Here is a 41813-nt window from a genome sequence, read left to right as displayed (position 1 = left end):
CTTGGGACATCGCTTTGATTTGTTTATCGAAAACCATAAAATCATCCTTCCTTAGAAATTTCTTCTAGAAGGATAACGTTTAGAGAAGGGAAAACAAAATCGTTTAGCTTAGCTTGACGGCTATGGGGAAATTGCGAGACTCCTGTGGGAAAAGAGTGCTTGGTGAGACCCCGCAGGACGGAACGTCCGAGGAGGCTTACCGCGCTCCCACGGAAAGCGAGTGATTTCCCGGACCTCCAAACGCTATCAAACGTAACGGAAACAGCGCGAATATCTCGAAACTGAGTCTTTAACTAAAGGGAGCTTATATGAAGAGCAACACGGAACTTTAACATAGTCAACACATAAAAAAACACAGAAAAACAAATTGTTTTCTGTGTTTTCATTTATTTCGAAGCGAGATATTCTTGGTAATTTTTATTACCGCCCGACAAGTTATACACTTCTTTGAACCCTTTATTTTGCAGCACATTTTGAGCGGCGTTTCCCGTTACCCCTTTGTTGCAATACGTAACGGTAGGCAGATCGCTCTGGAATTGATCCGCTTTCTCCCGCAGCTCACCTAAAGGTATGTTCACTGCTCCAGTTACATTGGACTTTTCATGCTGTTTAGGCGATCGGGTATCGATGATCTGAAGGTTTTCCCCTCGTTCGATTCGTTCGACCAGCTGTCCAGGAGTCATCAGTTTGTTTTTCTTCATTATAGCGTTATGAAGAGCCATCCCCGTATACATGACAGGGTCCTTTGTGGTACTGAATGGCGGGGCATAAGCTAAATCTAAGTGAAACAAATCCTCCGCTTTTGCTTTGAAGGTCATAGCCGTAGCAAAAACATCGATTCGCTTATCCACCCCATGCTGCCCGACTGCCTGTACACCTAATACGCGGCCAGTCCTGCGGTCAGCTATCGCTTTAATGATCATTTCTCTGCCGCCTAAATAATCCGCGCTGGCAGGTTTGATATTGTGTAATACTTCTACGTCGTATCCGTGATCCAAAGCCTCTTTCTCACTTAATCCCGTTTGGCCGACATCCAATTGAAATACACGCAGGATGCCTGTACCTAAAATACCCCGGTGCTCAAGCTCTCCTCCCGTCATAACGTCTCCTGCGATTCGTCCCATCTTATTCGCTGTCGAACCTAACGGGCGGTAAATCGGCTGTTCCGTAATAAGGGAGAAGCTTTCAGCGACGTCACCGACGGCATAAACATCAGGGAGATTCGTTTGCATTTTTGCATTTACAGCAATAGCTCCGGTTGATCCAGTTTCCACTCCTGCGTCTTTAGCTATCTGAGTGTTCGGACGTACACCGATGGCCAAACATACGATATCGGCCTCTATTTCTTTTCCTGACTGAGTTTTGACACTGTGCTCTGTAATTTCACTCGCTGCCTCATTCAGGAACAGCTCCACATTCTGAGCCTTCAGCTCTTTTTCCACGCGGGCCGCAATATCTTTATCGAGATGCGGCATCACTTGATCACTCATTTGCACGAGTGTGACGTCCAACCCTTTACGTTTAAGCTGCTCTGCCATCTCAAGGCCGATAAAACCAGCCCCGACAATGACAGCTTTCTTAGGCTGGCTGCTTTCCATGTAATCATGAATAGCCGCTGCATGTTGAATGGTCCGTACGTGGAAGACGTGATCAAGATCGACACCTGGAATCGGTGGTGTCAGTGGTTCAGCACCGGTGGCCAGCACGAGTTTATCGTAGCTTTCTTCTTTCCTGTCTCCGGTGTCCAGGTTTTCTACCGTCACCTTTTTATGTTCGTGATCAATATTCGTCACTTTATGACGGGTAAAGATATCTACATTGTACCGCTTTTTAAACCACGCAGCGTTCCGAGGAGTGAGAGTGTTTAGATCTTCAACTTCCCCGCCCAGGAAATACGGGATGCCGCAGATTGAATAGGAAATATCGTAATCTGCATTGTACAACGTGATCTCTGCCTCTTCATCATTCCTGCGGGCTTTTGCAGCCACCGAAGTTCCAGCAGCTACTGAACCGATTATGAGAATTTTCATTGTGTGAGCCTCCAGCCTTGATGTCTTAAAAGTGTATATACATTAACAGTTCTGTTCAGGTAAACCAGCCAGTACTAAACCGCCGTCCTGATGGTCCAGTGTAACCTCTTTGACCATATCCACAACACGTGCATCCATTGCTACTTGAATATCATTAATCGTTTCTACCTGATCGGATTCCTCCGGGGCATCCATAGACAATCCCATTTGCGGCCCGCAGCACCCTTGTCCAGCAAAATAAAAACGAATATTTTCTGCCTTCTGTTCATTCATAGCTTCCGTCAATACATTTTTCGCTTCTTCCGTAATGTTCATGTTCATTTCTCCTCCGTCTTATCTTTATAATTTTGTAAAATTCAATGGAGTTTCCGGCTTCTTCTCTTCCAAAGCGGAAGCCTCTATTTCAAACCATTCCGCAAATTCTTCATTCGTTGGGTATTGTCCTTCTTTCACAATATTTCCATCAACGAGTACCGCTGGCAAAGCTTCTGTTCCTGACTGATGCAGCAGATCATTTATGACCTTGTTTTCCGTAAATGCTCCGGGCTCATTAGCCAGATTGTACCGTTCCACTACAAATCCTTTCTTCTCAAGGGAATGAAGGACTGTAGCGAGGCGAGTTAAATCAGGGTCCACCCCGGGGCCGCACACTCCTGTCGGACAGCACATCGCCGGATCATAGATTTGTACTTTTTTCATAGTAAACGCTCCTTTCCTTAAGATGCAGCTCAATCACACGAAACAGCTGTCTCCTTCGATTGGATAGCTCGTAAAGTTTCATCTTCATCATCTAATTGATTAAGTATGGATAAGACGAGATCATGCGCACCGAACTCATCGTTCATGGAGAAAAATCTCCACTGCCCGCGTCTTTCCTCTCGAACCAGACCAGCCATTTTCAACTTGCGTAAATGCTGGCTGATGGCAGGCTGACTCATTTCAAACATATCGACAAACTGGCATACACAGTACGCTTTCTTCTGCACCAGTTTCATAATTAAAAGCCTTGTAGGATCGCTCATCGCTTTCATGCACTGTACAGTTGAAGCGGTATCCTGTTTTACTGTAACTGCCGTCATGGCTTCCCCTCCGTTTACAAGCGGTCTATCATTTATGAACCAGTTTCTTCTCCATCCATTATATAAGTCTTTGGTTATATAATTCAATGGTTATCCACAAAATTTACACTAGGATAATATAGGTACAAATAAAAAAGCGCCCCTGGATTAGAGCGCTCCCCACGTTAAACACCTTCCCTTCAGCCCTTCATTCATCGAAAAACTCCATATGACGTTTATCACTTCTATAGTAATCCATTCGATCCTGCAAAGAACCGGTATGAAATTCAAACTTATGCCCGTCCGGATCGGTAAAATAAATCGACCGTTTATCCGCATCCACTCTTGGACGTCCTGAAAGAATATGTACATTTAACTTTCTTAACCTTTCATAGACCTCCACGTAATCTTTTTCATCTATAGAAAAAGCTGTATGAGTATACGAGTGATGGATGTCGCTTCGCGGAATATCTTTTTCTTCATTCAAAGCAAGCCAGAGGCCGTTTACATCAAAGTAAGCCGTCGTTTTCCCTTTGACTAAAAGCTTCGCCTCAAATACCTGTTCGTAAAATTGGACAGACGTGTCTAAATCAGAAACGGAAAACAGCAGATGGTTCAAACCTTTCACAGACATAACCGCTCCCCTCCTCAGTCGTTCATCAAAATCAGCTTCACCACAACATTACACCAGGTCAAAAATATGAATAATCACTTTTGGTATAGCTCTCCCCAAAAGAATAATCAATCGTATCGGGAGAAACAGCAGCTCTGGAATATAAATCAGGAGTTCAATCATGAAATCTACAATATAGAAGCGGCCGTCATCCCTCTTCTTCCTTCTCAAGACTTCCTTTTTGCTTTTCCACCATTCGCTCATAGGGGTTCTCCTCCCTGATTGGTTTTGTGCCTATTAATACGCTTGGCCAGCGAAGAAAGTTTCAATTATAATTATTTTCACCATAATATTCCATTACCCTTGTCATACGTTGTACATCGTTATACAATGATAGATGCAAATAATGGTTAGGATGTGAAACTATGGACCGAGAAATCATGAAAGGCAGCATTGATATTCTTATGCTCACTTCTCTGTCTAAGCAGGATAGGTATGGCTATGAAATCGTAAAAAAATTAAAAGAGCAAAGTAACAATCTGTATAACATGAGTGAAGGAACACTCTATCCTGCTTTGAAGCGGTTGGAAAAGAAAGAATGGCTGACCTCCTATTGGACCGAGACGCCCAGCGGCCGAAGAAAATATTACAAAATCACAGAGGAAGGGCTTACCGTTCTGGACCAGAAACTGTCTCAATGGAAGAGCGTCAACGAAATGATTATGAAAACGTCGGAGGATATGTCATGAATCGGATGGAGAAGCACGTCAAAAAGATTCTGGATCACATGCAAAGTCCTCCTGAGGAACGCCAGGAGATTAAAGATGAGCTGATGGCCCACCTGGAAGAAGCGAAGCAGCAGCATATCAAACAAGGCGCATCAGAAAAGAAAGCTGAACTTTTGGCAATAAAAGAGTTCGGGAATCCCGGCCTCATCGGTAACGGACTTCAGGAATCGCTCTACCCTTACCAGCGCGCGCTGCTCTATATCATTGGTATCGCGGTGCTCGTGTTCGGAGCCCTTTTCTACATCAGTATGACGTTTGCCTTGGGAGAAGCCGAACCGATCTGGCTGCTTGTACAAATGAGCATTGGCAGTGCCATCACGTTATCAGCCATCAACATTGCCTTTATGGGGCGCCATTACTGGTCTTTAAATGTACTCGTGCTCATCGCTGCCATGTGGAACGGGTTCAACGGCATTCTCGCCGAACAAATACCCGGCAGACAAGCCATCTTTTTCTGGGGCTACCTGGTCCTTCTCATTCTTTTGTGCATCTTGTTTGTGATTAGAAATTCCTATTACTCCTCAGATCCCAACACCACGAAACAAACCCGTAATATGATAAAGGTCAGCTATGTCGTAAACATCATTTTCGGCGTCATGATTTGTGCAGCCGCTTTATTTTTTACCTACGGATTCATGATATTTGCAGGTTTCACTTGGATATTAATGGTTCCGTTATCCAGTAGTATCGCCTGGCTGATTTTCTTTAAATTCCAAATGAAACTTATCCACCGGCACCCGATGGGAGCCATTGCTGTCGGTTTCGGCTTCTTAGTCTTTGCTTCAGTTTCACCTTTTGCTATTTTGTCAGCTATTTAATGGGGGGCAATGGTATGAATATTTTTAGCGAATTCCTGAGCTGGCCGGTATTTACAATCCTTTTGGTGCTGCACGCCGCCCTGCTCTTTTTCAAGAAAAAAGAAGCAGTCCTCCATTTAGCAAGGGGCATGATCGCTCTTGGGGCAGCTGCTATGGTGATCGGTTTATTTTACTTCCTGCAGCTTGGAGTCTATGGTGTCCTGCTTCTACTCGTAGGCCTTGTTTTCTACATATTCACTAAAGACCACATGGAGAAAGGGTGATCACATGTCCCTGAAAATGAAAAACATTTTATTTCTCTCGATTGTAGTTGCCGCTTCCACCTTATTATATTGGACGGGGACGTTTGCTGAAGGGCCAAAAGGGCGTGAAGGACTCGACGGCTCTCCCGCTCTATCAAATGATGGAGAAGAAATAGCTTTTCCCCATTATGAAGACGGGGAAGCGACATTGTACACGGCTGCAGCTGACGGCGGAGAAGCTGAACAGCTTTTAGAAAGAGAGACGCGTCAATCCTTCGTGCGACCCGCTTATTCTCCAGACAACTCCAAGCTGCTTTATATCAAAGAGTGGCGTGTGGAAGGAAAGCCTTACAGTCAATTAATGATGTACGACTTTGATAAACAGCAGTCCCAGCCGTTGAAAGATCAAGATCACTATATTCGAGAAGCCATATTCAGTCCAGACGGGAAATCTATCTATCTTGTAAAAGCAGATGGGTACGTGGATCAACCGGATGGGGACGGCGTGATTCCAGATGGGTACGACGTATACCAAATGAATAGAAGCACATATGAAACGGAACAGCTGACAAACGAAGGTAATTATAATTTATCTTCGCTTTCCACCTCGAAGAAGGGCGATCACCTGGTATATTCTCTTTATAACGGAGAAGACCTCATCCAGCAGTTAAATGTGAACAACAAAAAAATAAAAACGATCATGCCGGAGCCCGGATATGAATCAGGTGCCGGAGAGGCTCCCATCATCAATTCTCCTTCCAACGCACCGGATGGAGAAACGATTGCCTTTTCTGATGTAGCTCATTCAAGAGATAATGGAACATTTCAGTATGAAGTCTTTACGATGACCACGGAGGGTGAGGATGTGGTCCAGGTCACCAACTTCCATGAACACGTGTCGGAACCTGTTTTCTACCCTGATGGGAATGACTTATTAGTGAGTGTCGACCGAAACTTTGCCGGAAGGGACCCCGATTATGAGTATTGGAAAGTCAGCGGGGACGGAAAGGAACGGAAGGAAATTATAGTGGAAATTCCTGAGTGAAGAGATGTGTGCGTCGCTTCACCCACTCTTCGTTTTCTCAGGCCAGACAAAATTACTAATGGCAATAAGGAAATCAATACCTAACACGATACTCCAAAGCTTCAACACTCCTTCTAAAGCCTCGGTTCGAGAAGGATCATTCACAAAATAGATGAGAAAAACGAGAAAGCCTGCACCGATGACGTAAGCCAGGACATGGCGGCCCCAGCCTTTAACGTAATGGACGGCATAGTCCATACCTGATCGCTTCTTCGGCTTCTCTCCCTGCCGCGTAATATAATATTGAAAATGAACGTCTGCCCACTCGATCATGCTTTTACCGAATGCGATCGAGACCCCGATATACACAGCGGCTATCGCATGTGCGGTCGTGGCAGTGGCTCCTCGAAACAAGTCTACACTCGTGGTGACTAACAAGATGAAATCGATCAACGGAGTCAAAGCTAGAAAAAAGAGCCCCAGTTTATTTCGTTTGAATATATACCTCGTAACTAAACCTAACCCAATGACGACCCAGAACCCGATTTCACTTGCAACGATCATCCATCCAATCACATTCACCCATGTTCACGTCCTTCTGCTCATTTTTAATGAATCTTATGATATTCTCACTATATAGGGTTACGCTGCGTCACCTGCAACTACTTTTTTCAGGAGGGATTCAACCTTGAGTTATTTCACCTCAGGCGAAGTATCACAGACGCTCGGTCTTTCTGTGCGCACACTACGCTATTATGATCAGATCGGGTTAGTCACCCCGGCCAAAAAAGAAGAAAACGGCCGAAGACTCTACTCCAGCCGGGAATTGGTTGTACTCGAAAAAATCTTGCTTTTAAAATCTTTATCCATGTCATTAGAAGATATTCAAAAAATCATCAACGAACTCACCATAGAAGAAATTCTAACCTTACATAAAGAAAAACTGGAAAATAAAATTCAAGACTTACAGTACTCCCTTCAACAGACGCATTCATTAAGCAACATCCTGAAGCTTGAAGGAGATTTAGATTGGAATCAGCTGCTGCCTCTCGTCAGGGAAAATAATAAGCGGGCAGGCACCAACAGGTGGGAGAACTACTTCAACGAAGACGAACAGAAAATCCTACAGGAAGACCTCCCCAAAATGGAGGACCCTTCTGCAAAGAAATGGATCAATATCATTAAACGATCCCAGTTTTGCATACAACGCGGGACGCGCCCGGATTCCGAAGAGGCGCATACGCTGGCGGAAGACTGCCTGTTACTGTCTGAGGATTTTTTTAAAGGGGATAAACAATTACAGCAGAGGTTCTGGGAGGCGAGAAAATCAGAAGAGACGTCCAAAGAGATGGGTTTGTACCCGATCCCTTCAGACGTTCTTGATTTTTTGGAGAAAGCAATTCTTTGTTACGAAAAAAACTAGTGTCCCCGCTCAACATACGTCCCTGCTAAAAAGTCATGGATGGCGCGACGATCCTTTAAGAAAGCTACCATACATGCACTGATAAGGGCCGTAAGTCCAAGACTCACGTATCCCAGCACGAACTTACCAATGAATTCCCGGACGAACATATCAAATACTGAGAGACGCTTGTGATTCAATTTAACAACTCTGACTTTTATGATTCGTTTACCGATAATATAACCTCCCCACAATACAGGAAGAATCGTCAAATATACGGTGTAAATTAAATTCCACCAAACGCCTTGAGTAAATTCGAACGAAAACCCATCGCTCACGAAAAATAAAATAATCGCTGCCGGGATACTTATGATAAAAAAGTCTAAGAAATAAGCGGCAGCACGTCTTTTAAAGCCTGCCCTGGACGGTTTGTATTCCATAGTGTTTCCCTCCTTACTACATATGACAGTCTCCTTCTGCTTATCGGTAATCCATCGGGTTATTAATAAAATTCACCAAGTCAATAACACCTGCCGTGATAAGTACAAGAGCTAAACCAATGAAGATAAGCCGAATAACTTTGTGACTTGTTTTTTCATATTTGAAATCTTTAATCCCTTGGATAGGGAAAGCTAGAATACATAACCCAAATAGAATAGTAAAAATGAATATAGTAAAACCCCCTGGAATTCGCTCTTCCCTTACATACGAATACTTACCAAATTATGTTTCATAAGAAACCTTAAAGAATGAATACATGTTAATAGAGTCTTAAGTCTTAGGAATTACCTACTAATCTATTGATATCCATTACGCAATGGGGTATCATTTTTATTAATTATCTAGATACTGAGATTTCATCCTTCTACTGGAAAGGGAGTTACCATTTGAATTCATTTACGACAGAAGACGTCCGTCACGATTTACTGTTTCAAGCCGTTAATGACAATCTAGCCATCATCCAATTCGGGAGAGATCGCAAAGTCTCTTATGTGAATAAAATCTTTGCGGAAACTATGAACTATACAGATCCAGCGCAGATGGAAGGACTTCATCATAAAGCGTTCTGTTTCCAGGAGTTTTCTGAAAGTCCGGAGTATGAGTCGTTTTGGAGTGCATTACTAAGAGGACGCAGCTTTCAGGATAAGATCAATAGAAAAGATGCTCTCGGTCAAGAGGTCTGGCTGGAAGCTACATACATGCCTGTGTACGAGCAGCATCGAGTCGCAGGTGTCCTTAAAGTGGCCACGAATATTACACATCGTCAGAAGAATATCACAGAAGTCGTATCCAACCTCCAACAAATGTCGGAGACGCTTAATACAAAAGCTGAAGAAGGCATGGCACATCATGAACACCTGACCAGGAAGGTAGAACAAATAGCTGCGATCTCCAATGAAAATACAGCAATCCTGGAAAGCTTGAAATCTAAAGCGGATGAAATCCAGCATGTCGTCAAAACGATACGTGCTATCTCTTCGCAAACGAACCTGCTTTCATTGAATGCAGCGATTGAAGCGGCAAGAGCCGGTGAGCATGGGCGTGGATTCGAGGTGGTCGCCAAAGAAGTAAGGAAACTGTCTAATCAAGTGGAAGCCTCAATTCAGGAAGTCAATCACAGCATTGAAAATATCACCTCTGAAATCACTAAAATCTCTACTGGTACTGTGAATATACAAAAAGACGTCAAAGACGGAGTGCAGAAGATCCAAACAGCTTCCAGCGGCTATCATGATGTACTGACTTCGGCGGAAGCTTTGAAAAAAGAAGCCGATACGTTATCGGAAATTATTTAAACTACAAAAAGAGGTGCGCCATGATGGGGCATCTTTTTTGTTTTGCTGAGTAATAGAACTCTGGCTTTTCCATCCTTTGCCGCTCCTCTACTCTGCTTTCTCGATCAGTGAACGCAGTTCCCTTTCCATATCAATGAATCAAGTTGATAAGTCCTTTTTGAAATTTTTTATATCCGCACATTTCCGCCTTGACGATTCACCCTTTTCGTTATATGGTTATATACATAACTATATAACCATATAACGAAAAGGAAGGCGGTGAATTCCTGTTGAATCCATTTGATGACAAAAAACCAATTTTCCTGCAAATCAAGGACCGCATCGAAGACCAGATCGTCAACGACCAGCTTAAAGAGCAGGATCAAGTCCCCTCCACGACCCAGATGGTTAATTTTTATAAAATCAACCACGTCACGGTAGCGAAGGGGATGAATCTTCTCGTAGATGACGGAATCATTTATAAGAAAAGAGGGGTTGGCATGTTTGTAGCGGACGGAGCGAAGGAGAAGCTTGTTCAGCAGCGGAAAGACGCGTTTGTAGACGAATATGTATGGCCGATGATGCAGGAAGCCGACAAATTAGGGATTACAGAAAAAGAGCTGGCTGCCTTTATGAAAAATATTAAAGGACGTGAGGAGACATGATGTTGGATATCGAATTAAATAATGTAACTGTGAATTTCAAAGGCACTTCCGCTCTTGAGGACGTAACCTGCTCCCTTGAAGCTGGGAAGATATATGGACTGATCGGTCGAAACGGCGCCGGAAAAACGACTCTCCTTTCCTTGTTAGCTTCCTACCGAGAACCGACTTCAGGAGATGTGAAAATTGGCGGTGAGGTACCTTTTGAAAATAGAAAAATCATGTCTCAGGTGAATTTCATTTATGATGTGGACTACAGTGATGAAACGGAAAATGTCAAAGGAATATTTGAAGCCGCCGATCGTTATCGTGCGGATTTTGACATGAAGTACGCAATGGAGCTGGCTAAACGCTTCCACCTTCCCATGGATAAAGCGATCAAAAAGTTTTCAAGCGGTATGAGGTCATCTCTCAATGTGACCATCGGACTCGCTTCCCGCTCTCCGATTACGATTTTTGATGAAGCGTACTTAGGAATGGACGCTCCTACGCGGGAAATATTTTATCAAGAAGTGATGAAGGAACAGGAGAGACATCCACGGACGATGATTTTATCGACTCACCTCGTGTCAGAAATGGAGTATTTATTTGAAGAAGTCGTCATGATTCATAAAGGCCGACTGCTGCTGCATGAACCTTACGGTGATTTGATTGAGCAGGGTGCTTCGGTCACAGGTGGTGCTGAAGAGGTTGACCGATTTACAGACGGGATGACCAAACTGAGCAGCCAACAGCTTGGCGCAACGAAATCTGTCATGGTCTACGGAGACATTACTTTAGAAAAACAGCACGAAGCCAGGGAAAAAGGATTGGACATTGGCTCCGTGTCTCTTCAAGATTTATTCATTCATTTAACAAGTGAGGAGGAATAGCATGTCCACTACAACCAACGCTCGAAAAGTAACACTGGATACGTACTGGTTTCTCATGAAAACTTCACTCTGGTTCACTTTTACCGTGCTATTAATTTATGTAGCCCTGCACATCTTCTTAGCGCATGTTGACGTCCTTCAGCAGAACTTCCTGAGTTTTGCTGTCGAGCCAGCTAAAATATATATGCTCGTTATGGGAATCCTTTCTGTTTTCGCATTTTTGACCTTTTTTATGCGGCAGGGAGTCACTCGAAAAGATTACTTCACGGGAACAGCCTTATCTGCCTTCTTCGTTTCCATCACATTAATGATCGTGTTCAGTGTCCTTTCCTTTATACACCAACTGTTCGCAGAGGTAGAGCCGACTTCGTTCATTGGTGACGATGCTTCATGGTTTGCCCTCGCGACTGCTTTCACTCTCAATGTATTCCTATACTATATCGTCGGCTGGCTGATTGGAGCCGGATTCTACAGATATGGCTGGATTGGAGGCTGTCTTTATATTCTCATAGCGCTTTTACTGGTGATAACAATAGATAACCTTTGGGAATTCGAGCTGGACGGTTTATTGAAGACACTCACAAATGTATCTATGGAAGAATTTCCGACTTATCTCTCGGTCATCGGTTCTCTCCTTCTTTGCGGTATTTCTCTATGGATGATCCGTGCATCTACAAAAAGAATTGAAATTAAAGTGAAGTAAACAGAAGTACAACTTAGCGGATCTCCGCCGCTAGTAAATATGTTATATTTTAACTAGTAAATCCAATGACGAAGGGGATTATCCTTATGTCAATCGTCGATAAACTAAAGCTCTATCAATACAAAAACCTGGCAGTGATGAACCAGCCCGCCGACTATCACCTTTTTACTGAACAGTCCACTGACCTCAAAAGCAACCATGATGCGATTTTTATTTTCGTAGAGAACATAGAGGAAATGGCAGCCCATACAGAACGCATCATCAATGAACAATCCCTTGCCAATAAAGGCTATCTGTTTCTGGCTTATCCGAAAAAAGGCAATAAACGGTACGACACCTTCATACACCGGGACGAGATTTTTCCCGCGTTGAACATCCGTAAAGACTACTACCTGGGGGATAGCGACATCAAGTTTTCCCGTCTCGTCAGTATGGACGACGTGTTCACCGTCATCGGGTTCAAACGTGAAAAAAAGAGAGCGCATAAAACCAGCGCTCCCAGCCAAAAAGCAGCGGATTATGAGAAACATGTACCAGACGTCAAACGTTGGCTGGCTGATCATCCACAGGAACTCGACTTTTACAACGAGCTGACCCCAGGCTACCAAAAGGAATGGGCTCGCCATATTTACTCGGCAAAGCAGGAAAAGACCCGGGTGAAGCGATTCCACCAGATGGTTGAGGTTTTATCGCAAGGATATAAAACGCTTGATTTATATCGGCAACATAAAAAATAGCCCTCTCATGGGCTATTTTTCTCGTTCTATCAACTTCCCGGTACATGATTTTCGCGAAAAAATAAAATATCATAAAACACAGGAAAAGCTAGTAAAGATAACCTCATTTTTGGATCAACGTCTTCTTTAATAGTGACTTCATATGTATCGCCTGCAGATGATAAGTCTTTAACATTGCTCGGTAACCTTTTTTTACTTACCTTCATAATAGGATCCCTATGCTCATTTATTAACTCTATCTCATATCCCTGCAAATCGCCTTTAAGGGCGCCAGCTTTTTTTCCTTGCTCATCCATGATGTGAACTTGAGGCTGATCTAATTGAAAGGTTTTTTTAAACGTATGTAGACTGTGCCTGTCTGAATCGAAGGTTTGAAAATCTGATTTAATCCCTTCTCCCTTTTCTATGTAGAGGATAACATCCCCTGTTTCCTCAACTACACTATAGAAATGACTATGCAACGTGTGGAAGCCAAGAAGGTTGAAAACTTTTGAGAGCAGTGTTTTCTTTTTATAACGATTTCCTTCGCATTTTCCTAATGATGTTCCTCCCTGGTCATAATAAACGTATTGATTTCCAAATCCGACGTGCTGGCATAAGTAAAAATGATGCATGGAAACTAAACCCTGCATGGCTTAACTCCCCCTTCGTAATAAGTGATTTATTGATTAGAAGAAGGCTCGTAATTTTTGTATCTTACATAATAAATGACACAGTTCAATAGACTGGACAACGCCACCACCAACCATAACCATTGGAGGGTCTGATCCTGGCTGAAGGCTATGAAACAATTAATCGTTAGAAAAATCGCTGCAGCGATGGAAATGATCAACCTCGTTTTAACCGACATATGCTCCTCCCTTCAGGCTTCAAATGATTACCTGCATCGTAACATAACATCAACGACACCAACAAAATTTTCCTTTTTGATAGGCTATGTTAGTGGTTATTGATATTGATCAGTGAGTTATTCAACAATAGGGCAGGATAATGGAAGACTTGATTTCGAGATAATCTGAATTCGTTGCCAGGTTGACAGTCAGGGGTTGTTAGGAAGCTACTCGCTTTCCTATGGGGGAACTGGCGAGCTTCCCTCTTATAAGTGCAGCCGTAAATTATTTCATAAACCTCGTGGTGTGCAATCCAGTTCCAGGTCATATATTAGCCGAATTGTCGTTCTCCTTGTTTCATTTATCTCCTGAAATGGAAGTTTCCGTTCTCCTAATTATCGTTAAGAGCTCCGGGAAATCGCGAGACTCCTGTGGGAAGAGAGTGCTTGGTGAGATCCCGCAGGACGGGACGTCCGAGGAAGCTCACCGCGCTCCCACGGAAAGGGAGTGATTTCCCGGAGCTCTAACACTATTTAAACAATACGGAAACAGCTTGAACATCTGAAATCGAGTACTTAAGATAAAGAAAAATCAACATTGAATGCAACAGGATGTACAAGCAAAAAAACGCCTGAGCTTCCAGGCGTTTTTCACTTATTGCTTTTAAAGCGGGACGTCTTGTCCCAGCTGATGACTTGTTTGTTTTTCTTTGCTTTCAAGTAAAAAATCAAGCTTCTGACAAACAAATAGGAGAATAACTGGGCGTACGTGAAATACATGATGAAACTGACAAAAATGTTTTTGCTGTTAAACGAACGTTCCGCAGCCTGCGCGCTCATGAGCTGTGTCGTGTACACGAGATAAGACACGTACCATACAAATAATAAAGGCAATGTGTAGGATATAAACAGAACATCGAACAAGCCTAGTACAAACCAGGCATAGGACAGGACGAGAAAGAACCAAAAGATGACATAAACCATCAGCTGGTGGATGGAGTGAACCATCATTTTCCCCTTAAAATAGCCAGGCACAGTCAGTGTCTGCTCCACGATATAGAGGTTCCCCTGCAGCCACCTTGTGCGCTGGCGGATGTACACATTCATCGTTTCAGGCTCCTGTTCCCACGTAACAGAATGGGGAACGATCGGTAGAAAAAGTCCTTGCCGGGTAATCCTCAACGTCAGTTCAGCGTCCTCTGCAATAGCATAAGGATCGTATCCCCCTAATTCTTCAATCACACTGCGTTTGACAAGCATGTTGGTACCCGTCAAAGAGCCCGTTTTGAACAACTGCCAGCGTCCGGCCTGCATGAGCAGCTGGAACACTTGGAACTCGATGGAAATCATCCGGGTCAACAGGTTCTTACTTTCATTGACGGTACGTACGTAACCGACCGCTCCAGCCGCATCTTTATAATTCACTGCCGCCTCAACAAGCTGCACCAGTGCCCTCGGTTCTGGCTGATTATCCGCATCATAGACGCAGAAGTACTCACCGTCGGATATCTCAAGCCCGTAATTAAGTACGCGCGATTTACCTTTCGGCTCTCCAGGCGGGACTAATATGTGATGAACTTCCCGGTACGTGCTGTCGTACTGGTCTGCAATCACTGCCGTTTCATCCTTGGAATTATCATTCAGGACATAAATGTTAAGTTGACCAGGGTATTGAATACTGACCATTGCGTCCAGAGTGTCTTTGATAACTACTCCTTCATTATGTGCAGGGATAAGAATATCCACGCTCGGATAGTGATCGAGCTTTTGGAACCTCGTTTTTTTCGTACGGTAATATAGACCCGCAATGGTCAAAATCGAATAGTAGAGTAATAGCAGTAAAAACAATACGGTCGTTGTCAAAAGTAAAGTACGGATCGACAACAGCTCAAAATATATACCTGCGGCAACGGCAGCGGCTGCAACAATCAAGCTGCTTATAACCTTGCTCATTGAGATGTCTCTCCTTGAACCGCTTTCGCTTCTGTATAGCCGATCTCCTCTATGTCCCAGCTGATACGATCAAGCGCTCCCTCCGTAAATATGTAACTCAGCTTCTGCAGGATCCGCTGATTCACTACGTTCAGTCCTGCCGAGTTGGTAGACTGCAGTAAGAACACTACCGTAGCTTCATCATGTTTTCCTACGATATCAAAATGCTTCCTTAAACTGTGATAGATGATATTCGCCACCTTCACGAAGCTTGTATCCTTCACATAACCAGGAAGATCCTCCAGACCTACATATATTAGAAAACCCTTCTCCCGCTTCCGCACCATGGAGATATGAATCATTTCTTTTTGTTTAATAAATTCACGATTCGATAACACCTGTGTATTTGCCACATACTCCTCGAGCTCCAGAATACGGTCTCCCAGCTTTTTGTTCATAGCCGAAAGCGTCGTGATGGACGTAACAAAGGTATACATGGCCCAGAGATGAATAAGCAGCAGTCCATGAATGCCTATGCCGCTCCACTGATCGGCTGTAGACCAGCCTTGCACAAAGGCCATGTAGAGAAAAGCCAGCGAAGAAACTATCGTAAAGATCGTCAACAGCAGATACGAAACCTTATCTTTTAATAAAAGGAAAAGGATGGAAGGTACAAGCAGTATGAAGAACGTCCCTTCAGGAAGTAACCCCCGCGTCCAATAAAATAATATGAAAAAGCTGATGACCCACAATAAAAAACCGATACTCATTCTTTGTCGAATCATGCAATCCCCCTTTTCTTACCGTTCATTATAATATAGTTATCGGAGGAACGGTTCTGTTTTTAAATGGAAAATCAGCCAGTGAGCACATCCAAAGTGAAAAGACCCGTTTATAAAAAGCAGGTCTGCACATACACGTTTTAAGTATTCTATCCGTTTTAGTTGTTATCTTTATGGCTTTCCACCAGTTATGTAATGAACAAAGTATCCAGCAAACATTAGAATAAAGAAACTAAACAGCATAATTGTATTAGATATAATCAGCCAATAGTTCTTAATCAAGACGGCAAATACAATTCCAGCAGGAGCTATAATAAAGGTTAACATCCACAATGGACTAGCGACTTGGAAGGCTATATTAGGAATCCAAACTCCCAGGCAGACCATCAGGCAAATTATGGCTAGAACTTTTAAGCGTTTCTCGTTATTCATTAGCATTCTCCTCTAAAAAATTTCTAATAGCCTTTTATCTAATTTAATCGCTATCCAGCTCCTCCCACTCTTTACGTAAAACTCCCATTTTTACTGCGTCGAAGTACTGGTCGTTCACTCTTCTCGCCTGCCTTATCCTCGCTTCCTCTTTCATCCCTAACTTTCCAGCAGCCTTTATCATTCTAGTATTCCCCGACCAGGTAGACATTCCCAGCCGATGTAATTCAGTATTTTGGAAAAGATGGTCGATCCAAAGCTTATATGCTTCACTGCCGTATCCACGATCCCAATAACCTTTATCATAAATAACAATACCTGTTTCCAACCAATCCGTGTTTTCATCCACCCAATAAGCTCCAACATAACCAATTGCTTTGTCATCGGCTTTTATAACTAAAAAAGCAGGCAGACCAGGATAGATTTGCTGCGCCCAACCTTCTATGTATTTCTCTTTAGATACTTTTTCTTCTATTATATAAGGACCATTCCATTTCTTAGCTTCCTGCTCCTTATCCTCATACTTCCAGAAGTATAATTCATCAATATCTATATACTCCGCTTCCTTCAACACTACTTTGGTTCCTTTAATTTCTAACATCGGCATTCTCCCTTCAGCTCACCCTGTTTACGATTTACAACTATTTTAGTTTCATATGATAGATAAAAAAGCAGAGGACCCGTTAGACCTCTGCTTTTTTCAAAGAATATTCACACGCTGCCTAGCAAAACGGAAACAAATCAATCTCCCGAAGCTGATTGTTCAAGAAATGGGAGATTAGATGAGTAACAACAACGAAATGTAAAAGAGGCAAAAACCTCAATAAAAAGACCAATCTTTTATTGCCCTATTTCACCACACGAAAAAGAATACTCGTTCTTTCCCCAACCTCTCTTACACTCAACTTCTCCAATTCAATCTGCTCTTCACCTATATGCTCAAACATTTTAATACCTCCACACAAAAGAACCGGCATGATATCGATCTGCAGTTCATCTACAAGTTCTGCTTTTAAACACTGTTGGGCTGTGATTGCACCGCCAATGACCGTAACAACTTTATTTCCAGCAGCTTCTTTTGCCTGAGCAATTGCATGTTCGATTCCCTGAGTGACAAATGTAAATGTTAACTCCTCATTCTCTTTCGGGTGTTTTTGTGGTTCTTTTTTGCAAAGCACAAAGATAGGCGCCTGGTATTCATAATTATCTGCGTACAAATCCGGATCAGTCGTCATCTCATAGGTGTTCCTCCCCATGACAACTGCGCCTGTATTTCGTATGGATTCTTTCAGCACCTCACTATGGCGCAGTTCATCCAGATCCTGATACAGCCGTCCTACACTTCCTTTACTGTCGTTGATATAACCGTCTAAAGAGATCGTCATTCCTAAAACGACTTTAGCCACAAAACCCCTCCTCCTCAGATTTTTCAATTCTTTAAATACTTCTATTTAATAACTTAAGAACCCTTTATATTTATATTATTTATCCTTCTCCACGTAAAGGCTGGAACGAAAGACCGTTTATTTTTCCAGTTGACTAGACACTAAAAGGTGTCATATAATTACGATACCAAATGGTGTCGCATCTAATGGAAAGGAGGATAAAGTTGAAAAATACTGCTCAAGAGCGTGACGTTTTTGTAGCGATTGCAGATCCAACAAGACGGAAATTAATCCGGCTGCTGGCAGATTCAGATGAGCTGCCTCTTTATGAAATCACCACTCATTTTGAGATGGGGCGCACTGCGGTTTCCAAGCATTTAACGATCCTAAAAGAAGCTGATTTAGTAACAAACCATAAAAAAGGCAGAGAAACCAGGTATCAGCTCAATCCGGCTCCCTTAAAAGAAGTTAAAGAGTGGTTATCATTTTATGAAGATTTCTGGAATGATAGAGCAGCATTACTAAAAGATATATTGGAGGAATAGACGATGGCAGATTTATCATTAGATTTTCAATTTAAGAGTTCCATCCATAAAGTATGGGAAGCCTTAACTGATTCGGATATCCTTGCTCAATGGGTCATGGAAAATAATTTCAAACCAATCGTAGGATACAAATGTCAATTTCATAATGAGGCAATAGATTTAGTTGTAGACAGTGAAGTATTGGTAGTGGACAAGCCTCATAAACTATCTTACACATGGGTAGGCGGACCGATAGACACGATCGTAACCTGGACGTTAAAACAAGAGGGAGAAACGACTTACCTCCATCTTGACCACTCCGGATTTGAACAAAAAGGCCAAGCGTTTAATGGAGCCAAGTATGGCTGGGCAAGTATGGTTGATGAATTAAAAAAAGTGTTGGATGAAGCTTAAGGATACATCTCTTCAAATCACTTAAGTTTCAATTCTATTTTTAAAGGAGGGAATGCGGTGAGCTTTTTAAAAGATTCGATATCTATTTTCAAAAAAAGTGAACTCTCGTATGTAGAAAGGTACAAAGAATCTGATGGTGTTTACTCATTCGTTTTTGAGAAACAAAACGACTTAACCTGGAATGCAGGACAGCACGGTATATTCACGATCCATCACAAGAAGATAAAAAACGCTGCACGACCATTCAGTGTAGCCTCATCTCCAACAGAAGGTGTGGTTAGAATTACGACAAAAATGGGTGATCAGCCGAGTGATTTTAAAAAAGCGCTGCTGGAATTAGAAAAAGGTATGAGCATTAAAATGAGTGGTCCTGTAGGATCTTTTTATTTAAAAGAGAAAAGACCGACGCTCTTCATTGCTGGAGGTATCGGCATTACGCCTTTTCGAGCAATGATAAAACAATTAGAAGCGGAAGGAGTTGAAAACGGCCACCAAGTCAGACTACTCTACTTGGACAGCGGTCAATCATTTATATATAAAGACGAATTAGATGAAATCGCCAATAATACCTCAATTGATATTGCCTTCCTTGAAACACGGGATGATTTATACCAGGAGATAGACAGTTTTATTTCCTCCTATAACAATAACGCTGCTTACTTTATTGCAGGCTCTAAGTCGATGGTAAGTTCCATTACTAATCACCTGAAAAGTAATACTATCCAAAAGCAGAATATCAAAAAGGATGCGTTTATGGGATATTAATGAAATGTTTCGATCCTCAACAAAGAATAGAAGCCAAAGTGGCTTCTATTCTTTGTATTTAAGATATAACACCATATGGTCTACATCAATATAGTGATCGTCAATCTTTAATGCGTTTGTATCCGTACCGAAATGTTCGAAGCCTGCGGAGCTGTAAAGGGTTTTGGCAGCCTTATTAATTGAAGCAACTGTTAAGTAAAGTTGTTCCGATTGGTATACCTTTCTAACATGTTGCAGCGCTTCCTCAAGAAGAGCTTTTCCAATACCATTCTCACGGAATCCCTTCGTAACATACATGGAAACAATATTGGATCTGTGGCGCAATTTCAATTTGTTTTCACGAACAACCGTAACGATACCTACTAGCTTTGAATGGTCAAAAGCACCAAAAGTAATGGAAGAAACAGCAGCTTCTAATCTCCCCTCGTATAATTCCAATGGTTGTTTTCTTTCTTCCTCATAACTTGCCGCCCAAGCTCTGCGCGATAGGTTTCCAAATAAACTGATCAAAATAATTTACGTTAAGTTCTTTATTTAAAGATTTTTTCTGGAACTTTAACAGGCTGCCCCATTCCGGGAGGTTATCTTTCCACTTATGTAAACCAATTTTTTATAAAAGCATCTTTCAAACGAGTATTCTTTATAGAACCAATTGCTCTTTTCATGCACATGTTTTGGAATGAGCCGAATCCCCCAGGCGATGCCAAAATAACAGATCACCCAAAAAAGAGTGTTGAGTGCTATTACCCATATGGTAAACGAAGACAATTTGAATTTCTCCAATCTTATAAAAAGGATAACAATAGGAAATTAAAGTTGTTCATAATAAATGTATTTTCGAGGTGGAATACAAGACACTTCCCTTCCCTCCATTACCATTCATTCAAACTATTCCATGGACCCAGCTTTTTCCTAAGCTATGTGCCCCTTTTCTTTTTTGATGAACTTGACCATAATATACTTGGTGGTGATGTTATCTATATAGGTGAGGAAAGGTGGGTTCTAGTTGACCTTAATGACGTTAGAAAATGTTATGAAACAAGAAAACAATCGTACAATTCTAAAGGATATTCATTTAATTATAAAAGAAAAATCTCAAATTGGAATAAAGATGACAAATAAAGAAAGCATCGTCTTTTTTAAGCTGCTCACCGGGGAACTAACTCCTACCAGCGGTATTATCGAAAAAGAGACAAGCCGGATTTTAACGGAATTTACTGAAGACGGTTTGTATGAAGACTTAACGGTCTCCAGCTATTTACATGCTTTTAAGAAAATTGCAGATTTCGAAAAACCTTTAGAGGAATTTATCGGCATTTTTTCCTTGTCCGATGTGTGGAATACTAAAATCAGCAGATTGTCCTTTGACCAGAAAAAAAGGGTCAGCTTATTCCGGATGTCCTTATTTTCCCCAGAATTACTATTAATTCAAAGTCCTTTAAGCCACTCCACTATTGAGGGAACCGAATTATACATAAAAGCTATAGAATACCTTCAATCCAATGATGTGGCTGTTTTATTCACTTCTCACTTCTTAGAGGAATTATTGTTATTGAGTCATGATATTTACCGGTACAATCAATTTACCGGTTTGGAAAAAACGGATCTTGCTCAGGAAAATACTGCCATGCCAGCTGATAAAACTGAAACAGGAATGATGCCGAATCATGTCTACAAGGTTTCCAGTAAGTCCGCAGATAAGACCATTTTCTTTAGTCCAGATGAAATTGATTTTATAGAAAGTATTAACAGTGTGAGTACTCTTCGAATAGGCGAGGAATATTTCCCAACTGATTTAACGATGAATGAATTGGAAGATAAGTTAACCAATTTTGGTTTTTTCAGATGCCACAGATCCTATTTAGTAAATTTACAGAGGGTGTCAGAATTAGTGAGCTATTCTAAAAACAGCTATACTTTAATTCTAAAAGGAAATTCCAATGTGAAATTGCCCATTTCACGAAATCGTTTAGAAGCTATGAAAGCATTAATCGAATTTTAAGGTACTGTTGAGGTTGAAATACCATGATTTCAACCTCTTTTTAGTACATTTGGGCTTTTGACTAGTACTTTTCAGCAGTTATTTACGACATTTCCCTTGCTTCTCTATAAAGTTGATATTAGGTGGACAGCGTAAGCGTCGGCAGTTGTCCATCATAATGATTCATGAAGGAGAGAAGATCATGGGAAAAAAATTAATCCAGGTTGAACATGTATCAAAAAAGTTCAAAGACGAATCTGCTTTAAAGGATATAAGTTTTTCTGTACATGAAGGTGAAATCTTTGGATTCCTCGGTCCTTCCGGCTCAGGTAAAACAACTACGATTAAAATTCTGACAGGACAGCTGGCACAAACTTCCGGACAAGCCTTTGTTTTAGGTAAGCCTGTTGAACAAATTGATGAAAGTATTTATGAACAATTGGGAATCGTCACGGATAACAGCGGATTATATGAAAAATTAACCGTCTATCATAATTTGAGCATATTCGCTAAGTTGTTACATGTTGAAAAAGAACGGATTGACAACCTCCTGGAAAAAGTCGGTCTGTTTGAACACAAAAATAAAAAGGCCGGGAATTTATCTAAGGGAATGAAGCAGCGGTTGATTCTTTCAAGAGCGATCTTACATCAGCCGAAGGTGCTTTTCTTAGATGAACCTACGAGCGGGCTCGACCCCGTTACAAGTGAAGCCATCCACTCCTTGCTCGAGGAGTTGAAGGAAATGGGGACAGCCATATTTCTGACCACTCACAATATGGAAGAAGCAGCTAAGCTGTGTGACCACGTGGCCCTATTAAATGATGGTCTTATCGTGGAACATGATACACCGAAGGCTCTGACGCTTAAATACAATCAAGACAAACGTTACCAAATCCTACTAAAGAACGAAAAAGAACTTTTACTTCCGCATACGACTGAATCAATAGAACAGATTAACGATTGGCTGAGGAACGACGAGCTTATGACTATTCATTCATGTGAACCTAACTTAGAGAAGGTATTCTTGGAAGTTACAGGGAGGGAATTAATTTGAAACTTTCGCTTAGAAAAATACATGCTGTTCTTCAATTGAAAATAAAACTGATGCTGAGCAATATGAGCATCCTTTTCACACCAATATTTGCGATAGGATTTGTGATTATTATGGGAAATTTAATGCCGGATGTAGATGTCGGGGACGCAGGAGTGCCGTTTTCCACAAGTGGTTTCTTACTAAGTTTCGGACTGATTTTCAATATCGCTATAGGGGGTATATCCATGAGCAGTTCCCCTATTGCTGAGGAAAAAGAGAAGCATACCCTTCGAGTGTTAATGACATCGTCAGTTAAAGGGGGAGAATATTTTATAGGCAGTATGCTCCCACTATTAGTCATCTTAGTAACGACCAATATTCTTTTAATTCCTGCAAGCGGCGTGTCTTTTGGGGAGATACCGGTACTTACATTTCTTATTATTACGACTCTGTCCAGCTTAATCAGCATTTTAATTGGATATATCATTGGAGTTTACGCGAAAAACCAGGCACAGGCCACACTGGTCAGTACACCAATCTTAATTGTCTTAACCTCCACGCCTGTTCTAAAGATGTTCAATGACGATTTAGCTGAAATATTAAACTATACGTATGGAGGGGTGTTAGCCAACTTAGCCGAAACCCTGTCAGCCAGCAGCGAATATCAGTGGAATATTACGGATACGAGCGTTCTCTTTGCCTGGCTTTTAGTCACTTTAGGTTTATTCATCTATGTTTATAAGAAAAATGGTCTGGATCATTAGTAATCAGTTTTAAAAAAACACTGTAATAAAAGAAAAGCATGATATGGAAGACATCACTAACGTATATTTGGAGGTGACAATCAATGTTTGGAAAAAAGGACAAAAGATTTGAGGAAAAATCCGTTCAACATTATCAGTACGGATTGATCATGGTGTTAGTGGATCATACCACCGGAGTGAACTATATGCATACTTGGGCTCCTCAAGGGGTTTCACTCACACCATTACTGGATGAGAACGGTGAAGTAGTTATAGAGAAAAACTCCTAAAAAATGTCTGGAGAATGAATCATTTAAAAAATCGCTTCTTTTAAAGGAAGCGATTTTTTGCAGGAGTGTGAGCGCGTTCTTAAGTATTCCGCAAAATCTTCTCCATCGCTTTTCCTTTTGCTAATTCATCAATCAGCTTATCCAAATAGCGGATTTCCTGCATCGTTGGTTCTTCAATGTCTTCCACCCGCACACCGCAAATCACACCTTTAACCAAAGTGCGTGAAGGATTTAGTTGGGGAGCTTCCGCAAAAAAAGTCTCAAAGTCTGTCTTCTTTTCCAGCTGTGCTTCTAATTCGTCCTGGTTGTACCCTGTCAGCCACCGGATAATCTCATCGACTTCTGTTTTCGTACGTCCTTTTTTCTCTGCCTTCGTAACATAATGGGGGTAAACACTTGCGAAACTCATTGTATAAATCCTATGTTTAGTCATAATACTTCCTCCCTTCCCTATATTTTTGGATACTTGTTCTACAATTATATCATTCAATAAAATTTATTCAGATTTTTCCTGCATAGCTTTTTTTAAAAATATTTGAAGTGAGTAACCGTTCACTACGCCCCCCCTCTTTTTATAGAAATTGAATATTTGGTTATTCTCAATCAAAAACTAACCCACAGTCTGTAGAAAAAATACGCTTTAACTATCCAGCTTCAAAGCAGGAAACGAACCTTGCTATCATAGGAAACAGTCGTTTTTATAAACCCGCTTCAATATCATCCTCAAGCTTGATATCAAGGCTGCTGTCCTATGGTAAAATAAAAGCGAATAGGGAGGTCAACGAATGGATCATTCAAATACATTGTACGCAGTAGAAGCCGATCATTTAGTTAAAGCTTTTGGAAAAGAACGAGCTGTAGACGGCATCAGCTTAAAGGTGCCAAAAGGAATTGTCTATGGCTTCCTCGGACCTAATGGAGCCGGGAAGACGACGATGATCCGTATGCTGGCCACTCTGCTGAAACCGACAGAAGGTCAAGCGAAAGTCATGGGGTATGACCTGGCAAAAGAAGCGGATGAAGTAAGGCAGTCGATCAGTTTAACGGGTCAGTTTGCTTCGGTTGATGAAGAAATATCCGGCCGCGAGAATTTAATTTTCATTGGCAGATTAGTTGGTTTTTCGCGAAAAGAAGCAAAACAGCGTGCCGATGAATTATTAGCCGCTTTTAATTTACAAGATGCAGCGAAGCGCCAGGTGAAGAAATACTCCGGCGGAATGAGAAGAAGGATCGATATCGCCGCAAGTATAATCACTTCACCCGAACTGCTCTTTTTAGATGAACCTACCACCGGCCTCGATCCAAGAAGCCGGAATGAAGTGTGGACGGTTATTCGAGCATTAGTCAAAAACGGTACGACAGTCTTCCTTACGACACAATACTTAGAAGAAGCAGATCAACTTGCTGACCTTATTGGTGTCATAGACCGGGGAGTTCTAATTGCAGAAGGAACGAGTGCAGAATTGAAGTCATCAATTGGTGTTCGAAGTTTGATTATTGAATTCGAAGATGAACGGGATTTGAACAAGGCGGAGTCCATCTTTGAAGGGATGTTCACTCAGACGCCTGAAGTGGATCGTGGCCGCTTATCGATTTCCGTAACGATGAAAGACCAGTCAAAGGCTGCAAAAGCGATTGGAGAACTAGCCAACCACCAGATAGCAGTGAAAGACTTCTCTATGCAGCAGCCAAGTTTAGATGACGTGTTCTTAACCATTACCGGAAAGCCTGCTAAAGAGAAAGGCGGGGAATCAAATGGAGAATAATTCATTAGAAAAATCAATCAAATTACAAAAACGCCCGCCCAAAGCTTCACCTATGAGTGCCGCTCTTACCTTTGCCTGGCGGGCATTATTACGCATCCGCTATGTTCCCGAACAACTATTTGATGTAACGGTATTCCCGATTATCTTCCTGCTGATGTTTACGTACTTATTCGGTGGAGCGATTTCAGGCTCAACAGGAGAGTACTTAGACTTTGTCCTGCCGGGAATTTTAGTCATGACTGTCGCGATGATTACGATGTACACAGGGCTTGATTTAAATAAAGATATCGAGAAAGGTGTATTTGATCGTTTTCGTTCACTGCCAATTTGGCAGCCTGCTGTTTTAGTAGGGGCGCTGTTAGTGGACGTCGTGAGATATTCACTTGCCGCAACCATCATGATTACACTTGGTTACATTCTAGGGTTTCGTGCAGAAGCGGGGTTCTCAGGCATCGTCCTTGCCGTCCTCGTCATTCTATTCTTCTCTTTTAGTTTATCCTGGATCTGGACGATGCTTGGAATCATTGTACGTTCAGAAAAAGCTCTCATGGCCATAAGTATGATGCTGTTATTCCCTCTCACCTTTTTAAGCAGCGTATTTGTTGATCCATCCACTATGCCAAATTGGCTGCAGCACTTTGTAGACATTAACCCGATAACATTCGTGGTCGATGCGTCCAGAGGATTGATTCACGGGTATGATGTAACGAGCGAATTATTGATCATCACCTACATCTCCGTAGGTTTAATTGCTGTGTTCGGTACACTGACGATGTACTTTTTTAGAAATAAGAATTAAGTAGAGAGTCAGATATTGAGACATAATCTAACATATCTCCAAGTAACTTAAACAATGAGGGTGCCTGTCCCCCACTACACTAATGCCGGGGGCAGGCACCACACTGTAAACATCTGCAATGCTCTATCTGTATAACGGCCGCATTCCTGATATAGTATGTTTTCTCTTGGTTAGTTAATGAAGCAACTTTAATTCTCATTTAAATAATACTTTGCATTAGCAAAGAATATCGTTCCCAAAAGAAATAACACCGCTATCAGCCAACTGGCAATAGCTGAATACTCACTATTAAAAATAAATTCACTCGTTAAATTAACAAAAACGATAATGGCCATCACAACGTACATACCTATTAAATGCTTCAATTTATTTACCTCCTTGCTGCTTACTTATTCAATTTTTTCGCTTTCACTAGTGAGAGGACTATGGCTGAACCAAACAGAACGGCAGAGATCAATAAGGCATTTGAAGTACCTACAGGGGTTATAAAAAGATTTAAAAGTAAGACAAGCACGCCCACCATAAGTAATGCAGCAATCACTTAACATCCTCCCTTTCTTTAAAGCTTAAGAACAACTCCATTGAAAAATCATCTATTTAGACTCCAGATTCTTTATCAGCCTGATCCCCCAAAATAAAACAATCCAGGGAAGAATAAATTTGGTGGCCCATTCTACCAACCCAGTCAGAGCAACGACTATAGAAAAAGTATTGATTCCTAAATAAGGTAACGTTATGTAAAGGACCACAATGAATAAAAAAACTAGTATGATATCCCTCCACGGCCATTCACTCACAATTATCTTCATTTTCATCACCTCGCTGACACTAAGTTTTTTGAATACTTTCTGCTTAGATCATTCAAATTATTTCAAACCACCTCCTGAAACTCAATGCTTTTCCATAGATTAAAGGCTATATTAAAGTATAGTGGTGATATCACCTATATAAGAGGACTTCCAGTTTCATGGAAGTCCTCTTTGGTTATATTTGCTTATTTAACTAACGCACCCTTAAGATTTTCAAAGAAATCAGTCATTAATGAACCATGACTTTATAAAGTAATCGCCCCCATGTATGTAAAACTCGAAATTTGAGATTGTTTAGAATTTCTATTTCTAGTTTAAATATAACTAAAGGTGGTGGCGGCGTGGAATTATATGAGTTTGCTGTCGTTATAGTAGTATCAGCAGCAATTATTTTATCTCCTATAATATCATTTTTTTATCCATACTGGTTGGAGACTAAGGGAGAGTACTTATCAAAAAGAAAGGTGCTCAGTATAAGATTAGCGGGGTTCGGATTCTTAATTCTTGTAATCCTCATTTTGTATTTAATAAATTAATTTCAGCAAGCATTCGTGTTGATTATCGATTTTTATTTGAAGTATTAAAAACTCAGGTACGAACGCCAGAGGATTATTTCTTCTCTGTAGAGTGGAGAGAATCAGTAAGTTCTTATTGAACAATTGCCCCTGTTTAAGTAAGACTTGATTTTGAGAAAACATCCTTATAATAATTCTTTAAGTCGTTTACAAACTACATCTATTTCGCAATATGAAGTATCAATGGTAACATCCGAACTTTTCACTAATAATGGTAAAACATTTTTAAAGCTATCTATTACCTCATCCCTTTCATCTGCACTCTTCCCATAATTATGGGAAGTTCTGTTATTGATTCTATCCATCATAATCTCTAAATCAGCTTTAAGGAGAACGACACAATCAAACTGATTATAAAATTTCCCTTGATTGGAATAGCAGCCGGAGATAAATAAATGGGAATTTTTATACTTCTCCATTAATTGAGCTATTTTTTCTTCATCCCAAACTTTTTCTTCTGCTGCCCCATTTTTTTCTATCTTTAAGTATCCATAATCCGTATCGACTACGTTATATCCTTCCATTGCTAATTGTTCTAATGCACTTGATTTACCTACTCCAGATAATCCTGTAACAAATATTATTGACATCACCAGTCCTCCATTAGATAGATAGTTTTTAAGAAATTGTTACAAGACAGACTCGATTTCGAGATAGTAACCTCTACTTTAATATTTTACTGTAATTGCTAATGTTCCCCATTTCTTTTCTTGTTCTGGTGTATATATTTCATATGTTCCTTCAATCATTTCTTGCATAGTCCAACCTTCACTATCAAAATCGTGAAAAGGAATATCCTCATACATCTCTCTAAACGTATGGTAAAATTCAAGATTTGTTACTTGTACTTTTAATGTTTCATTTTGTTCAGGAACCTTTATAAATTCAATCGTATCTCCGACTTTTATCTTTCTTCTTTTCTCATCAAATAACCGTACTTCAATATTCTTCTTACCCCTTTTAATTGAATTGAAATACTCACCATATAACCCCATTTGATGTATCACTCTGATTTCACCTCTGCTACACATTCTTTTATTCGAACTTAATGCGTTAAAATGCTCCTTTAGAGTTCAATATTTCGGGAACCAACCACTATTCAAGATTAGCCCCAATATGCGAAAGACTTGAAATCAAGATAATATAAACTTTTGATATGCTATACCTATTTACAAAGAAAGTTGCTTTTTTCGCTTATAATTGTTCTCTCAATTCATTTGTCATTTGTTTCACTAATTCAGGTCTGCCATGAAATTGGGCAGGTGTATTTTGGAATAATACAACTTTCCATTCATCTTCTATTAACTCTAGAACCAACGTGTGATGAGTATTTACCTCTGGCTTTATATCAGATTCACCAGGTGGAATCATGCCGGCAATGGCTCTTAGAATGGCTCCCTTATCACCAAAAAACTTAATTTCTTTCACCTTGGTAACGTAAGGAGCAGTGGGGTGGTCTCTAAAGATCGGCTCTAAATGGGCAACAATTTCTTCTGGTCCCTTTGATATACTTCCATCAAACCCTATACTCTCACCGGATTCAGAAAATAGACTAGCCATTCCTTGTGCATTCCGCTCATTCCAAGAAGAGGTCAATTGTTTATATACCCCTTTAATTATTTCTTCATAATTTTCAATCATGGAAATCCTCCCTTTTAATTCAATACAATTATTATTTCATATAAGGAATCCAATCTAAACTTTTAATGAGGTTCTTTCTTTAAATAATGAAATTAAGAAGTAACAGATTCCTTATGCGTCTAAAAGTACTTATCTCAAAACTGAGTCTTCAACAATCTTACCCGTTTCTTTAAGACTCAGTTTTGATATATATACCCCCAAATTGAAAAAAGTGTTTATAACGTCAAGGTAGATAACCTGAATTCAAGTGCAATTCGAATAAAGAAAGAAACAGCCCTGCAACAAATCATTTCTCTCATGGCCCTTTCAGAACAGACTACCTATATAACGGTGTCTTCCCCACCACGTCAATGCTTAAGTAAAGCGGGGGTGAGACACCATCGCACTATAAACGGAAAACAAAAACGTCTGGTTCCACTGTATGATGGTACGAAAAGAAGGGCAATACCAGCAGATCTCCTTGGGCACTAAGTCATCCTTTAGTTCTCTAACGTCCCGGGGGAATTTTTTTCGATGAAGACAGGTTTGCTCGATATAGTTCTCATTTCATAAATGCTGAATAGGCTTAGAAGGGTAGTTTTTTATGAAAGGAGCATGATCCATGTATTACCGTGAAAATCCTGATCAGTTGGCCTGGGAAGCTGCGAAGTATGGTATGATGGCTGATTATTTCAAGTATACCGATCCTCAAAAGCATATGTATTACTACCAAAAACACTTCGAGTGTATGTATCGCTGGTTGAATCAGCGCAATAATGGCGGCAGCGGGATGATGGGCATGAATGAAGAAGCCAAGGTGCGCGTGCTTCATGCCTCACCTGATGCGCCGGCGGTTGACGTGTATGTCAATGGCCAGCAGATTTTGGAAGGACTAACTTATAAGCAGCAAAGTGAGTATTTAAATGTGGCTGCCGGTCAGTACCAGATTGATATTTACCCGGAGGGCGAGATGGGTCAGCCGGTGTTATCACAAATGGTAGAAGTAGAGCCTGGGAAAATGTATACCGTAGCAGCCGCAGGCACGCTTGATGATCTGCAGCTGCTTGCGGCCGTAGATAGTGACAGTGTGTCTTCAGGAAAAGCGAAGGTAAGATTCTGGCACCTGTCACCGAATGCGCCAGCAGTTGATATTGCAGTAAAAGGCGGCGATGTTCTATTCCGTAATGTTCCTTTCGGCAAAGCGACTCGTTACATCACCCTGTCCCCGACAACGGCGGACCTCGAAGTGCGTGTAGCGGGAACGAACCAGGTGGCACTTACGGTAGAAGATGCTACGCTGAATCCGAATCAAGGGTACACAGCTGTGGCTATTGGCCTCGTCGGTGAGGAACCCCCGCTTGAAGCCATGTTTCTTAAACCATAACTACGAAAAAACAGGCAGCCTCTCTGCCTGTTTTTTTACGTAGATTTAGATACTCATGACTCGGACCATTTATGAATACGATGTATGAAGAGGAACTTTTCACTAAGGAGGAAATTACATGCCCATAGAAAACAGCACTCATTACATTTATACCGTGCAGCCCGGGGACACGCTGTATTCCATCGCGAGACGTTTCGGCAGTGAAGTGTCCGATATCGAACAGGCAAATGCCCTTTATCCCCCCATTACGGATCCTGGCTTGATTTATCCTGGACAAATTCTCTTAGTTTCCAAACAAGGTCCGAATCAGACCTATCAAATCGTCAGTCCTGGTGAAACGCTCAATCAATATGCCCGGCGCTTTTCTTCCAGTGTCGATCTATTATTCGGCATCAACCCACAGCTTGGGGACCCGAACTATATTTATCCGAATCAAGTACTGCTCGTCCCAGCTTTTGTTTATGAGATTGAACAAGGAGACACGCTGAATAAAATCGCCCAGCGGTTCGGTATTTCGCTTGCCAGCCTGCTTGAAGCGAACCGGCAGCGTCCTGGCATCGGGCCGGACGTCATATACCCAGGCTCACGACTCATCCTCCCGCTCCCTTCTTCTTACAACATCGTTGTTTCCCGTCCGTTCCCGGGCACTCAAATACGAGAGGGGCAGAAACTTGCCGGATTTGCGCGAGCGTTCGAAGGAAGTATTTTATATCAAATTAAAGATGATGAAGGCAACACCGTGACAAATGAAGCACCTATTCAAGCCTCAGCAGGAGGACCCGCTTACGGTACCTTCTCTGAATCTATCGTATTTGACGAGGATCCCGCTTCTTCCGCGGGGGAGATTTGGGTATATACGAGAAGTGCGAACGACAACAGCGTCCAGGATCTCGTTCAAGTTCGTGTGTTATTTTAATAATAGGTTAATAACAGCCAAAAAAATGAACTTCCGGATTATATCGAAGTTCATTTTTTCTGCTTTCATATTGGCATTTTCCTTGATAACGGTGTTTGTTAAGTTTGTTAGGATTAAGCTGGCCAATCAAAAAGCCCAACTCCTCAGTAATTAACTAGAAATTGGGCTATAGCTGTTTTTTTAAAGCATTCGATTGTTTATTTTAAAAAAGAAAATCACCGCTCTACCTCATTCTATCTACTTCCATTATATCGCTGTTCATAAAGTATTAATAGACTACTCTTTCGCTAGTACTTGTCATATACTTTAATATACCAATCTGCACAGGGGGATCCCGTATGAATGAGAAAAAAGATGTCTTAGATCATGGCCCTTTCTTTCATGGCACGAAAGCAGAACTCGATATTGGAGATCTATTAGAACCGCAGCATTTATCAAATTACCAGGACAAAAAATCCAACTATATTTATTTCACGGCAACATTAGAGGCTGCGAAGTGGGGTGCTGAACTAGCAAAGTCCACATCTAAAGAAAGAATCTACGTTGTAGAACCATTAGGTGACTTTGAAAACGATCCAAATGTAACCGACAAAAAATTCCCCGGGAACCCGACCCGCTCTTACAGGTCTAAAATGCCACTGAAAATAACAGCGGAATTAAAGGCATGGGAAAGGCATTCCGATGAACAAATAAATCATATGCTTTCTCATTTGAAAAAGCTGCGCGATCAGGGGAAAGCTGTAATATATGATTAATTTCTAAATTACAAGGAAACTACCATTTAGTTATTCTCCCCAACCGGGCTTAGTGAACGAGTAAATAAAATAACATACACTAAGAATGCAAGTAATGGTATCATTTAAAATGGAGATGTACAAAAGGAGCATGGATGCAAATGGGAGATATCCTTTAATGGCCAAGTAATTGAATGGATGTATTGAGATCCTTTTATTAAAGGGTTTCTTAACCATTTTCATTTATCCCATTATAGGATCGCTGAGTTCATGTGCTATAAACACACCGGGCGAATATCTATATTAGGTATTTGCTTTTTAGTTTGGTGAGCTTACATCTCCCCTAGCAATTTGCTCGGCGTTTCCGTTAGGAGATGCTACTATGAAACCACTAACGAATAAGATAGCGATTATTACTGGTGCTAGTCGAGTACATGGTATCGGTACTGCCATATGTAAGAAGTTAGCCAGCGAAGGGGCAGACGTTTTTTTCACCTACTGGTCCAAGTATGATCGAACGATGGATTATTTTCATGATGGTGACATTGGCTGGCCGCAACACCTTATGGAGGAAATCCGCAGTTTAGGTGTTCGATGTGAATCTATGGAATTGGATCTATCGCAGCCTCAAGCACCTAAGACACTGCTTGATAAAGTTAATGAGAAAATTGGATCTCCTTCAATTCTTGTAAATAATGCCACACATTCCGTGGATGTAGATTTTCGTTCTATAAACGCGGACAACCTTGACTCTCACTATAGTGTAAATGTTAGAGGCACGTGTCTCTTAACTGTGGAGTTTGCTCGTCATATTGAAGGCAGGCATGGGGGCCGAATTATTAACATGGTCTCTGGCCAGGACAAGTCACCTGAGCCGGGAAATTTGGCTTACGTTGCAACAAAAGGGGCTGTTTCTGCTTTCACAAAATCAGTTGCTCTTGAATTAGCATCACTACAAATCACGGTTAATGCCGTAGACCCCGGGCCCACAAACACGGGTTGGATGAATAGTGAGTTGAAGAAAGACTTATTACCGAAATTTCCAATGGGACGACTTGGAGAACCTAGTGATGCTGCCAAATTAATAGCATTTCTAGCAAGTGAAGAATCTGAATGGATTACGGGGCAGATCATTCATTCAGATGGAGGTTTCTGGTGATTTAATAAATTCGTGAAACACTCTGTTAAGGTTAAATTAAGCAATCCAGGACGTCACAACAGCATCCTGGATTGCTTTTTTGTTGGATTCGTTCCACTATCCTACGTAAACAATTTCACCATTTTCCTTTTTGGCACGTATCGTAATTTTACCTAGATTTTGTTGGGGATTTTTATATCCGCTTTCAACTTCCTCAAATAGCGTCGATAATAGAGTTTCTACTTCACCTAATGTTGTATCTTTAGAAAGATTATGTACATGCATTAACTCCACACCTTTATGTGCCCCTGATGTTCCTTGGGCTTCAACTTCTCCAAATGCTCTAACTTCAATTTCTATTTTCAATTTTTCTTCCCCTCCAGACTAGAGTTATTTTTTAGTACAAACTTCCAAATCCACTCCCTTTTTCTTTTATCCATAAAATTCTATAACCGCTCCTGAATATCCTTCAAATTTAGGATAAAGGGCGAATACTATGTAAAGCATCCGCCCTCGTTTGTATCATCTGTGCAGTACCGTATTTATGAAATGTCGATTATTAGTCTTATTTACTAAGGCACTCCAACAAACGGAGAACTTTAATACAATCGATTGTGTTTCAGTTTTGTTTCGTTAATGCGCTCATTGATTAATCGGGCACGCTTAGCAGAACGGTCTCTAGCTGCCGGTGCACTTTTTTCAATCGAGATTACAAAAATCAAAAAGTTAATTCTCATCAGTTATTCCTCCTACTTGATAGTCACTAAGCGGAGTCCTTCTCCGCATTTAACCAATCCATAAATTCAATCCTTAGTAGTTCAGCCATCGTTGACACTCCCTTTCTTAGATAAGATTTTTGGTCATTGCTTTCCGGTCAAGGCATCGATCTTGAGCACTCGGTCGGTAACCGGGAATTGGAGCATACTTTTGCTCTTTACGCCGGTTGATACGAATTGTAAAAATTAAGAATTGCATGGTCATTGTTGCTCACCTCCTTAAAAATCGTAAATTTATATCAAAAGAGTAAAATTACCCTTTGATTCCATAAGAAAAAGCCACAGGGATCCTGTGGCTCTGCTTGAGTCTCTCCGTTTATGGAGGGGTCAAAAAAGCTACAGGTATCCTGCAGCTCTGCTTTAAACACACTCCATTTATGGAAGGCGCAAAAAAGCCACAGGAATACAATATGCATCACCTGCGGCTGTTATGAACCTATTTTCAGAAAAAATGTTTTAGGGTCTAATACATAGCGCAGGTCGATTTAGTTGTACAGTTTGGTTGTAAGTTGATGTTTTCATCATTGGTTTCGACCTCGCTTTCTGGTAATTTTTATCTTTCACTGGAAATTATATAAGAAGCTTTCGTTAAAGTAAAGCCTAACTTTCAAAAAAATCACAAAAATGCAAAATATCTGCCTGACCGTCAATAAATTCTTTGATTATTAAAGATGATTTTTATTCACCCGCAGCATAGAATCTGCACCTTTTTGAAACTCATAGGGAACCTTTACTTCTTTGACTGCATACCCATGATCCTTTAAATAGTGTATGACACGATCCAAATGCTCGTATCTATTTCCTTCTAGATCCACCAAAGGAAAAAGCCTTAACTCTTCTTTTGTTACTCTGAGCATTTCATTAAGAGTGTCTAAGTGGAACTGCAAATCTAAACGGTCGGCATACGTGAATAAGAAGTGTGCCGACAAAAGGATATCAAACTCGTTATCATTAAATAAAAGCGATGGTAATTCAACAGGCATATAACGCTCACTATTCTTTTTCATATCTTGCGTGCAAGTAAGTAACGCTTTTTCCCGATGTTTCTTTAACTGATCAATATCCTCAAAATTATCCCAAACGTAATTACTTTTTGCCTTCTCCATATGCGTCATGGCATGTTGAATGTCATCTTGCCCTTTCGCTCTTAGATCGTCTGCACAATGATCATATGCGATATCACATGCAGTAATATTCAGCCCTCTTAAGCGACCTTCCGCGGTAAAGGAGCATGCTCCTGATGGACAGTCCAGGATTTGTCTGCCTTTCAACTCTTCTTCTGACAATAAAAACATGTCCATATATTCTTCGTACGTTCTCCCAATAAAAATAACCTTTTCCAAGTCTAACTTTGTTCTCTTCTCAACTCTGCTCATCTATACTCACCTCACCTAAAGAGTACAATTATGGTAGCACAGGATTTGGAAAATTAACACAAGCGCTGAAAATTTTCGATAGGTTTTCCACACGTTTTCGAAACAACTAATACAGTCTTTTGGAATACCCTTCTTCCAGCCTTTTCTGGATGGAGTCAACACTCATATTGGGTAGTTTGGCATGTTCAAATATTATTTTGGCGGCCGACGGCAGTATGGTCTGTTGCGGCCAGGAATCAGGTTCCCATAACCCCGAACGTTTGAAGGCTTTAGCACAATGAATAAAGCATTCTTCTACCTCAACCCCGATACCCACGAGAGGTTTTTTCCCTTTAAACGCCATGCTTTCAAGCAGCTCATCGTCTGTGACCAAAGCCGCTTTTCCATTAATCCTCAATGTCTCACCTAAGCCGGGGATAAAAAAGAGAAGACCTATTCTTGGATTGGATAAAATATTACGCATAGTATCTATTCGTTTATTTCCAGGCCTTTCAGGTATGACTAACTGCTTTTCACTTAGAACTTGTACAAATCCTGTCATATCCCCTCTTGGAGAAACATCACAAAAGCCATACTCATCTGAAGTTGAAATAACCAAAAATGGAGATTTAGAAATAAATTGTGCACAATGGTTATCAAGATATGTAATTACTTTGTTATGAACCAGCTCACTAGGAAAACCAATCATTGAGCGTAATTCTTCTTCTGTTTGAATAATATTCTTAAACTGATAGTTTCCTTTCACATGTACACCTCCCATTACTTGGTGTTCTGCTTAAAAGATTCTTTTCTTTCACACATCTGCTCCATAGGCTCAATAGGGCTGTATCACTATTCAAAGTCAGCCCCAGACTAGATTTTAAGATGCCATCAATTTTTTTCTTTTAAAAATGGAGGGTGTTTTGTAAAGACAAATAAAACAAGTAACCCAAAAGCAGAAAAAATAATCGTGTAAACAGCTGCAAATCCATACATAGTAAAGCTTTTATAAATAGACCAGCCAGTAATAACACTTACGAGCAAGGCAGGTATGTAATGTTTCTTTTCTTTACTGTTTTTAACCTTTATCAGTAAATATATGATTTGTACAAGAACAAGAGTTAGAAGTACTACCTTAATAACCACTTTTATCCCCCCTCAGTTAGCACATTAAGCTATAGTCAACTGTCTTAAAGACTCATGGTCCATATGTATCTATTTATACCTTCTATTAACCTTATCTTATCACAATAAAAGGAATAAAAAGGAAAGTGGTTACAGTACTCTACATGACCGCTAACGAAACAACTGCCTGTCCTGATATAATGGGGGCGAGTCTCACTACAACTCTTCACCATTGCCTTCCAGACCTTACATCGTTCAAGTGGATAAATTCGTAGAATAACTGATCAGGCCATTAAATAATGGGTTTTATAAAAGATGATAGAGTGAAAAAGAAATACTATATTCCAGGAAAAAGGAGACTAAACAATGAAAAATGTGAGATGGGGAATCATCGGATGCGGTGATGTCACTGAAGTTAAAAGCGGACCCGCATTCAATTTAGCAGAAAACAGCTCATTGACAGCGGTTATGAGGCGGAACGGGGACCTGGCGAAGGACTACGCCGAACGTCATGGTGTCCCGAAGTGGTATGATCAAGCGGAAGATTTAATCAACGACCCTGAAGTGGATGCTGTTTATATCGCCACTCCTCCATCTTCTCATAAAGAGTACACCCTGAAGGCAGCTGAAGCAGGAAAGCCTGTATATGTTGAAAAACCCATGGCTATGAATGTCGAAGAATGCAAGGAAATGGTCGAAGCTTGCAGCCAACAGCAAGTTCCTTTATATGTAGCCTTTTACAGACGCTCTCTGCCTCGATTTTTGAAAGTAAAAGAACTTCTCGACAATAATGAGATCGGTGATATTCGTTTTGTTTCCATCCAGCAGACCCAAAAATTAGTAGAGAAAGATGAGAACGATAACCTCCCCTGGAGAGTACAGCCTGACATAAGCGGCGGAGGCCTGTTTTATGATGTAGCCTCTCATACATTGGATTTGTTTGATTATTTACTCGGGCCTGTGAAAGAAGCGAAAGGTATCGCAGCCAATCAAGCAAAAGGCTACCCGGCAGAGGATATTGTAAGCGGAACCTTCCTTTTCGAAAGCGGTGTGATCGGAAATGGCGTATGGAATTTTTCTTCTTACAAACATGAGGATACCAATCGAATCGTGGGCTCAAAAGGGGAAATCATTTTTTCCTCCTTTGATGAAAAACCAGTGACACTTATCAAAGAATCAGAAACCCAATCATTTATGATCGAACGCCCTAAACATATTCAAAAGCATCTCATTCAGGAGATTGTAAATGAACTTATTGGTAAAGGGAGCTCCCCAAGTACGGGCGAGACTGCTTTACGTACAAATCGAGTGATGGACGAGCTGGTAAAAGACTACTATCAAAAACAAGTATAGAAACGATGAATAGGAGGAGTTCCATGTCACACCCCATTCGCATTGGAATTATTGGAGCAGGCGAAATCGCCAGAGGTGCCCATATTCCGAGTTACCAAAGTTATGGGCAGGACGTTCAAGTCGTTTCTGTATCTAACCACAATAGAGATAAAGCCGTTCAATGTGCAGAGCAGTTTTCCATCCCTTACGCCTATGAAGATGAACAACAAATGCTTCAGGAAATGGAACTTGATGCCGTAAGCATTTGCACCCCGAATAAATTTCACGCCTCCCAAGCGATTGCCGCTCTGCAGGCCGGGTGCCATGTGCTCTGTGAAAAGCCGCCGGCTATGACGGTGAAGGAAGCAGAGAAGATGGCTTTAGAAGCAGAAAAAGCGGGAAAGATCTTAACCTATGGGTTTCATTTCCGTTTCCAACCCGAGGTAGAGACGTTAAAGAAATACATCGACGGCCGTGAGTTAGGGGAGATTTATGCAGCCCAAACGCACTACAACCGAAGAAGAGGAATTCCAGGCTGGGGTGTATTCACGAATAAAGAACTCCAGGGCGGAGGAACGCTGATCGATAATGGTGTTCATATGCTGGACACAGCCTTATATTTAATGGGATATCCGAGACCTAAAACCGTCTTAGGGGCTACTTATCAAAAGATCGGCCAGCGCGCTGGAGTAGGATTAATGGGCGAGTGGGATTATGAGAACTTTTCGGTAGAAGATATGGCTAGAGGAATGATTACGTTTGAAAATGGATCTTCTCTTATGTTCGAATCTACTTTTGCCGCGAACGTAGAGACGCTGAGCAGTAAAAAAGTGTCCATTATGGGTGATCGCGGCGGCGCAGACCTTTTCCCATTAAAAATATATCAGGAAAAATACGACACACTGGTGGACACCACCCCTGCTTATGTAGAAGAACGAAATGTGCACGAATCCCTCGTTCACGATTTTATCGAATGTATTCTCCATGACAAACAGCCATTAAGCACTCCATTAGAAGGAGTGCTCATCCAACAAATTATCCAGGCTCTTTACGAGTCAGCAAAAACGGGAGAAGCTGTAAATATAAACGGAGGATAAATAACAGCAGGCACAAGAATGAAATGACACTCCAAAGAGGAGGATTGTTCTATTCTTCTGTAAAATGACGGAGGTTCTTTCGATAAAGCAGCTTAAAATAAGAGAGTCTTTCAAAATGCACCCTGTAGAGTAGAAGCTTTAAAGAATCTACTCTATAGGGTACATTTTATTCTTTTACGTAAATAAAAAAGTTACTTTTTATATAATTTCTTGCGCCTTCCCCATAAAGTTAAATAAAGAGGGTATACCCTTATTGGAATTAATAAAAAGGGAGGAGTAACTATGAATGCTTATTTTCTATTAGCCATAGCCATTGTTTGTGAAGTTATAGGGAATGCAATGCTTAAAGCGTCAAACGGTTTCAAAATACTCTTACCTTCTTTAGGAGTAGTCGTGAGTTTTGGTGTGGCTTTCTATGCTTTATCTTTAACATTACGGGCAATGCCCATTGGAGTGACTTACGCTATTTGGGCAGGAGCAGGAACAGCACTTACTACATTACTTGGTATTACAATCTACAAGGAGAATATTAATACAGGAAAACTTCTTGGGTTAGTCTTAATTATCGGCGGCATAGTTTTACTGAACATAGAGAGCACCCTTTAATTCTAGTGAAAGAGGTAGGCATATGAAGTATTACATTTATTTAGCTATTTCAATTTTAGGAGAAGTTTTTGGTACGACCATGCTCAAAATATCAGATGGATTTACCGTTTTACTTCCATCTGCAGGGGTTGTGGCGGGTTATGGGTTTTCATATTTTTGCTTATCCTTGTGTCTGAAAGTTATTCCATTAAGTTTAGCCTATGCCATTTGGGCAGGATTAGGAACAGTGCTGACCGCGATCATTGGCTTTGTTGTATGGGATGAGGTTTTTACCTTCTTTAAAATTTCCGGGGTTATATTAGTCATAGGTGGAATTCTACTGCTTAATATGTCTGAGAACGCAGATACAGCAAAAAACTCGAGCTAATGTTAGGGATTGTAAAAGTACCAGAGAAATCAGAAGCCCTAACATGGGCTTCTTTCACTAAATCCCAAGATAGTTAGAGAAGGACTATTGATTACAACTGCACTCATATTCCTTAAATCTATATTCTTTGTACAACCTTAACTCATTAAAGTCACTTGTCTCGGATTCATAAAGCTTTACTAAAGGTGCAACATCTTTCTTTGCAAATTTCCTTATTTGATTATCTATATCAACAGTCAAATCTAAAGGATATTCGTTCATATCTTCATATAGATTATTGTGTTCACACACATCATACGTCACTGCCATATAAAATCGTGTCATCCTATCACCCCAACTCTATAAAATAAATCTACATCCTTTTTGCCGGTTAGATTTCTATCCTTGTCGTAAATTCCATTCTCCTACTCTTTAAAATCCTGTAATTAAAGTCCCGACTATGAACAATAACCCAAATACGAAATAGATATAAGAAGTTCCTCTTTTCTTAGAGATAAAATTTTCCAAACCGAACAAGAAAATCCCAAACCCAAAAATAAAAGCAGCGATATTTATGTTTATAAAAGCTGCTCCTATTGACACTAGCAATAAAATAAATCCAATTATCTTCATGTAAACACCCTTTATATTTATTAGTGATTGATTGCAATTAATGAATGGCTTTCAGACGATACTACAGTCTAAATAATCTGACCAAATTAAAGAAAAGCTAGAACGTATAACTTGTTAACTTGAAACTCAATAGTATCAAGATTAACAACCATCAGAATTTAACTGTTGAATTATTTTATGTATTTCATCTAATTCGTCTATAACATAGTCTGCTTCTACTGCATTCCATTGATGGTCCCTTTTCCAAATACCTATCATTCCAACGTCTTTAGCTGCCTTCACATCTTTCTCTGGATGATCCCCTATAAATACACACTCTTCCGGATACACCTTCAGCCTTTCAGATGCTCTCTTAAAAATGATTGGATCAGGTTTTTTTACTCCTTCCCAATCAGATATAAGAATAGAATCTAGGTTGCGGTCAATTTCCAAAGCCTTTACGTTATCCATTTGGAATTGACCTTTTCCATTAGATATCATCCCAATAAGAAAGTTATCTTGTTTCAATTTCTCCAGCGTTTCTAAGAGTTTTGGGAACGGTACGCAGTTTTCCTTGAAGTAAGTTAAATAATCCTCTAGTAATTCCTCCCACGTCGTTCCCTGAATAGAAAAATCATGTATTAATTGTTTATACACCTTGTCCTTCCACACATATCCATGATGATCCAGTTCAATAAACCTTCGTATGTACTCTTCTTTCGGTATATGATTCAGTGACTCATTCAATCGCTCGTATTGTCCGGCTATAAAAAATTTTACTGATTCATCTCGGTTCAATAAAGTCCCATCTAAATCAAAAATAACGGCTTTAATAATGTTAATTCCCCCGATTGGCTTTATTTTCAGGCTACCCTGAAAATAAATACTGCTTTAAGGCCGCACTAAATAAAGGGGATCTTATTACTTTTTTTAAAATCCCTGAACCATTCTGATATTGATTTCACCATTCATCTAAGCCGACTGTGGCGATA

General features: G+C 40.7%; 56 protein-coding genes. 27 read left to right on the top strand and 29 right to left on the bottom strand.

The window, feature by feature from the left end; genetic code table 11:
- Positions 1 to 386: 386 nt before the first annotated feature.
- The 6 genes from LF817_RS17295 to LF817_RS17270 form a co-directional block, all read right to left on the bottom strand.
- A complete protein-coding gene (locus LF817_RS17295) occupies positions 387 to 2030 on the bottom strand; it encodes an FAD-dependent oxidoreductase (RefSeq protein WP_253937064.1) in 1644 nt (547 codons plus the stop codon).
- A gap of 42 nt (positions 2031 to 2072) precedes the next feature.
- Positions 2073 to 2345, bottom strand: a complete 273-nt coding sequence (locus LF817_RS17290; RefSeq protein ID WP_253937063.1) for an iron-sulfur cluster assembly accessory protein — start codon at positions 2343 to 2345, stop codon at positions 2073 to 2075.
- Between the two features lie 24 nt (positions 2346 to 2369).
- Positions 2370 to 2729 carry an arsenite efflux transporter metallochaperone ArsD gene (arsD, locus tag LF817_RS17285; RefSeq protein WP_253937062.1) on the bottom strand — a complete coding sequence of 120 codons (360 nt, stop codon included), beginning with the start codon at positions 2727 to 2729 and terminating at the stop codon, positions 2370 to 2372.
- A 29-nt stretch (positions 2730 to 2758) separates the two neighbouring features.
- Complete coding sequence (locus tag LF817_RS17280) at positions 2759 to 3109, bottom strand: ArsR/SmtB family transcription factor (protein WP_253937061.1); 351 nt, start codon at positions 3107 to 3109, stop codon at positions 2759 to 2761.
- A 187-nt stretch (positions 3110 to 3296) separates the two neighbouring features.
- Entirely contained in the window at positions 3297 to 3722 is a 426-nt protein-coding gene (gene fosB, locus LF817_RS17275; protein ID WP_253937060.1) for a metallothiol transferase FosB, read from the bottom strand.
- 48 nt (positions 3723 to 3770) lie between these two features.
- Entirely contained in the window at positions 3771 to 3965 is a 195-nt protein-coding gene (locus LF817_RS17270) for a hypothetical protein (RefSeq protein ID WP_253937059.1), read from the bottom strand.
- Between the two features lie 161 nt (positions 3966 to 4126).
- On the opposite strand from LF817_RS17270, the gene LF817_RS17265 reads away from it, so the two are divergent.
- Genes LF817_RS17265 through LF817_RS17250 form a run of 4 tightly spaced genes read left to right on the top strand, consistent with a single transcriptional unit; the run spans position 4127 to position 6594 of the window.
- Positions 4127 to 4450: a PadR family transcriptional regulator gene (locus tag LF817_RS17265; protein ID WP_253937058.1), complete on the top strand. Its 324-nt coding sequence runs from the start codon at positions 4127 to 4129 to the stop codon at positions 4448 to 4450.
- Positions 4447 to 5307, top strand: a complete 861-nt coding sequence (locus LF817_RS17260) for a permease prefix domain 1-containing protein (protein ID WP_253937057.1) — start codon at positions 4447 to 4449, stop codon at positions 5305 to 5307. The genes LF817_RS17265 and LF817_RS17260 overlap by 4 nt, the downstream gene beginning before the upstream one ends.
- Before the next feature lie 14 nt (positions 5308 to 5321).
- Positions 5322 to 5570, top strand: a complete 249-nt coding sequence (locus tag LF817_RS17255) for a hypothetical protein (protein ID WP_253937056.1) — start codon at positions 5322 to 5324, stop codon at positions 5568 to 5570.
- A 4-nt stretch (positions 5571 to 5574) separates the two neighbouring features.
- Positions 5575 to 6594 (top strand): TolB family protein, encoded by a 1020-nt coding sequence (locus tag LF817_RS17250; RefSeq protein ID WP_253937055.1) that lies wholly within the window; start codon positions 5575 to 5577, stop codon positions 6592 to 6594.
- Positions 6595 to 6612: 18 nt separating this feature from the next.
- Here LF817_RS17250 and LF817_RS17245 read toward each other — a convergent pair whose 3' ends face one another.
- On the bottom strand, positions 6613 to 7155 hold the full coding sequence (locus LF817_RS17245; protein WP_253937054.1) for a hypothetical protein: 543 nt from the start codon (positions 7153 to 7155) through the stop codon (positions 6613 to 6615).
- Positions 7156 to 7261: 106 nt separating this feature from the next.
- Here LF817_RS17245 and LF817_RS17240 point away from each other — a divergent pair, with 106 nt between their 5' ends.
- Positions 7262 to 7996, top strand: a complete 735-nt coding sequence (locus tag LF817_RS17240; RefSeq protein ID WP_253937053.1) for a MerR family transcriptional regulator — start codon at positions 7262 to 7264, stop codon at positions 7994 to 7996.
- Here LF817_RS17240 and LF817_RS17235 read toward each other — a convergent pair.
- Positions 7993 to 8415 carry an RDD family protein gene (locus LF817_RS17235; RefSeq protein ID WP_253937052.1) on the bottom strand — a complete coding sequence of 141 codons (423 nt, stop codon included), beginning with the start codon at positions 8413 to 8415 and terminating at the stop codon, positions 7993 to 7995. The two genes, LF817_RS17240 and LF817_RS17235, sit on opposite strands and share 4 nt — an antisense overlap.
- A 447-nt stretch (positions 8416 to 8862) precedes the next feature.
- Here LF817_RS17235 and LF817_RS17230 point away from each other — a divergent pair, with 447 nt between their 5' ends.
- From LF817_RS17230 to LF817_RS17210, 5 genes are all read left to right on the top strand, one after another.
- The gene (locus LF817_RS17230; RefSeq protein ID WP_253937051.1) at positions 8863 to 9771 is read left to right on the top strand and encodes a methyl-accepting chemotaxis protein; all 909 of its coding nucleotides are present in this window, start codon (positions 8863 to 8865) and stop codon (positions 9769 to 9771) included.
- A 266-nt stretch (positions 9772 to 10037) separates the two neighbouring features.
- Positions 10038 to 10415 carry a GntR family transcriptional regulator gene (locus LF817_RS17225; RefSeq protein WP_253937067.1) on the top strand — a complete coding sequence of 126 codons (378 nt, stop codon included), beginning with the start codon at positions 10038 to 10040 and terminating at the stop codon, positions 10413 to 10415.
- Positions 10412 to 11284 carry an ATP-binding cassette domain-containing protein gene (locus tag LF817_RS17220; protein WP_253937050.1) on the top strand — a complete coding sequence of 291 codons (873 nt, stop codon included), beginning with the start codon at positions 10412 to 10414 and terminating at the stop codon, positions 11282 to 11284. Before LF817_RS17225 ends, LF817_RS17220 begins: the two co-directional genes overlap by 4 nt.
- Before the next feature lies 1 nt (position 11285).
- Positions 11286 to 11987, top strand: coding sequence for a hypothetical protein (locus LF817_RS17215; RefSeq protein WP_253937049.1), 702 nt, complete (start codon positions 11286 to 11288; stop codon positions 11985 to 11987).
- An 86-nt stretch (positions 11988 to 12073) separates the two neighbouring features.
- Positions 12074 to 12724: a YdeI/OmpD-associated family protein gene (locus tag LF817_RS17210; protein WP_253937048.1), complete on the top strand. Its 651-nt coding sequence runs from the start codon at positions 12074 to 12076 to the stop codon at positions 12722 to 12724.
- Positions 12725 to 12753: 29 nt separating this feature from the next.
- Here LF817_RS17210 and LF817_RS17205 read toward each other — a convergent pair whose 3' ends face one another.
- The 7 genes from LF817_RS17205 to LF817_RS17175 form a co-directional block, all read right to left on the bottom strand.
- Entirely contained in the window at positions 12754 to 13356 is a 603-nt protein-coding gene (locus LF817_RS17205) for an LURP-one-related family protein (protein ID WP_253937047.1), read from the bottom strand.
- Positions 13357 to 13385: 29 nt separating this feature from the next.
- The gene (locus tag LF817_RS17200; protein ID WP_253937046.1) at positions 13386 to 13574 is read right to left on the bottom strand and encodes a hypothetical protein; all 189 of its coding nucleotides are present in this window, start codon (positions 13572 to 13574) and stop codon (positions 13386 to 13388) included.
- A 630-nt stretch (positions 13575 to 14204) separates the two neighbouring features.
- On the bottom strand, positions 14205 to 15506 hold the full coding sequence (locus LF817_RS17195; RefSeq protein WP_253937045.1) for a glycosyltransferase family 2 protein: 1302 nt from the start codon (positions 15504 to 15506) through the stop codon (positions 14205 to 14207).
- Positions 15503 to 16270, bottom strand: coding sequence for a hypothetical protein (locus tag LF817_RS17190; protein WP_253937044.1), 768 nt, complete (start codon positions 16268 to 16270; stop codon positions 15503 to 15505). The genes LF817_RS17195 and LF817_RS17190 overlap by 4 nt, the downstream gene beginning before the upstream one ends.
- A gap of 168 nt (positions 16271 to 16438) precedes the next feature.
- Entirely contained in the window at positions 16439 to 16699 is a 261-nt protein-coding gene (locus LF817_RS17185; RefSeq protein ID WP_253937043.1) for a hypothetical protein, read from the bottom strand.
- Between the two features lie 43 nt (positions 16700 to 16742).
- Complete coding sequence (locus tag LF817_RS17180; RefSeq protein WP_253937042.1) at positions 16743 to 17297, bottom strand: GNAT family N-acetyltransferase; 555 nt, start codon at positions 17295 to 17297, stop codon at positions 16743 to 16745.
- A gap of 247 nt (positions 17298 to 17544) precedes the next feature.
- Complete coding sequence (locus LF817_RS17175) at positions 17545 to 18102, bottom strand: dihydrofolate reductase family protein (RefSeq protein WP_253937041.1); 558 nt, start codon at positions 18100 to 18102, stop codon at positions 17545 to 17547.
- Positions 18103 to 18287: 185 nt separating this feature from the next.
- On the opposite strand from LF817_RS17175, the gene LF817_RS17170 reads away from it, so the two are divergent.
- Genes LF817_RS17170 through LF817_RS17160 form a run of 3 tightly spaced genes read left to right on the top strand, consistent with a single transcriptional unit; the run spans position 18288 to position 19784 of the window.
- On the top strand, positions 18288 to 18626 hold the full coding sequence (locus LF817_RS17170; protein WP_371925089.1) for an ArsR/SmtB family transcription factor: 339 nt from the start codon (positions 18288 to 18290) through the stop codon (positions 18624 to 18626).
- Positions 18627 to 18629: 3 nt separating this feature from the next.
- Positions 18630 to 19019 carry an SRPBCC family protein gene (locus LF817_RS17165; RefSeq protein ID WP_253937039.1) on the top strand — a complete coding sequence of 130 codons (390 nt, stop codon included), beginning with the start codon at positions 18630 to 18632 and terminating at the stop codon, positions 19017 to 19019.
- Positions 19020 to 19076: 57 nt separating this feature from the next.
- Positions 19077 to 19784: an FAD-dependent oxidoreductase gene (locus LF817_RS17160; RefSeq protein WP_253937038.1), complete on the top strand. Its 708-nt coding sequence runs from the start codon at positions 19077 to 19079 to the stop codon at positions 19782 to 19784.
- A gap of 45 nt (positions 19785 to 19829) precedes the next feature.
- On the opposite strand, the gene LF817_RS17155 is transcribed toward LF817_RS17160, so the two are convergent.
- Positions 19830 to 20294, bottom strand: coding sequence for a GNAT family N-acetyltransferase (locus LF817_RS17155; RefSeq protein ID WP_256558357.1), 465 nt, complete (start codon positions 20292 to 20294; stop codon positions 19830 to 19832).
- A 505-nt stretch (positions 20295 to 20799) separates the two neighbouring features.
- On the opposite strand from LF817_RS17155, the gene LF817_RS17150 reads away from it, so the two are divergent.
- The 4 genes from LF817_RS17150 to LF817_RS17135 all read left to right on the top strand — a co-directional run bounded on the left by LF817_RS17150 (position 20800) and on the right by LF817_RS17135 (position 23831).
- Entirely contained in the window at positions 20800 to 21786 is a 987-nt protein-coding gene (locus tag LF817_RS17150; protein ID WP_253937066.1) for a LytTR family transcriptional regulator DNA-binding domain-containing protein, read from the top strand.
- A gap of 181 nt (positions 21787 to 21967) precedes the next feature.
- Positions 21968 to 22819, top strand: coding sequence for an ABC transporter ATP-binding protein (locus LF817_RS17145; protein ID WP_253937036.1), 852 nt, complete (start codon positions 21968 to 21970; stop codon positions 22817 to 22819).
- Positions 22816 to 23562, top strand: coding sequence for an ABC transporter permease (locus LF817_RS17140; RefSeq protein WP_253937035.1), 747 nt, complete (start codon positions 22816 to 22818; stop codon positions 23560 to 23562). The genes LF817_RS17145 and LF817_RS17140 overlap by 4 nt, the downstream gene beginning before the upstream one ends.
- An 83-nt stretch (positions 23563 to 23645) precedes the next feature.
- Complete coding sequence (locus tag LF817_RS17135) at positions 23646 to 23831, top strand: DUF6440 family protein (protein WP_253937034.1); 186 nt, start codon at positions 23646 to 23648, stop codon at positions 23829 to 23831.
- 79 nt (positions 23832 to 23910) lie between these two features.
- Here the strand turns inward: LF817_RS17135 and LF817_RS17130 are convergent, their stop codons facing one another.
- Positions 23911 to 24264, bottom strand: coding sequence for a DUF2200 domain-containing protein (locus tag LF817_RS17130; RefSeq protein WP_253937033.1), 354 nt, complete (start codon positions 24262 to 24264; stop codon positions 23911 to 23913).
- 352 nt (positions 24265 to 24616) lie between these two features.
- Between LF817_RS17130 and LF817_RS17125 the strand changes: the two genes are divergently transcribed.
- Positions 24617 to 25597 (top strand): ATP-binding cassette domain-containing protein, encoded by a 981-nt coding sequence (locus tag LF817_RS17125; protein WP_253937032.1) that lies wholly within the window; start codon positions 24617 to 24619, stop codon positions 25595 to 25597.
- Positions 25587 to 26396: an ABC transporter permease gene (locus LF817_RS17120; protein WP_253937031.1), complete on the top strand. Its 810-nt coding sequence runs from the start codon at positions 25587 to 25589 to the stop codon at positions 26394 to 26396. Before LF817_RS17125 ends, LF817_RS17120 begins: the two co-directional genes overlap by 11 nt.
- A gap of 188 nt (positions 26397 to 26584) precedes the next feature.
- Here LF817_RS17120 and LF817_RS17115 read toward each other — a convergent pair whose 3' ends face one another.
- The 5 genes from LF817_RS17115 to LF817_RS17095 form a co-directional block, all read right to left on the bottom strand.
- Positions 26585 to 26761 (bottom strand): hypothetical protein, encoded by a 177-nt coding sequence (locus LF817_RS17115; RefSeq protein ID WP_253937030.1) that lies wholly within the window; start codon positions 26759 to 26761, stop codon positions 26585 to 26587.
- A 20-nt stretch (positions 26762 to 26781) separates the two neighbouring features.
- Positions 26782 to 26937, bottom strand: coding sequence for a hypothetical protein (locus LF817_RS17110; RefSeq protein WP_253937029.1), 156 nt, complete (start codon positions 26935 to 26937; stop codon positions 26782 to 26784).
- 968 nt (positions 26938 to 27905) lie between these two features.
- On the bottom strand, positions 27906 to 28370 hold the full coding sequence (locus tag LF817_RS17105; protein WP_253937028.1) for an AAA family ATPase: 465 nt from the start codon (positions 28368 to 28370) through the stop codon (positions 27906 to 27908).
- A 78-nt stretch (positions 28371 to 28448) separates the two neighbouring features.
- Positions 28449 to 28787 (bottom strand): ASCH domain-containing protein, encoded by a 339-nt coding sequence (locus tag LF817_RS17100; protein WP_253937027.1) that lies wholly within the window; start codon positions 28785 to 28787, stop codon positions 28449 to 28451.
- Positions 28788 to 28974: 187 nt separating this feature from the next.
- Entirely contained in the window at positions 28975 to 29421 is a 447-nt protein-coding gene (locus LF817_RS17095; RefSeq protein ID WP_253937026.1) for an SgcJ/EcaC family oxidoreductase, read from the bottom strand.
- 601 nt (positions 29422 to 30022) lie between these two features.
- Between LF817_RS17095 and LF817_RS17090 the strand changes: the two genes are divergently transcribed.
- The 4 genes from LF817_RS17090 to LF817_RS17075 all read left to right on the top strand — a co-directional run bounded on the left by LF817_RS17090 (position 30023) and on the right by LF817_RS17075 (position 33593).
- A complete protein-coding gene (locus tag LF817_RS17090) occupies positions 30023 to 30784 on the top strand; it encodes a DUF4397 domain-containing protein (RefSeq protein ID WP_253937025.1) in 762 nt (253 codons plus the stop codon).
- A 118-nt stretch (positions 30785 to 30902) separates the two neighbouring features.
- Positions 30903 to 31700: a LysM peptidoglycan-binding domain-containing protein gene (locus LF817_RS17085; RefSeq protein ID WP_253937024.1), complete on the top strand. Its 798-nt coding sequence runs from the start codon at positions 30903 to 30905 to the stop codon at positions 31698 to 31700.
- Between the two features lie 338 nt (positions 31701 to 32038).
- Positions 32039 to 32455, top strand: a complete 417-nt coding sequence (arr, locus tag LF817_RS17080; RefSeq protein WP_253937023.1) for an NAD(+)--rifampin ADP-ribosyltransferase — start codon at positions 32039 to 32041, stop codon at positions 32453 to 32455.
- A gap of 361 nt (positions 32456 to 32816) precedes the next feature.
- A complete protein-coding gene (locus LF817_RS17075; RefSeq protein WP_253937022.1) occupies positions 32817 to 33593 on the top strand; it encodes an SDR family oxidoreductase in 777 nt (258 codons plus the stop codon).
- Between the two features lie 96 nt (positions 33594 to 33689).
- Here the strand turns inward: LF817_RS17075 and LF817_RS17070 are convergent, their stop codons facing one another.
- The 5 genes from LF817_RS17070 to LF817_RS17050 all read right to left on the bottom strand — a co-directional run bounded on the left by LF817_RS17070 (position 33690) and on the right by LF817_RS17050 (position 36849).
- Positions 33690 to 33938 carry a hypothetical protein gene (locus tag LF817_RS17070; protein ID WP_253937021.1) on the bottom strand — a complete coding sequence of 83 codons (249 nt, stop codon included), beginning with the start codon at positions 33936 to 33938 and terminating at the stop codon, positions 33690 to 33692.
- Between the two features lie 233 nt (positions 33939 to 34171).
- Positions 34172 to 34309 carry a hypothetical protein gene (locus LF817_RS17065; RefSeq protein WP_253937020.1) on the bottom strand — a complete coding sequence of 46 codons (138 nt, stop codon included), beginning with the start codon at positions 34307 to 34309 and terminating at the stop codon, positions 34172 to 34174.
- A gap of 704 nt (positions 34310 to 35013) precedes the next feature.
- On the bottom strand, positions 35014 to 35724 hold the full coding sequence (locus LF817_RS17060) for an SAM-dependent methyltransferase (protein WP_253937019.1): 711 nt from the start codon (positions 35722 to 35724) through the stop codon (positions 35014 to 35016).
- A gap of 106 nt (positions 35725 to 35830) precedes the next feature.
- Complete coding sequence (locus LF817_RS17055) at positions 35831 to 36484, bottom strand: pyridoxamine 5'-phosphate oxidase family protein (RefSeq protein ID WP_256558355.1); 654 nt, start codon at positions 36482 to 36484, stop codon at positions 35831 to 35833.
- A gap of 110 nt (positions 36485 to 36594) precedes the next feature.
- On the bottom strand, positions 36595 to 36849 hold the full coding sequence (locus LF817_RS17050; RefSeq protein WP_253937017.1) for a hypothetical protein: 255 nt from the start codon (positions 36847 to 36849) through the stop codon (positions 36595 to 36597).
- 345 nt (positions 36850 to 37194) lie between these two features.
- Between LF817_RS17050 and LF817_RS17045 the strand changes: the two genes are divergently transcribed.
- From LF817_RS17045 to LF817_RS17030, 4 genes are all read left to right on the top strand, one after another.
- Complete coding sequence (locus LF817_RS17045; RefSeq protein WP_253937016.1) at positions 37195 to 38181, top strand: Gfo/Idh/MocA family protein; 987 nt, start codon at positions 37195 to 37197, stop codon at positions 38179 to 38181.
- A 23-nt stretch (positions 38182 to 38204) separates the two neighbouring features.
- Positions 38205 to 39257: a Gfo/Idh/MocA family protein gene (locus LF817_RS17040; RefSeq protein ID WP_253937015.1), complete on the top strand. Its 1053-nt coding sequence runs from the start codon at positions 38205 to 38207 to the stop codon at positions 39255 to 39257.
- A gap of 282 nt (positions 39258 to 39539) precedes the next feature.
- On the top strand, positions 39540 to 39863 hold the full coding sequence (locus tag LF817_RS17035) for a DMT family transporter (RefSeq protein ID WP_253937014.1): 324 nt from the start codon (positions 39540 to 39542) through the stop codon (positions 39861 to 39863).
- A 22-nt stretch (positions 39864 to 39885) separates the two neighbouring features.
- Positions 39886 to 40230: a DMT family transporter gene (locus tag LF817_RS17030; protein WP_253937013.1), complete on the top strand. Its 345-nt coding sequence runs from the start codon at positions 39886 to 39888 to the stop codon at positions 40228 to 40230.
- Between the two features lie 84 nt (positions 40231 to 40314).
- Here the strand turns inward: LF817_RS17030 and LF817_RS17025 are convergent, their stop codons facing one another.
- Positions 40315 to 40539 carry a hypothetical protein gene (locus tag LF817_RS17025; protein ID WP_253937012.1) on the bottom strand — a complete coding sequence of 75 codons (225 nt, stop codon included), beginning with the start codon at positions 40537 to 40539 and terminating at the stop codon, positions 40315 to 40317.
- A 444-nt stretch (positions 40540 to 40983) separates the two neighbouring features.
- Positions 40984 to 41658: an HAD family hydrolase gene (locus tag LF817_RS17020; RefSeq protein ID WP_253937065.1), complete on the bottom strand. Its 675-nt coding sequence runs from the start codon at positions 41656 to 41658 to the stop codon at positions 40984 to 40986.
- Positions 41659 to 41813: the final 155 nt, after the last annotated feature.

This window comes from Halobacillus sp. A1 (assembly GCF_024189295.1).
In the GTDB taxonomy this organism is placed as follows: domain Bacteria; phylum Bacillota; class Bacilli; order Bacillales; family Halobacillaceae; genus Halobacillus_A.
The sequence above is the reverse complement of the archived record's forward strand: the minus strand, read 5'-3'. Positions and strand labels throughout refer to the sequence as shown.

Coding starts and splice junctions, on each gene's coding strand:
- LF817_RS17295 (WP_253937064.1), bottom strand. CDS start 2,030: ATGAAAATTCTCATAATCGGTTCAGTAGCTGCTGGAACTTCGGTGGCT.
- LF817_RS17290 (WP_253937063.1), bottom strand. CDS start 2,345: ATGAACATTACGGAAGAAGCGAAAAATGTATTGACGGAAGCTATGAAT.
- arsD (WP_253937062.1), bottom strand. CDS start 2,729: ATGAAAAAAGTACAAATCTATGATCCGGCGATGTGCTGTCCGACAGGA.
- LF817_RS17280 (WP_253937061.1), bottom strand. CDS start 3,109: ATGACGGCAGTTACAGTAAAACAGGATACCGCTTCAACTGTACAGTGC.
- fosB (WP_253937060.1), bottom strand. CDS start 3,722: ATGTCTGTGAAAGGTTTGAACCATCTGCTGTTTTCCGTTTCTGATTTA.
- LF817_RS17270 (WP_253937059.1), bottom strand. CDS start 3,965: ATGAGCGAATGGTGGAAAAGCAAAAAGGAAGTCTTGAGAAGGAAGAAG.
- LF817_RS17265 (WP_253937058.1), top strand. CDS start 4,127: ATGGACCGAGAAATCATGAAAGGCAGCATTGATATTCTTATGCTCACT.
- LF817_RS17260 (WP_253937057.1), top strand. CDS start 4,447: ATGAATCGGATGGAGAAGCACGTCAAAAAGATTCTGGATCACATGCAA.
- LF817_RS17255 (WP_253937056.1), top strand. CDS start 5,322: ATGAATATTTTTAGCGAATTCCTGAGCTGGCCGGTATTTACAATCCTT.
- LF817_RS17250 (WP_253937055.1), top strand. CDS start 5,575: ATGTCCCTGAAAATGAAAAACATTTTATTTCTCTCGATTGTAGTTGCC.
- LF817_RS17235 (WP_253937052.1), bottom strand. CDS start 8,415: ATGGAATACAAACCGTCCAGGGCAGGCTTTAAAAGACGTGCTGCCGCT.
- LF817_RS17220 (WP_253937050.1), top strand. CDS start 10,412: ATGATGTTGGATATCGAATTAAATAATGTAACTGTGAATTTCAAAGGC.
- LF817_RS17215 (WP_253937049.1), top strand. CDS start 11,286: ATGTCCACTACAACCAACGCTCGAAAAGTAACACTGGATACGTACTGG.
- LF817_RS17210 (WP_253937048.1), top strand. CDS start 12,074: ATGTCAATCGTCGATAAACTAAAGCTCTATCAATACAAAAACCTGGCA.
- LF817_RS17205 (WP_253937047.1), bottom strand. CDS start 13,356: ATGCAGGGTTTAGTTTCCATGCATCATTTTTACTTATGCCAGCACGTC.
- LF817_RS17200 (WP_253937046.1), bottom strand. CDS start 13,574: ATGTCGGTTAAAACGAGGTTGATCATTTCCATCGCTGCAGCGATTTTT.
- LF817_RS17195 (WP_253937045.1), bottom strand. CDS start 15,506: ATGAGCAAGGTTATAAGCAGCTTGATTGTTGCAGCCGCTGCCGTTGCC.
- LF817_RS17190 (WP_253937044.1), bottom strand. CDS start 16,270: ATGATTCGACAAAGAATGAGTATCGGTTTTTTATTGTGGGTCATCAGC.
- LF817_RS17185 (WP_253937043.1), bottom strand. CDS start 16,699: ATGAATAACGAGAAACGCTTAAAAGTTCTAGCCATAATTTGCCTGATG.
- LF817_RS17180 (WP_253937042.1), bottom strand. CDS start 17,297: ATGTTAGAAATTAAAGGAACCAAAGTAGTGTTGAAGGAAGCGGAGTAT.
- LF817_RS17170 (WP_371925089.1), top strand. CDS start 18,288: ATGGAAAGGAGGATAAAGTTGAAAAATACTGCTCAAGAGCGTGACGTT.
- LF817_RS17165 (WP_253937039.1), top strand. CDS start 18,630: ATGGCAGATTTATCATTAGATTTTCAATTTAAGAGTTCCATCCATAAA.
- LF817_RS17150 (WP_253937066.1), top strand. CDS start 20,800: ATGACGTTAGAAAATGTTATGAAACAAGAAAACAATCGTACAATTCTA.
- LF817_RS17145 (WP_253937036.1), top strand. CDS start 21,968: ATGGGAAAAAAATTAATCCAGGTTGAACATGTATCAAAAAAGTTCAAA.
- LF817_RS17135 (WP_253937034.1), top strand. CDS start 23,646: ATGTTTGGAAAAAAGGACAAAAGATTTGAGGAAAAATCCGTTCAACAT.
- LF817_RS17130 (WP_253937033.1), bottom strand. CDS start 24,264: ATGACTAAACATAGGATTTATACAATGAGTTTCGCAAGTGTTTACCCC.
- LF817_RS17125 (WP_253937032.1), top strand. CDS start 24,617: ATGGATCATTCAAATACATTGTACGCAGTAGAAGCCGATCATTTAGTT.
- LF817_RS17120 (WP_253937031.1), top strand. CDS start 25,587: ATGGAGAATAATTCATTAGAAAAATCAATCAAATTACAAAAACGCCCG.
- LF817_RS17105 (WP_253937028.1), bottom strand. CDS start 28,370: ATGTCAATAATATTTGTTACAGGATTATCTGGAGTAGGTAAATCAAGT.
- LF817_RS17095 (WP_253937026.1), bottom strand. CDS start 29,421: ATGATTGAAAATTATGAAGAAATAATTAAAGGGGTATATAAACAATTG.
- LF817_RS17090 (WP_253937025.1), top strand. CDS start 30,023: ATGTATTACCGTGAAAATCCTGATCAGTTGGCCTGGGAAGCTGCGAAG.
- LF817_RS17085 (WP_253937024.1), top strand. CDS start 30,903: ATGCCCATAGAAAACAGCACTCATTACATTTATACCGTGCAGCCCGGG.
- arr (WP_253937023.1), top strand. CDS start 32,039: ATGAATGAGAAAAAAGATGTCTTAGATCATGGCCCTTTCTTTCATGGC.
- LF817_RS17075 (WP_253937022.1), top strand. CDS start 32,817: ATGAAACCACTAACGAATAAGATAGCGATTATTACTGGTGCTAGTCGA.
- LF817_RS17065 (WP_253937020.1), bottom strand. CDS start 34,309: ATGAGAATTAACTTTTTGATTTTTGTAATCTCGATTGAAAAAAGTGCA.
- LF817_RS17060 (WP_253937019.1), bottom strand. CDS start 35,724: ATGAGCAGAGTTGAGAAGAGAACAAAGTTAGACTTGGAAAAGGTTATT.
- LF817_RS17055 (WP_256558355.1), bottom strand. CDS start 36,484: ATGGGAGGTGTACATGTGAAAGGAAACTATCAGTTTAAGAATATTATT.
- LF817_RS17045 (WP_253937016.1), top strand. CDS start 37,195: ATGAAAAATGTGAGATGGGGAATCATCGGATGCGGTGATGTCACTGAA.
- LF817_RS17040 (WP_253937015.1), top strand. CDS start 38,205: ATGTCACACCCCATTCGCATTGGAATTATTGGAGCAGGCGAAATCGCC.
- LF817_RS17035 (WP_253937014.1), top strand. CDS start 39,540: ATGAATGCTTATTTTCTATTAGCCATAGCCATTGTTTGTGAAGTTATA.
- LF817_RS17030 (WP_253937013.1), top strand. CDS start 39,886: ATGAAGTATTACATTTATTTAGCTATTTCAATTTTAGGAGAAGTTTTT.
- LF817_RS17025 (WP_253937012.1), bottom strand. CDS start 40,539: ATGGCAGTGACGTATGATGTGTGTGAACACAATAATCTATATGAAGAT.